This window comes from Pseudomonas sp. GW821-FHT02A11 (assembly GCF_059421985.1).
Genome location: NZ_JBWKWB010000001.1, coordinates 436,521 through 494,191 on the forward strand (window position 1 = coordinate 436,521; position 57,671 = coordinate 494,191).

Sequence of the window (57,671 nt, forward strand, 5' to 3'; positions counted from 1 at the left end):
GACTCGTAGATCAGCACGACGTCGGGCGATGACGTGAGGCGCGCAAGGTTGGCGGCCTTGGACGGCAGACCGATGCCGACGAAGCAGACCGAACCGTTTTTCAGGCGGCGGGCAGCGGCTACAGTCATCATTTCATTGGTGGTGTAGGTCATTATTTTGCCTCCCAAGCGCGGGCCAGCTTGCTCTGGAACTCACTGAAATCACGAGTGCCGTGGATGTATTCGTCGATCCACGCAGTAAATGCCTTACGGTCCCGACCGATCGCGTCCCACGCCTGGTAGAAACGGTTGTCACGCTCCGAGTAGCCATGTGCGTAGGACGGATGCGCACCACCGGGTACGACGCAAACCGCGCTCAAGGCCCAGGTCGGCAGCACACAGGCGTTCATGGGTGCATTGAGGTCGTCGACGATTTCTTCGACGGTGACGATGCAGCGTTTGGCAGCCAGCGCGGCCTCTTTCTGCACGCCGAGAATGCCCCACAACAGCACGTTGCCTTTACGGTCGGCCTTCTGCGCGTGGATCACCGTCACATCAGGACGTACCGCAGGCACGGCCGCCAGCACTTCACCGGTAAATGGGCAGGTGACGGATTTGATCAGCGGGTTGACCTTCGGCAGGTCGGAACCGGCATAAGCACGCAGCACCGCGAACGGCAGGCCCGAAGCGCCGGCGACGTAGGCGTTGGCCAGGTCGGCGTGGCTGTGCTCTTCGATTTCCATGGGTTGTGGCCATTGCTTTTCAACGGCGTCACGCAAACGATGCAGGGAGCCAACCCCGGGGTTGCCGCCCCACGAGAAAATCAGCTTGTTCGCACAGCCTGCGCCGATCAACTGGTCGTAAATCAGGTCAGGGGTCATACGAACCAGCGTCAGGTGTTTCTTCTTCTGACGAATGATTTCGTGACCGGCCGCAGTAGGAATCAGATGGGTGAAGCCTTCCAGCGCAACGGTGTCGCCATCGTTGACGAATTGCTTCACGGCATCGTGCAGGGAAAGAATTTCAGCCATGAGGGTGCTCCAGGTTCAAAAATCTCGATCGGTGAGCGGCGTGCCTGACAACGCCGGGATGAGATTCAGGTTATGCCTGAGCGTGGAACGGAACAATCCGATAATCGACTATCTGTTCGATAATCGAACGGAGAGTATGACGCCAAAAAATCACGTGAATAGCTGGGTGCTCAAGTCACGGCTAGCGTCGAGCATGATGGGCAGAAATTTCTGCTCCAGCTCGTTGCGTGCCACCCGACCCGCGCTGGTGCTGACGTTGAGCGCGGCGAGCACCTGGCCCGAAGCATCGTAGACCGGCACGGCAATGGAACGCAGACCCTGCTCCAGCTCCTGATCGACGATGCACCAGCCCTGCTGACGCACTTGCTGCAAACATTCGAGCAGCGCTTCAGGGGTGCGCAAGGTGCGGCTGGTCTTGGGTTGCAGGTCGACATGATCGAGATACTCCTGCAAGGAAACGTCGTCCAGCGCTGCCAGAAGAATCCGACCCATGGACGTGCAGTAGGCCGGCAGACGACCGCCCACTGCCAAGTCCACCGAAATGAGCCGCTGGGTCGTTGCAGACCGGGCTATATAAAGGATGTCGTCGCCTTCGAGGGTCGCCATGTTGCACGCCTCGTGAAGCTGATTGCTCATGCGGTCCAGATACGGCTGGGATGACACCGCCAGCGGGGTCGACGACAAATAGGCATGACCAAGGGTAAGCACCTTGGGCAGCAGCGAATAGGTGCGACCGTCAGTGGTGGCGTAGCCAAGCTTGATCAGCGTGTGCAGGCAACGGCGAACCGCGGCGCGAGGGATCTCGGTGCGGTGGCTGATCTGCGCGATGGTAAGGTGGCGCTTGCGCTCCTGGAAGGCATGAATAACCGCCAGGCCCCGCGCCAGCGAGGTCATGAAATCCGGATCACCAGTGAGGGCCTGAATCCGCTTGGCCGGAGATGCCACGATGGGCGGGGCCAGCGAGGAAAAGGAATTTCGCAGTTGATCGTTCATCTTGACACCGTTCGTCGCGGCCGTGGAGGCCTTCTGTGACGCCACTCTCGCTTCTTTTTAAAGCAACGGCAAGGGCGTTTTGGGCGATTATCGAACCACTGGCCGATAATCGCAATTGACCCGTCGCCCGGTTGCTTATACCTTTCACACGCCACTATGTGGCTTCTTGGAAATACTGGTCAGGTACCCACTGAGAAGTCCCAGGCAACGGCCTTGCTAAACGCAAGGCCGTTTTTGTCCCCCCTCCTTCTCGAACCCCTTTCAATTGTAAGCATTCCCGAACAACACGCTTATCGGCATTGAGAAATCGGAATGGAATCACGTCGTCAGAATTCTGTCTCAGCGCTTCCACTTCCGAATAATAAAGTTCTGACAGAAATTCTTCCGGCATCAACTTCGGAATCTTCGTACGCGAAAAGAGTATTTGTACGCAGTTATTCAATTGAAGTGCTCACTACAGTTGACTCCCGGGATCTTCTTGGAGATAGTACGACTCAATTGACGTGCTAAACGCCAAGGCGCATTTGAGCCATGCCCCGACAAGGTATGGATCCAATGAACGCGCCGCATGCACTACCCGAGTGCACTGCCCGGCGATAGACAGGCCAGAAGCCTGGTCAATTTGCCAGTGCCCTGGCAAACCGAAAAAAGAATGGTGCTACGACAGTTTTGTCGTTCTGGTGCGCGTAGCCGCATGTGACTGAAGTGTTCCGTACATTCGTCCCGACTCATCGCAAATGCTTGTCTGCTGCCGATCAGTCCATGACGCCGTACACTTGCAGACCCTGCGTTATCACTAGAATCAAACTCGAGACAATCAGGTAATAACGTGACCAAAGATGAACTGCGCGCAGAACTAGAGCGCCAGGAACAACGTTACAAGGAAGTATATGGTGGCGAAGTGACCACCTACGCCGCTCAGCCAGAACCCGAGCGCAAGCCGTGGCGCAAACGCGCCAGCCTGCTCGATCAGGCATTCAAGCAAGAACTTCAGAAAATGGAAGAAGAACTCAAGGAAGAGCGCTGAGTTCGTCGTTTGACGCCCAGCATTCACGCAGCAACGCTTGAAGGCCCGATTCACCCTCGCCGGTTTCAGCTAAGGTTGAAGCGAACGTTGTTCTTTTCGCTTCCTGACAGGAAGTCAACGGGGTCGCTGGTACAGAATTTTCGTTGCAGGTTGCTACCAATTGGCGGCTTGCCTATCGATTAGTTTTTTTTCTGTCATAATCCCGCCCCCTTAATACCGGGTCAGAAAACCTTCCATGATCGATTTATTCAGCGGACTGGATGCTTGGGTGATTGTGAGCCTGCTGCTCGCCCTGGCTTTTGTCCTCACCTTCGAGTTCATCAACGGCTTTCATGACACCGCCAACGCGGTGGCGACAGTCATTTACACCAAGGCGATGCCACCTCATCTGGCTGTCTTTTTCTCGGGTGTGTTCAACTTTCTCGGGGTGTTGCTCGGCGGCGTCGGCGTGGCTTATGCCATCGTCCACCTGCTGCCGGTCGAGCTGCTGATCAACGTCAACACCGGTCACGGTCTGGCGATGGTGTTCTCGCTCCTGGCAGCCGCGATCACCTGGAACCTGGGCACGTGGTACTTCGGGATTCCGGCTTCCAGCTCGCACACGCTGATCGGTTCAATTCTGGGCGTGGGTCTGGCCAATGCGCTGATCAACAACATTCCACTGGGCGAAGGCGTGAACTGGCAAAAAGCGATCGACATCGGCGCCTCGCTGGTGTTCTCGCCACTGGCGGGTTTCATTATCGCTGCCCTGGTGCTGATCGGCCTGAAAGCCTGGCGTCCGCTGTCCAAGATGCACAAGACCCCGGAGCAGCGCCGCAAGCTCGACGACAAGAAGCATCCGCCGTTCTGGAACCGCCTCGTGCTGGTGATCTCGGCGATGGCCGTCAGCTTCGTGCACGGCTCCAACGACGGCCAGAAAGGCATCGGCCTGATCATGCTGGTGTTGATCGGTATCGTCCCGGCGCAGTTCGTGCTCGACCTGAGCACCACCACCTACCAGATCGAACGCACCCGCGACGCGACGCTGCACCTGAGCCAGTTCTATCAGCGCAACAACGCGACGCTGGGCGAATACCTGGCGCTGGGCAAGGCAACCACTGGCGACCTGCCGGAGCGCTTCAGCTGCAATCCCGAACAGACCGAGCCGACCATCGACGCCCTGCTGAACAACCTCAAGGGCGTGACTGACTACCACAGTCTGGCCCCTGAGCATCGCATCGAAGTTCGTCGCTATCTGCTTTGCCTGGACGACACGGCGCGCAAGGTCGGCAAGCTTCCGGCACTGGATGCCCGCGAGAAATCCGATCTGGAAAAACTGCGCAAAGATCTGACCGCGACCACCGAATACGCGCCGTTCTGGGTGATCCTTGCGGTCGCGCTGGCGTTGGGTATCGGCACCATGGTCGGCTGGAAGCGCGTCGTCCTGACCATCGGCGAGAAGATCGGCAAGCAGGGAATGACCTACGCCCAGGGCATGTCAGCGCAGATCACCACCGCCAGCGCCATCGCCCTGGCCAACGTGTTCAGCCTGCCGGTTTCGACCACCCACATCCTGTCGTCCGGCGTGGCTGGCACCATGGTTGCGAACAAGAGCGGTCTGCAAGGCGGCACCGTGCGCAACATTTTGCTGGCGTGGGTGTTGACCCTGCCTGCCACTGTCGCGCTGTCGGCGGGCCTGTTCTGGCTGGCGTCCAAAGCGCTCGCCTGATCCGCTGCTTGGCTGACATGAAAACGCCCACTCACTGAGTGGGCGTTCTCGTTTCAGGTACACGGCTTAGCGCCGCTTCTTGCTCCCGCCCAATAACGACCCCATCAAACCGCGCACCAACTCCCGCCCGATCTGATTGGCAGCCTGACGCATCGCGCTTTTAACCGCCTGCCCCGCCAGCCCTCCCAGGAAACCGCCGGCAATGTCCGCAATACCACCTTCGGATTTCTCGTCAGCACCCGGATTCTTCACGATCTCAGGCACTGCGCCCTTGCGCGCCAGTAACATTTCGTACGCCGACTCGCGATCCACGGGCTTGTCATACCGCCCTGCCAAAGGCGAGCCAGCGACCAGGGCAACGCGCTCGGCCTCACTCAACGGCCCGATTCTCGATTGCGGTGGGGCCACCAGCACGCGCTTGACGATATCCGGCGTGCCCTTCTCCTGCAGCGTGCCCACCAGCGCCTCGCCGATCCCGAGTTCAGTGAGCACAGTCAGCGTGTCGAACTCAGGATTGGGCCTGAAGCCTTCGGCTACCGCCCGCAGCGACTTCTGTTCCTTGCTGGTGAATGCGCGCAGGCCGTGCTGAATACGCAAGCCCAGTTGCGCCAGGATGGTATCCGGTAAGTCGCCTGGGGACTGTGTAACGAAATACACACCCACGCCTTTGGAGCGGATCAACCGAACCACCTGTTCGAGCCGGTCCTGCAGCGCTTTGGGCGTGTCGGCGAACAGCAAGTGCGCCTCATCAAAAAACAGCGTCAGCAACGGCTTATCGGCATCGCCGCGCTCTGGAAGTTGCTCGAACAACTCGGCCAGCAACCACAGCAGAAACGTCGCATAAACCTTTGGTGCTTCATGCACCAGCCGACTGGCATCGAGCAAATGAATGCGCCCTCGCCCGTCACTTGCTGGTTGCAGGATGTCTTCCAGTTGCAGCGCAGGCTCACCAAACAACGCCTCGGCGCCCTGCTGCTCCAGCACGGTCAACCGACGCAGCAGCGCCTGACTGGACCCGGTGGTCATCAGCGCACTGTCCTCACCCAGCGCCTGCGGGTTGTCGCGCAAGTAATTGAGCAGCGCCTTGAGATCCTTGATGTCCAGCAACAACAAGCCTTCACGGTCCGCCACCTTGAACGCGGCGTACAGCGCCGACTGTTGGCTGTCGGTGAGCTCAAGCAGGCTTCCTAACAGCAGCGGGCCCATTTCCGACAATGTTGTGCGAAGCGGATGACCCGACTTGCCATGTACATCCCACAGCATCACCGGATACGCCTGAGGCTTGTGATTCAGCCAGGGCATCCCGGCAATGCGTTCGGCGATCTTGCCCTGAGGGTTTCCCGCAGCCCCCAGCCCGCACAGATCACCTTTGATATCGGCGGCGAACACCGCCACGCCGGCGTCGCTGAACACTTCCGCCAGGCGTTGCAGGGTGACGGTTTTGCCCGTGCCTGTGGCGCCCGCCACCAGCCCGTGACGATTACCCAGCCGCAAAATCTGGCCGACCGGCTGACCATCCAGCCCCGCGCCGATCAGCATGTGTTGAGAGTCCGGCATTTGTTCACCTACAGGTCAAAGGGTTTACGTGCAGGCAGACCGAGGCGCGACACCCACCATTACCTGCATCGAAGATTGCCAATCCGAGTCGGCCCCTTCACTCTAGTCCAACCCTGCTCCCACACGGTTCAGCCTCACCGGATCGCAGACGAACATCTGTCCTTGAGGCGGGTCAATCAAGGACGAAACAACGGAGAACACCCACCATCGTGCCTATCGCTCCCTCACTGCAGACCCTTGCCTGCCTCAGCGTTATTGACGAGCGAGCAGCTGCCGCGCTCTTGGATTGCGACCCAGACAGGCCCGGCGTGTGAAACGACTTGTCTGGCTTGCGGCCCTTCTTCTGGCTGCCCTGCTGATTCCGTTCTTCATGGGCGGCATGGACATGTTTCATCGCCTGCGCAACTTTCCGCTGATGTTGTTCGTGGGCATGTTCGCCATGGTGCTGGTGGGTTGGTGCGCTAACACCATGCGCTTGCGCCTGCTGCTCGGCGACAGCGCGGCTGGCGTAGGCATGCGTAAGAGTCTGGGGATCGTCATGGCCACGGAGTTCGCTTACAGCGCCACGCCAGGCGGCAGCGGCGCACCGCTGACACTGGTGGCGTTGTTATCGCGCTGCGGCATCGGCCCGGCCAAGAGCACGGCTGCCTTCGCCACCGATCAGCTCAATGACCTGGTGTTCTTCTTGCTCGCCTTGATCGGTATTTTAATTTACGCCGTGTTTCACAAACTCAGTGAAAACCTGGAATGGATGTTGATCGCCAGCGCCTTGCTGATCGGCGCAGGGCTGTGCGTGTGCGCAGGTTTTGCGCGCTTTCATCGACGCATCATTGTGTTCAACGGCAAGCTGCTGACGCGCCTGAAACGCAAGAACACCACGCGCATTCGCTGGGCTCGCAAGCTGTTGCACTTTCGCGACGCGCTGGCGGAAACCTGGAAGATGCCCCATCGCATTCTGCTCAAGGTCTTCGCATTGACCTGCGTGCATTGGGGGCTGCGCTACAGCGTGCTGTATCTGGCGCTGCGAGGGCTGGGCGTCGATATCGACTGGGCGTGGACGTTTCTGGTGCAGATGCTGTCGCTGAGCGCTGGACAGTTCAGCCTTTCGCCGGGTGGCGCGGGGGCTGCGGAATTGACCTCGGCGGCGCTGCTGGCGCCCATGGTCGGCAAGTCGACAGCTGCGGCGGCGATTCTGATCTGGCGGATCGTGACCTACTACTTCTACCTGATTGCCGGCGGCCCGGTGTTTCTGCTGATGGTTGGCAAACCGCTGCTGATGAAGCTACTGCGAGTCAGGGCCAGCTGATTCATCGTCCTCAGGCTTCAACTGCTCCCACAGCTGCGCAGCCCCCTCGAATTCGGTGCCGTCATCAGGGGACAATGCGTCAGGGTCGTAACGCGAGAGGCAGCCCTCGCCGAGAGTCGGTGGGGCTTTGGATGTGGCTTTATCGAGTGGGTCAGTCATTGCAAGGCTCCTGCGAGATAGGCGCTGTGCAGGAGCAGAATCATTCGCAAAAAATCTGACAGGCGATTGAGATGTATCGTCCTGGCAAAACCCATCGCAAATGAATCGCTCCCCCAGGGTTCAGCGCCGTTCCGGCTTAGTCAAACACGACCGTCTTGTTGTCGTGTACCAGCACACGATCTTCCAGATGCGCACGCAGGCCACGCGCCAACACCATTTTTTCGACGTCACGGCCGAAACGCACCATGTTTTCGATGCTGTCGCGATGGCTGACGCGCACCACGTCCTGCTCGATGATCGGGCCGGCGTCCAGCTCTTCGGTCACGTAATGGCAGGTCGCGCCAATCAGCTTTACGCCACGCAGCGACGCTTGATGATAAGGCTTGGCGCCGACGAACGAAGGCAAGAAGCTGTGGTGAATGTTGATGACCTGATGGGCATATTCACGGCACAGCTGCGGCGGCAGGATCTGCATGTAACGCGCCAGCACCACGACATCGGCGTCGTGCTGTTTGACCAGACGCGAGACTTCGGCAAAAGCCGGCTCTTTGTCTTTCGGGTCCACCGGCACATGGTAATAAGGAATGTTGTGCCACTCGACCATGCTGCGCAGGTCCTGGTGGTTGGAAATCACGCAGGCGATTTCACAGTCCAGCTCGTCGCTGTGCCAGCGGTGCAGCAAGTCAGCCAGGCAGTGGGACTCACGACTGGCCATCAGCACGACGCGCTTCTTCTGATCCGAGTCAGTGATGCGCCAGTCCATCGAGAACTCTTCAGCGATTGGCGTAAACGCTTGGCGGAAACCTTCCAGATCAAAAGGCAGGGTATCGGCGCGGATTTCATGACGCATGAAAAACCAGCCGCTGAGATTGTCAGAGTGATGGCTCGCTTCGGTAATCCAGCCGTTGTGTGAAGCCAGAAAGTTGCTGACTTTGGCAACGATGCCGACGCGGTCCGGGCAAGCAATCACCAGACGAAAAGTGCGCATGAGGGGAAACTCCAGAACTTCGCAAAGGCGGCTATTCTAGCCATTACCTGAGGCCTGTGCAGTAACCGTATCGCACTGATTTTCATCCCTGCTCACAGCGGCTCCGATCAACGGTAATGGGCCGGTGTTGCTACGGCAGCGAGGCTTGCACAAAAGAAGGTTTCGATAAAAGCACTAAATAGGTGCTGTGTTTTTAGCTCACACGCTCAAAACTCTTGTTTGATGAGATGAGCAGGTCAGTGCGGTATTTCAAAATGCTACAAATAAAACTTTCCTTAAATGTTTACTTGCGCTAACGCTGTGACTATTATTGCGTCATTACACCCTGCTCATCACCCCACAGGTAGCCCACATGTCGCTGATCAACGAATACCGCGCAACAGAAGAAGCCATCAAAGAACTGCAAGCCCGTCTGCAAAACCTGCAGTCTGACGACAAACTGCAAAAAGAACTTGAGTTCGAAGGCAAACTGCGCACCCTGATGGGCGAATATCAAAAATCCCTGCGCGACATCATTGCGCTGCTGGATCCAGATTCCAAACTGAAAGCGCCACGCGGCGGCGCTGCAGTCAAAACTACCGGCACCAAGCGCGCGCGCAAGGTCAAGCAATACAAGAACCCGCACAACGGCGAAATCATCGAAACCAAAGGTGGCAACCACAAGACTCTGAAAGAGTGGAAAGCCAAGTGGGGCGGTGACGAAGTAGAAAGCTGGTCAACTCTGCTGGGCTGATAGGCCGCGCGTTGCAACAGCTGTTGTACAGTGATGTGCGACCTGAAAGAACGCCAGCGAAAGCTGGCGTTTTTTATTGCCCTGAGTTTTCGATCAAGGACTTCACAAGCCCAATCGTTGTTTCAGTTGCAGGGAGTAATCCTGCCACTGGGCGAGCACCTTCAACTGCTCGGGCGTGGCCTTGAGCGACTGCTCGATCAAAGCCTTGGTGAAGGCTTTGAGGGTGTTAGGCGCCCCGGCCAGCGGGTCGGTCAGGCGTTGCTGGCAAAAGCTGAGCCAGCGCTGCTGGTCGGCAACGCTCAAGGTTTCAGCAAAGTTGCGCGCGCGATAACGGAAGAGTAACTCCGGCAATCGCGGATCATCGAACGCCCAGGGTTCGTTGCCCAGTTGTTGCGGTTCGGCAGTACGCACCTGCTCGCAAAGACGCCGGTCGCGATCATTAATAAACCCGTCATATAACTGTTGCTCAGGGTCGTCGCTGACAGCGAAGTCGTCGCTGCTGTAAATCTTCTTCAGTTTGTCCTGCCAGATGGCCTGGCCTTCGTTCAGACGCAACGTACGCTGTTTATAGGCGTCCATATCCAGTTGCAGGCGCTGACGATCTTCATCGCGCAAGACGCTCAAGGGCGCCACCACCGGGCATTTGTTTATATGCAGTAGTTTGAGCGGCACCGGTAACTGACTGTCCGTGAGATCCTCACGTCGGGTATATAAGCGCTGACGCAAGGTGTCGCCGTCTTCATCCAGTAATGGACTGTGGTCATGAAAGAGATCGCAGACAATCAGCGCATTGCGATTGGTCGGGTGCCAGGCCAGAGGTAGAACAACGCTTAGATAACTTCGCGCGGCAGAAAAGCGCCCGGAAATATGCACCAGTGGCTGCAGCAGGCGGATCTGATCCTGAACCTTGTGTTTACTGCGCAGCTGGAAAAGATAGTCATACAGCTTGGGCTGTTTATCTCGAATCAAACGCGCCAGAGCAATCGTTGCGCGTACATCGGAAAGTGCATCGTGCGCCTGTCCGTGGTCAATGCCATTGGCGGCGGTCAGGCGTTCAAGTTTGAGGGTGACGCGGCCGTCTTCTTGCGGCCAGACAATCCCTTCTGGACGAAGGGCGTAAGCGGTACGCACAACATCGATCAAATCCCAGCGACTGTTGCCACCCTGCCACTCCCGCCCATAAGGGTCGAAGAAATTGCGATACAGGCTGTAGCGGGTCATCTCATCGTCGAAGCGCAGGGTGTTATAACCTGCGCCGCACGTACCGGGCAGCGACAGTTCGGCATGCACCCGGGTCATGAAATCCGCTTCGCACAGGCCCTTTTCCGCCAACCGGTCAGGCGTGATGCCGGTCACCAGGCACGCCGCCGGGTGAGGCAGGATGTCGTCGCTGGGCTGGCAATAAAGGTTGACCGGCTGACCGATCTCGTTGAGCTGATCGTCAGTGCGGATGCCCGCCATCTGCAGGGGGCGATCGTTACGCGGGTTGATCCCGGTGGTTTCGTAGTCGTACCAGAAGATGCTGGAGGTCACAGGCGTATCCTGAGCAAAAGACCGACGAAGTCTACCAGATCAACCTGGCCGCCCCGCTCCCTCGAATGCCCGCGCAAGGTGTTTAAAGACGTTTCCCACAACACGGCCGCCCATCCTCCGGTTGCTTACCTACCGTACCGTGGCTAGCATCAAACTTTATTCTCAGGCGTACCCCTCCCGACAATGTCCTCTTCGCAAGCCTGGCCAAGGAATGCTGTACAGCCTGCCCCTCTGGACAACCGCGTCCGCATGGAAACCCCGGAAGGCATCGACCTACTGTTGCGCCCGGCCGGGCTGCTCTCACGCTCGCTGGCGTTCACCATCGACCTGGGCATTCGCGGCGTGCTGTTGATCGCGCTTTTCTACGCGCTGCACCTCTTTGGCGAGTTCGGCACCGGCCTGTTCGTCCTTGCGCTTTTTTTCATCAACTGGTGGTACATGGTGCTGTTCGAAGTGCTGCATCAGGGACGCACGCCCGGCAAGCAGATCATGGGGCTGCGGGTGGTCCACGACGACGGCACGCCGGTGGGTTGGTCGGCATCACTGTTGCGCAACCTGCTGCGATTCGTCGATATGCTGCCTTTTGGTTACAGCGTCGGAGCCTTCGCCTGCCTGCAACATCCACTGTTCAAACGCTTGGGCGACCTGGCCGCGGGCACGCTGGTGATTTACCACGACTCCCCGGCTGTGCGACTCGAACTGCCCGAGGCCCCCGCAATCATCGCGCCTCTGGTGCTGAGCCTCGATGAACAACGGGCCATCCTGTCCTTTGCGGAGCGTCAGGGTTCGCTCGCCCCCGCACGTGTTCAGGAACTGGCCGCGATTGCCGCCGAGCCCTTGCAGATACCCGGTAGCGCACATTCGCCCTATGCCGTCCGCCACTTGAACGGCATCGCTCGCACACTGGCGGGCTCGGCATGAAGCAGCGCCAGTTCGAGCAGCGTTATCAAGGCGATTGGACAAATTTCGCCGAGCGTCTCGATGCGCTGGAGCGCAGTCGCCGCAAGCACTCGGCGGGAGACGGTTTCACCGAGCAGTACCGACAGGTATGTCGGCACTTGGCCCTGGCGCAGGAACGCGGCTATAGCAGCCATCTGATCGACCCCTTGCAGCAACTGGCGATGCGCGGCCATCAGCAGTTGTATCGCCACCGCAGCCAGTTCATGGCGCAATTGCTGAGTTTTGTGCTGGCCGATTTTCCACGATTGGTGCGCGCCGAATGGCGTCTTGTGGCGATCGCCTGCGTGCTGTTCTTCGGCAGCCTGATCGTCATGGGGCTATTGGTGTACGGCTATCCGGATCTGATCTACAGCGTTGTCAGCCCTGCTCAGGTAGGCGAGATGGAAAGCATGTACGACCCCGCGGCGCGGCGTATCGGGCAAGCCGCCGAGCGCGCATCGAGCACCGACTGGCTGATGTTCGGCTACTACATCATGCACAACATCGGTATCGCCTTTCAGACCTTCGCCAGTGGACTGCTGCTGGGCGTGGGCAGCCTGTTTTTTCTGTTCTTCAACGGCCTGATGATCGGTGCCGTAGCGGGGCATTTGACGAATGTCGGTTTTGGCGAAACCTTCTGGCCCTTCGTGGTCGGCCACGGCGCGTTCGAATTGACTGCCATCGCCCTGGCAGGTGCTGCCGGGCTCAAGCTGGGCTTGGCGCTGCTGGCCCCCGGTGCATTGCGCCGTGGCGACGCCTTGAAAGTGGCCGCGAAAACGAGCGTGCGTCTGATTGGCGGAGTGATGTTGTTCCTGGTGATTGCAGCGTTTATAGAAGCCTATTGGTCATCGATGACATGGCCGCAACCGACCACCAAGTATCTTGTCGGCGCAGCACTGTGGACGCTGGTCATCGCCTACCTGACCTTCGCCGGACGTACCGCCCATGCGCCTGATTGAAGCCCATGTGACCATCCGACCGCGCTCGCCCTGGGAAGCCATCGATCTCGGCGTGCTGATGGCGCGTCAGAATCGGCGTCTTCTGATGGCCAGTTGGGCCGTCGTCACCCTGCCGGTCTTCGCCCTTCTCAGCCTCGTGCTGTGGGACTATCCGACCCTGGCCGTGCTAGTGTTCTGGTGGCTCAAGCCCCTCTTTGAACGCCTGCCGTTGCTCATTCTTTCCCAGGCCTTGTTCGGCCCACCGCCCTCGCTCAAGGAGGCGCTGAAGGCCTGGCCGCGCACACTCAAATCCCAATGGCTGGCCAGCCTGACCTGGCGCCGCTTCAGCCTCAGTCGCAGTTTCAATCTGCCGGTCCAGCAACTCGAAGGCCTGGACGGCGTGCAGCGCGCCCAACGCATCGCCGTGCTCGGGCAGAAAAACCTTTGGGTGGCGCGCGTCCTCACCTCGATGGGCAGCACCCTGGAGATGTGCCTGTGGATCGGCCTGATGGGGCTGTTCTACGCCATGATTCCGCAGGAACTCGAACTGGACTGGTCGTGGCGCAGCCTGCTGGCAATCGAGGGCAGCTGGAACTGGCTCGAACACCTGACCAACGCCTTCTATGCGCTGGTTTTGGTGCTGTGGGGGCCGATTTATGTGGCATCGGGCTTTGCGCTGTACATCAATCGCCGCACGACTCTCGAAGCGTGGGACATTGAACTGGCGTTCCGCCGCCTGCGCCAGCGTATGGTCGGCAGTGCCTATGCGCTGCTTCTGGCTGCGTCTCTGGCCTGGGGTTTTTCGCCATCGACGGTGATGGCGGACGATAGCGTCGACGAGTCGAACTACAGCTGCCCTCTCCCACCGCTGGATTTGCCCCAGACCGAGGAAGAAGTGGCCGCCCCCGACACCCCGCGCCTGCTTAATCAGCCACTCACCAGCGCAGACTCGCAAAGCGCGATCAAGGGCGTGCTCGACAGCCCGCCGTTCAAGAACCCCAAAACGGTGTCCGGCTGGCGTTTTCCTGAACAAAAGCACGGCGCCAAAACCGCTAAAACCAGCGACACCCCTCAAAGGCTGGCCAAGCTGATTCTGGGGCTGCTCAACGTAGGCAAAACGTTGTCGACCGTGTTCGCAGCGCTGCTCTGGACGCTCATCGCATTGCTTGTTGCATGGGTCGTCTGGCGCTATCGAGCGTGGTTCAGCACCTTTGTTGGCCGCGGTAAACGCAAACCGGTCAGCCGCTCCGATGCGCCGCAACAGCTGTTCGGCCTGCAAGTGGGCGCTGAAAGCCTGCCGGAAGATGTCGCCAGCGCAGCCGAGAAACTGTGGCAGCAGTCGCCACGCGAGGCCTTGAGCCTGCTCTATCGCGCCCTGCTCAACCGCTTGTTGACCGACTACCAACTGCCCCTGAAAAACGCCGACACCGAAGGCCAGGTCCTCGAACGTGTGGCCCGATTGAATCAGCCATCCCTGCACGCTTTCAGTCAGTCCCTCATGGCCCACTGGCAGAACCTGGCCTACGGTCATCAATTGCCCGCCACCGACGTACAGCAAACCTTGTGCGATGACTGGCGGCGACTGTTTGCCAGCGGGGCGCCGCCATGAGCCGTCGCATCTGGATCATGATCATCGCGCTGGCCGTGCTCGGCATCGTCGGCGCCAGCGTGCCTGTGCTCAAACGCCTCGAGCATTATCAGGAAGTGGTCGATCAGGGCCCCGCCCCCGAGGTGCGCGCCAATCCCTATCTGGCCGCCGAGACCTTCCTGCGCCAGCGTGGCATCGCGGTCAAGGTGACTCAGGCGCTCAACACGCTGCCGGACACTCGCCAGCACGCGCAGACCCTGATGCTGCTGGACACCCGCGAAAACATGACGCCCGCCGACGTCCGACGCTTGCTGAACTGGACCCGTGCAGGAGGGCGCCTGCTGTTCGTCGCCGAGCAGCTCTGGGATGAAAAGAAAGGCCGCAGCGGCGATCTGCTGCTCGATCAAGTGCAGATTCATCAGTTTCTCACCCGCGACCTGCGAGAGCAGGATCGACGGCGGGAGCGCGAGCTGAACAAACCGGTCATCCCCCTGAGCGCACCGGATGTCGAGGCGCCCAAGACGCCTTGGCCAGAACTGACCCGACTTTACGTGCAGAACGAAAACGATCCGGCCTACATGAGCTTCGACCCGGCGTTTCATCTGGACGATCCTCAGGATCACGCCCAGTCATGGGCCAACAGCGCCGACGCCACGCACCTGCTGCAAATGGTCTACGGCAAGGGGTTGGTGACGGTATTGACCGATGCCGACCTGTGGAAAACCCGCGCCATCGGCAAATACGACAATGCCTGGCTGCTGTGGTACCTGAGCCAGGGCAGCGACGTCACCCTGCTGCTGCGCACCGACCATGACGACCTGTTTGGCCTGCTGTGGAAGTACTTCCCGCAAGCGCTGCTTGCGCTGGCGCTGCTGATCGGCGCAGCGCTCTGGCACAGCGGCATGCGTCACGGCCCTTTGCAGCCGGAGCCCTCCCGCGCCCGTCGGCAATTGCGCGAACACCTGCGGGCCAGTGCCGACTTCATGTTGCGTCGCCAGGGGCAGCAGGCGTTGCTGCGTTCGCTGCAGCACGACATCCTGCGCCGCGCCCGCCAGTGCCACCCCGGTTTCGAGGCCCTGCCGGTCACCGAGCAGTGGCAACTGTTGGCACGCATGACGGGCCAGCCCACCAGCCAAATCGGACAAGCCCTGCGCCCGCGCCTTGATGAGCGCTTGCCCAGCCCCGAATTCACCCGTCAGGTGGCCTACCTGCAAACCCTCAGGAATGCGTTATGAGTGAAGATCCGACACCGCAGTCAAGCAGCCTGGAATCCGATGCGCACACCACCGGACATCAGACACCCCATGAGCCTGTCGAGGCTGGCCATCCTGCTTGCGCCGCTGCCACCAGCAATGCGGCGCAGCAACGTCAGCGCGCGATTCATTTGGCCCAGGCCGTGCGTCACGAATTGCAAAAAGCCGTGATCGGTCAGAACGCCGTCATCGACGATGTGCTCACCGCGTTGATCGGCGGTGGCCATGTCCTGCTCGAAGGCGTGCCAGGGCTGGGCAAGACCTTGCTGGTGCGTGCGCTCGCTCGCTGCTTCGGTGGCGAGTTCGCACGCATCCAGTTCACTCCCGACCTGATGCCCAGCGATGTCACCGGCCACGCGGTCTACGACATGCAGACCGAGCAGTTCAAGCTGCGCAAGGGTCCGCTGTTCACCAACCTGCTGCTGGCTGATGAGATCAACCGCGCCCCGGCCAAAACTCAGGCCGCGCTGCTCGAAGCCATGCAGGAGCGCCAGGTCACCCTCGAAGGCCGCGCCCTGCCGGTGCCGCAGCCGTTCATGGTGCTGGCCACCCAAAACCCCATTGAACAGGAAGGCACCTACCCATTGCCGGAAGCCGAGCTGGACCGCTTCATGCTCAAGCTGCGCATGGACTATCCACTGGCCGAGCAGGAGCTGGACATGGTGCGTCAGGTCACGCGTTCGACGCGTTCGGACATGCTCGACGTCCAGCCGCTGCGCACCTTGATGCAAGCCAGGGACGTGCAGGCGCTGCAGCGCATTGCCAGTGATCTGCCCGTCGATGAACAGGTGCTCGATTACGCCGTGCGTCTGGCCCGCGCCACACGCACCTGGCCCGGTCTGACACTGGGCGCAGGCCCTCGGGCATCGATCGCACTGGTGCGCGGCGGGCGGGCACGCGCCTTGCTGCGTGGGGGCGAGTTCGTCATTCCCGACGATATCAAGGGCTGCGCCTTGGCGGTGTTGCGCCATCGCGTGAGGTTGTCGCCTGAACTCGACATCGAAGGCCTGTCAGTAGATCAGGTGCTCAAGCAATTGCTCGATCAGGTCCCGGCGCCACGCCAATGAAGCAACTGCTCAAGCCGTCCGCTCGACTGCTCTGGTGGCTGGCCGTGCTGGCTGGATTCGCGCTGCTGCTCGGCATATTTCAGGCGTTGGGCCTGCGGCCTGCGGCCAAGCTCGACGGGCTGTTCCGGGTGCTGTCGTGTGTAATGGCCGTGCTCGTGGCGCTGGATGCTTTCTGGGTGTGGCGCCTGCCCTCCCCTCGCCTGCAGCGTCATTTACCGGGGAGTCTGGCGCTGGGTCGCTGGAGCGACGTGCGCATCGAGATCGAGCATGACTACCGCCGCAGCGTCCCGGTGGCTGTGTTCGATCACGGCGCGCAAGGGCCGGGCAACCGCTTTGAAACGCAGTTTCTGCCCCAGGACATCTCCCTGCACCCTCGGCGCAAGGCGCAGTTGACCTACCGCCTGCGCCCCACCAGCCGGGGGCAGTTCACTTTCGAGCAAGTGGAAATCCAGCTGCGCAGTCCTCTGCGCCTGTGGTTGACCCGACGCTGCATTCCGGTCGAGAACTCGGCGCGGGTCTATCCGGATTTTGCGCGGGTGCACAACGGCCAGTTGCTCGCGGTGGATAACTGGCTCAGTCAAATCGGCATCCGCCAGTATCAACGTCGCGGCCTGGGCCTGGAATTCAATCAGCTGCGCGAGTTTCGCGAAGGCGACAGCCTCAGGCAGATCGACTGGAAGGCCACCGCCCGCCAACGCACGCCGATCGCCCGGGAGTATCAGGACGAGCGGGATCAACAGATCGTGTTTCTGCTCGACTGTGGCCGCCGCATGCGCAGTCAGGACGGCGAACTCACGCACTTCGACCACGCGCTCAATGCCTGCCTGCTACTGGGTTATGTCGCGCTTCGCCAGGGAGACGCAGTGGGCCTGTCGACCTTTGCCGCCGAACCAGATCGGCATCTGGCGCCAGTCAAGGGCCCGGCTCAGCTGAACCTGTTGCTCAACCACGTCTACGACCTGGACAGCACGCAACGTCCTGCCGATTACAGCGCCGCCATTGGTCAGGTGTTGATCCGGCAGAAGCGCCGTGCGCTGGTGGTGCTGGTGACCAACCTGCGCGATGAAGACGACGAGCAATTGCTGGGGGCGGTCAAGCAACTGGGCCGCCATCATCGGGTATTGATCGCCAGCATGCGCGAAGAAGTGCTGGACGTGCTGCGTCAAGCACCCGTGCAGACCTGGCAGCAGGCGCTGGATTATTGCGGCACGGTGGATTTTCTCAATGCGCGCGCCGGATTGCATGAGCGTTTGAGCGCCCATGGCATCCCGGTACTGGACGTGCGCCCTGGCGAGCTGGGGCCGCAGCTGGTGGGCCGTTATCTGAGCTGGAAAAAAGCTGGCACGTTGTGAAGGGCGCCTGAAAAGGCGCCGTGGTCAGGCTGACGCTTCCAGCGGGTAGAAGCTGAAATAACGCTGCAGCGCCTGGATCAGGTGGTAATACTCGGGAGGTGCCGCCTGCACCCTGAAGCCGGAGTCGTATACACGCGGGGTCTCATCCTCCTGACACCACAGGCAGCTGGCGTTGATGTCGATGTAGTAGACGCCGTTCTTTTCGTCCGGGACTTTCAAGCGCAGTTGAAAATCCGCGCCGACGAGAATCGGCAAATCGCTGATCAGCATCAAACCCTGTTCCGACACATTACCCAGGCAACCCAACGGCTTGTCGGTGTAGCGATTGAACACCTGAAGGTAATACGGGAGTTGGTGACGCTCGATTCGTCTTTCGTTCAGCATTGGACACGGGTCCTCGAATGACCATTGAGCATGGCCTTGCTAATGCAAAGGGATTCGGCCGCACGTGGAACGGCACAGACGACGTTGTCGATCGAACCCACCTGTTCATTACAACAGGGACGTCATCTGACTCACCAGCCATAACCGAAGTCACGTATCCGATTATTCGATTTCGCGATAGCTAACGGCTTTGATAGCCCGCGTCGAAATAACCAACGTGCCCTTCGCCACTCCTGTGATGAAATCTTTAGGTCCCTACCGATTCCAGCCTAGCTCAACCTTTCAGAAAGGCCACTCGAAAAACGTGACGCTGTATCCATTCGGGTGTAACTAAAGTGAAGCGGGTCGCGTAACGGCCGGTGGTGCCAGATTGTCGTAGCCCAGTTGGTGCAACGTATCCATGCGCGCCCGTGCTCTGAATGCGTATTCGCTATACGGAAACTGGGTAATGATGAACTGGTACGTCTGCACCGCGTCCACGTAGAGTTTCTGGCGCTCCAGGCACTGACCGCGCAGCATCGACACTTCCGGCTGTACATAGCGGCGCGAACGGCTTTCGCGGTCCACTTTGGACAGGTTGTACATCACCGCATCGCAGTCGCCCTGGGCGTATGCGCGGTTGGCATTGTTCAGATGGCTGTTCATCGCCCAGCGCGTGCAGCCGCTCAAAGCGGCCAGCGCTACTAATATCATCACGATTCGCATGAGAGTCTCCTGTGCTCTCCAGCATATCGGCGCGTGGCGAGATTTCTTCAAGCCCGTTTCAAATCCTTAAGCCAGCCCATCACTGGGCCAATTGCCCACTCAATCCGCAACACGTAGTGCAAAGGAACAATGACTACAGACCAATACAGTAGTAGCCTTCCGCTGCGCTTCATTTAAGGAGTTTGTGCATGTCCGTTCGCCGCACCAAAATCGTAGCCACACTTGGCCCCGCAAGTAATTCGCCCGAAGTCATCGAGAAGCTGATTCTTGCCGGCCTGGACGTTGCCCGCCTGAACTTCTCCCACGGCACGCCCGACGAGCACAAGGCCCGGGCAAAGCTGATCCGTGACATCGCCGCCAAGAACGGCCGCTTCGTCGCGTTGCTGGGTGACCTGCAAGGCCCGAAAATTCGTATCGCCAAATTTGCCAACAAGAAGATCGAGCTGAAAGCCGGTGACAAGTTCACTTTCTCCACCAGCCATCCTCTGACCGAAGGCACCCAGGAAGTCGTCGGCATCGATTACCCCGATCTGGTCAAGGATTGTGGCGTAGGCGACGAACTGCTGCTCGATGACGGACGAGTGGTCATGCGCGTTGACACGCAGACTGCCGACGCCCTGCACTGCACCGTGACCATCGGTGGCCCGCTGTCTGACCACAAAGGTATCAACCGTCGCGGCGGTGGCCTGACTGCACCGGCGCTGACTGAAAAAGACAAGCAAGACATCAAGCTCGCTGCCGAAATGGACCTGGATTACCTGGCCGTTTCCTTCCCGCGCGACGCTGCCGACATGGAATACGCACGCAAGCTGCGCGACGAAGCCGGTGGTACTGCCTGGCTCGTTTCGAAGATCGAACGCGCTGAAGCCGTGGCCGATGACGAAACCCTTGACGCGCTGATCCGCGCCAGTGATGCGGTCATGGTTGCCCGTGGCGACCTGGGCGTGGAGATCGGCGACGCAGAGCTGGTAGGCATCCAGAAGAAAATCATCCTGCACGCACGTCGCCACAACAAAGCGGTGATCGTAGCCACGCAGATGATGGAATCGATGATTTCAAGCCCGATGCCGACCCGCGCCGAAGTGTCCGACGTGGCCAACGCCGTGCTCGACTACACCGATGCCGTGATGTTGTCCGCTGAAAGTGCTGCCGGTTCCTACCCTGTCGAAGCCGTTGAAGCCATGGCGCGCATCTGCGTCGGTGCCGAACGTCACCCGACCGGCAAGACCTCCAGCCACCGCATTGGTCACTCGTTCACCCGTTGCGACGAAAGCATCGCGCTGGCGGCCATGTACACCGCCAACCACTTCCCGGGCGTGAAAGCGATCATCGCACTGACCGAAAGCGGCTACACCCCGCTGATCATGTCGCGTATCCGTTCCTCCGTTCCGATCTACGCGTTCTCCCCGCACCGCGAAACCCAGGCGCGCGCCGCCCTGTTCCGCGGCGTGTACACCATCCCGTTCGACCCGGCTTCGCTGCCTGCCGGTCAAGTCAGCCAGTCGGCTGTGGACGAGCTGGTCAAACGCGGTCTGGTCGAGCAAGGTGACTGGGTCATCCTGACCAAGGGTGACAGCTACCACACCATCGGTGGCACCAACGGCATGAAGATCCTGCACGTCGGCGACCCAATGGTTTAAGACGCTGCGGCAATTGAAAAAGCTCCACCTGGGTGATCCAGGTGGAGCTTTTTTTGTGCTGCGCATCTGCAGCAGTCTGACTTGCGGGCGGCAGCGATCCTGAGGGGGCCATCGCCAGCAAGCTGTGCAGGTACAAAGGTACGATTCAGCCTTTCTCCAAAAACACATCCGCCAGCACCTGCCCACGCGGCAAACCGGCGATGAACAGGCGTTTTGAGAACTGCTCCACGCTGGCGGGCGATCCGCAAACGAGGGCGATGGTCTGACGCGAGGTGATCCGCAGGCCCGCAAGGGCGGTCTGCAACTGCTCGGCGTCGATCAGCTCGACCTGTAACTGATCATGTGCCAGCGCGAATGCCTCAAGCGAGTCAGCCAGGTAATGCTCTCGCGCCACATGCATCACCCGAATCGCCCCCTGATGCTGCTGACGCAAAGCCTCACGCAGGATGCCCCACAACGGCCCAAGCCCGGTTCCTGCGGCCAGCAGCCACAACGGCCGCTCCTGCCAGTCCGGGTCATAGTGCAGCGCGCCACCGCGCAATTCGCCCAGACGCATCGTATCACCAGGCTTCAGCGCTCGGGCGGCATCGACGAAGGCCCCGGGGCGGGTGCAATCGATGTGGAACTCCAGAAAGCTGTCTTCACCCGGCAAGCTCGCCAGTGAATAAGGACGCGCCACACCGCCTTCGGTCCACAGCACCAGATGCTGCCCGGCGCGATAACGTAGCGCACGCTCAGGCTCAACGCGCAAGAGCAGCACCGAGGGGCTCAGCCAGTCGCAGCGGCTGACGCGGGCGGGTGAACCGTCACGCTGCGGGTTGAAGACCTCAACGGTCAGATCGCTTGCCACCCGACACTGGCAGGCCAGACGCCAGCCCTGGTCACGCTTGCCAGCGTCCAGCGCTTCGGGTAGTGCATCCAGCGGCTCGCCAGCCACGCAACGCACCAGGCAGGCATGACAACTGCCTGCTCGACAGCTGTAGGGCACCGACACTCCGGCGCTGTTCAAGGCATCGAGCAGATTGCTTCCGGGGTTGACCGACCATTGTCGAGCACCTGCGCGCAGCTCAGGCATCGACATAGTCCCAAGCCCCGTGGCATCGATTGCGGCCATGGTGCTTGGCCCGATACAGCGCCTGGTCGGCACGTTGCAGGGCGCGATCCATATCATCGCCGCGCTCAATGAGCGTCATGCCCACCGAGAGACTCAGCGTCAGCCCCGGCAACTCCGGGATCTGCACCTGCTCGAACACCTGACGCACGCGCTCGCAGCAATCGGTCAACTGTGCGCGGGTGCAGCGCGGAATGAGCAGCACGAACTCCTCGCCGCCGTAGCGCGCCAGCACGTCATCGGGGCGCAGGCACTGGGTTGCGGTGGTCGCGAACTCCTGCAACACACGGTCCCCGGCGGCGTGCCCCAGAACGTCGTTGACCCGCTTGAAATGGTCCATGTCGATCAGGGCCAGGCCTGCCGTGTAGGCACCGTCCATGTTTTCCAGTTCGCGGGTAGCCAGACGCAAGAAATGGCGACGGTTATAGAGGTTGGTCAGCTCGTCGGTGGAGGCCAGTTCTTCCAGTTGGTACATCATGCCGCGCAGGGTTTCCTGATGCGCCTGCAGGGTGATCCGGTGCTGATGCATGCGCTGGCGCGAGTTCTGCACAAAGCGTGCGTACAGGCACAGCCAGCCCAGCACGATGAACAACGCACAGGTCTGCAACGCGGCGAGGCCCGGGTCATCGAGTTGGTCATGGGAGGCGTCCCACAGATTCAGGCCGGTAAAACCCAGCAAGGCAAAAATCGCGCAGCGAATGAATTTTTTGGGAGGGAGGTGAAACAGGCCGAACAGCAGGACGAGCACATAAAGCACCAGAAACGTGCCTCGTGCCGAATTCAGATGCGCCAGCAGGAAGGTCTGCCAGCCAAGCCCCATCAGCACCTGAAACTCGGTCAGGCTGGGATCCTTGAAGCGCTTGTTGTACTCGCCAAAGAACACCAGGCTCAACGCGCCCTGAGACAGCAGCACGAGCGTGGTGGTCAACCACAGGCCGAAGAAATTCGCGTCATAGTAGCCCGCGCAATAGGCCACCCAGACCAGCACGTTCAGCAGTACGTAGGTGCCAGCCGCCAAGGCGAAGCGTTTGAACCGCAGGCGCTGGATAGATCCGTCTATATGAGGTTGGTTCATCATGGGGTGAAGGTCGTCCTGTCCGGCGTGATGGATCCGCGGCGCACCGCTGGCCGGTCGTGCCTCCCTGAAAACCGGGGAGCACCTCAATCGTCTGGGAAGGCTCCAATGTAGTGGAAACGGCGCCGTTCGCCAACGCGTCCGACATGGATGGTGATGACGCTCGGCAGAAATGACCTGCCGCCGCCTCGTTTAGAGGATGAAAACACTGCCGTTATGTTACCCGGTGCGAATATGAAACAACCGGTAATGAAGCACGCCCCACGATATAAATATGTATATCACTGAGCAGGGGCACTGCTGCCTATTCTGGGGTCACGTTCAACAACCAAGGATGGTAGAAAATGAACCCGGCAAACGACACGAACTGGATCACCAGATTCACTGTTCACGTTACCTCCAACTCGAACAAGATCTTCGGCAATGGGCGCCATCAGCTCGAGGTTTCCGTCAGTGTCACTCCTAAAGCAGGCGTGGAGATCAGCGAAGAGCAATTGAACAGCATTCGACTGGTCACGCTCGACGATAACGGCGCTTATCAAGAACTGAACGCCGATCTTCAGATGTCTACCCGGCGCGACAAGCGGTTCGAGTATTACGCTGATAACGGCGCCGCCCCGACACCTTTGCTTGAGGCGAACGCGCGACGCCGCAGATTCTACATTTCATCGACCCGCTCCGGCGGCTCGCTGGACGTGATCTACGCCGCAATCAGCAAGGATGAAGACACGCACTACGTCAGCCATACCAGCAAGTTCAACTCCTCGATAACCGTCGAAACCCTGAGCCCGCTGCGGTTGATTCGCGACGACATGACGCTCTCGGTCGAAGATAACTATGAGCACACGGTCAACGCCACGGATTGGGATTACGATGTTTATCAGCTCTTCTTGAATAGCCGAACACTCAAGCTCGTGGCTGCGGTCCCGTACGGCCCCGGATCGGGCACTCCCTACTATCAGGTAACTGTGGAGGACGAAGGTTGGCTCGCAGACGGCGACCCAAGGAGTTACACCCACATCGCTTACGAAGTCAGTGACCGTAGAACCTTCAGGGCTCCCACGACTGTTCTTTCCGTGCACCGCCGCCCTGGCAGCATGGTCTTTATCCGGATCAAGACATACGGTCCCGTGACATTAAGCGGTGTCCGCAACCGAACGTCGCGGTGGGGCCTTCTTGACCAATACGGCAATGAACACAAGATCGAGATGACTCAGCAAAGCAATGGCAACCTCCTGGACTTCATCGTGATCTGATCATCCTGACTTCATGGGAGCGTGCATGTTTTCGCGTGGCGGACCCTGCACACACCGAATTCGAAGCCGATTTCCGAGTGACTGGAACATGTCTGTAGAAGCACTTCACACCCAAGCCACAAACTTCATGGACTTCATCAAAACCGGTGTCGACGCACGGACCGGTCAATTCACTCTGGCATTCCAGCTTCCGCTCATCCCTGCCAACCACCTCGCTGGCCCCGCGCTGTCGCCTACCCTGTCATTCAGTGTTCTGGGATCTACGCGCAACCGCGGTTTTGGTCTTGGGTGGTCGCTGGACCTGACTGAAATCGATCTGCATCAGGATGCGCCTTCGTTGCGCCTGTCTTCGGGCGAGCGCTTTGCCATCGACATCGAGAACGCCGACCTTTCCCCTGGCAGTGAATTGGTGTTGCTCGACGCGAAGCTCAAATCCCTGATTGTGACCTGGCAGAGCGACACGTCTTTGCGGATCGACCACACCTCCGGCCAGACAGAATTTCTGACGCAACAAGAGGACAGCTCGCGCTACATGGTCAGCGAAATCCGCAGCCCGGAAGGCCGTCGTCTGTTCGTCGAATGGGTGGCATTCGCCAACGAAGACTTCATCCTCGAGCGCATTCGTGACGAACACGAAACCTTGCTGCAGGTGCAAAGCGATGAAGGCGAAGTCCGCTTTGTCGTGCCTGGAGCACAGGGCAGGACCTTGCGCCTGCAAATGGCCAACGACACCTTGAGCGATGTGTACCTGCCGGCCATCGAAACGCCGTTCAGCATCCTCTATGACCACCACATACTGAACGAGTCGAACCACCTGCTGCTCCCGAGCTCGCTCACAAGTCCACTGGGCGCATCGGACGCAGTCATCTGGGGCACGGGAGACGAGGGTCATCAGTTACCGCAAGGCGCACCCTTTGACGTCCTGCCTCGCGTTGTCGAGTGGAAACACTCAGCCGGCACATCGGACACAGAACTGACCCGCACTTACGAATGGTCCAGCGCCCACAACTTCCTGGGTTTCGGCAGCGATCAGGCGTTCGACTGGAAACAGGGGCGAGATAACCTCTACGAAGTCGAACAGGATTACGAGTACGAGGTGGTCGAAACCCAGACAGACCCTGAAGGAAAAACGCTATCGACCATCACCCGCACCTGGAACCGCTTTCACCTGCTCACTTCGCAAGTGGTCAAGCGCGGCGCCTGCGAAGTCCACCACCGGACGACTTTTGGCATCAAAGCTGACACCGCCTGGGTGGATCAGCCAGCGTGGTGCCAGCTTCCCCATCAACAAACGGTCACCTGGATTGACGGCAAGAGTGGCACGCAGCGCAGCGAAACGGCTCAGTACCGCTACGACGAATCCGGCAATCTTTTGTTCACACGCTCGGCCGCCGGCGTTGAAGAACACAACGAGTATTACCCTGCCGAGGGCGCTGAGGGTTGCCCGGCCAACGCACTTGGCGTGGTCCGGTACCTGAAGAAAAAAACCGTGAAACCCGCACGCCTGGCAGACGGGAATTACGGCGGGGCGAGCGAGGTGTCCACCACCTACACCTACACATCGCTTGCCTCGTTGATCGACGGCGAACCGCCACTCGTACTGGTGGAAAGCGAAACCATTCGAGACGATACCCTCGCGCGCGTCATGAAAACCACATCGCAGACATACGTGACCGAGGCTGGCGGCTACGCCCGTGTGGCACAAACCATCGTCTGGCTCAACGGCAAGGCCACCACAACCACTTACCGCTACGATCTCACCGAGGATGAGCTAAGCACTCATGTCACGGTCACGGGCTTTGAAGACACCGCACTCGTGCGCCAGAGCCAGGACAGCGCCCGCTCATTGAGCTCAGGCCAGATGACCCGTGATCGCACGTTAGCGGGAGTGCTCAGCCGTTATGAATATGACGACCTGGGCCGGGTAACCCTGGCCGTCACCGCCGATGACAGTCGGTATAAAGCCGCTCGCAAGACCACCTATCACGTCAATGACCCGATTGCGCTGGCCCATCGCACGGGCGCCGAAAATCCGGTGATGATCGAACACACCCACGCCACCGGCCAGCGTCGCCGTCATTGGCTCGACGGTGAGGGCCGCACAGTGCGCGTGGAACTCGAAGATATTGACTACGCACCCGGCGTGTTGCGGGAAATCACCCGCACAGACTTCGATGTCGAAGGCCGTGTGGTCCGAGAAACACACACTGACTGGCTGCGTAGCGAAGACGATCCTGCGTCGGTTACCGCCCTCCCTCTCACCACGACCACTGAATATGACGACTGGGGCCAGACCCGTTGCGTCACCACGCCGGACGACGTGCAGACCTTCACCGAACACAACCCCGCGAGGCTGACCGTCAAACAGTGGCAAGCGAATGGCGACCTTAAGGGACCGAGCACGGTCAGCCTGTTCAATGTCGCTGGCAGTGCCATACAGGAGCAGTTGTTCGACACCAACGACAAGCTGGTACGCACTACACAATGGGCTCGGGACGGGCTGGATCGGGTATTCGAAACCCGAATCAGGATTGAAGGCGAAGAGGACCGTGTCACCATCCAACGCCTGGACGTCTTCGGCCGCACCCTCGAACAGACACTGCCTGATGGTACGGTCATCAACTGGACTTACGCGCAGCACAGCGATGACAACCATCCGGAATCCGTCGCCGTGACCGCTTCAGAAGATTGATCACGTACAGTCGGGGATGCGTGATCACGCGCTGCCCCGCACCATTCCAAGGATCGGAAGCATGAACACTCCCATGATCATAGGTCGGCAGACCTTCGACGGCCTGGGCCGTCCGCTCAAGGTGGAAGTCGGGGGGCATACAACCCACTTTCACTACGTCAACGGACAACTTGCGCCTGCGGGCAACACCCTGGCCGATGGCCGAACAGTGACCTTCACGTATGAAAAAAATCTGAACCATCAATTGCTGAGCGTCAGAGGGCAGAACGAGCCCCCGTTGACGATGACGTATCACGAAGCAATCGGGCAGCTGGCCACCGCGACAGGCGAACTGGGCGTTCAGTCGTTCGAATACACCCCGTCCGGCCAGGCAGTGCTGGACCGATGGGCTGTCGATGACACCACTCATACCACTCAATGGGAATATTCGTTCACAGGGCTGTTGCAAGGTTTCAAGGATCCACACGGCACCGTTCATCGTCGCGAATTCGACCACGCCAGCCGCGTACAGCGCACCTGTGTGGGCAGCGTTGAAACCCGCTATGGCTACGATGGGCTTTCTCGACTGGCCAGTATCCATGTGGTGGACGCCGACACCGGGCGTAGCCTGACGACACTCATCACCTACGACCGCCTGGGTCGTGAACACACGCGCACCTTCATCGTCACTTTCGACAGCGCAGACGAGGTGCCCCGTATCGTGACTCAGACACTGCGCTATTGCCCACAGGCCAGGTCATTTCGCGCACCTGGACCGACGGTGAACAGACTGGAGAAGAAACCTTCAGTTACGACGTGCGCAATCGTCTTGTGCATTACACCGCCAACGAACACGCTGCATCCCAAGATCCCTACGGCAACCGTATCGTCGAACAGGCTTTCGTGTTCAACGCCCTGAACGGTCTTGAGACGGTCACCAACCGATTCATCGACGGCAGCGAAGACCAAGCATCCTTCCGCTACGCGCAAGATGACCCCGCCAGGGTCGTGCAAGTCACTCATACCCACGCGTCGTGGCCGCCGACTGTCACTCTGAACTACGACGCCAGTGGCCGGGTCATCGGCGACAGCCTGGGCCGCAGCCTGCAATGGGACACCCAGGGACGCCTCGCCGCAGTCAGTCAAAACGGACACGCCTGCCTCTATCGTTATGACCCAAGAGGCCAATTGGTTGACCGTGTGGTCGACGACAAACTGACCCGTAGCTTTTACAGCGCCGATCAACTTACCCATGAGCAGGCCGGTGATGACAGCGTGCAAATCGTCGGTGATGACGACGCCTTGTTCGCGGTGAACACGGTGGCGGACGGGGTGCGCAAGACCTTCCTGATCGGTACCGATGCACAGGGCAGCATACGCCTGGAAGCGGACGACACGGTTCGTTCCGCCACTTACACAGCGCACGGCGCGCGCAGTGAAGCGGGTGACCCGCTGCCGTTCGGCTTTGCAGGGCAACGGCGCGAGCCCTTGACCGGTTGGTATATCCCGGGTGGGCATCGCCCATACGATCCTGTGCTGATGTGTTTTCTGGCCCCGGACAGCGAGAGCCCGTTCGGGCGCGGTGGCATCAACCCCTATGCCTACTGCGCGGGCGACCCGGTCAACCGGATCGATCCCGACGGGCACAGCTGGAGCCAGATACTGGCGGGAACGGGGCTGGTGCTAGGCGCCATCGGACTGGTCGCGACCGGGTTCGCGCTCGGACCCGCTGTCTCGGTGCTGCTCAGCACGCCCTCACTGCTGACAACGGTGCAGGCAGCCGCCCTGACAGGCGCGGCACTGGATGTTGTATCACTGGGCACCGGCGCGGCTTCATTCATCCTGCAAGCGCAGGGGCAGGACGGTAGTGCCGCCGGCATTCTTGGCCTTGTTTCCACTGTCACAGGTTTGGCAAGCGCCGCAGTCGGCGTGAAGGTGGCGTTGCTCAGACGTAGTGGCTTGCCGCAGCGCGTGGTCGATCCCAAGGCGCCCATGATCGGCAGTGCGTCAGAACTGGTGAAAGACTCCGCCGGAACCGTTCATGTCGGTTTTATCAACAGTTATCGCGGCACCCATCAGGCCGCAATGCTGACCCACGGTGATCCACTGCGTGCTTTGCTGCAAGGGCCAGACGGCAAAGTCATACGCGCCGCAGACCTGGCAAGAGACTTCATTGCACCTCGCCTTGATGCACTGAAGTATGCAGACGACCAGCCTTTCGTTTTGCTGTCCTGCTGGGGGGGCAAAAACGGCGCGGCGCTGGAAATCGCCAAAGAGCTGGGGCGTCCCGTTCAAGGCTTCACCGAAAAAATCTTCGTCAAGGGCTTCACAAACCTCCAATTGAAGGGCAATGGCGCCAATACGCCACTGCAAGCCATTTCTTACCTCGAACGATTGCGTGCCACGGGTAACCCGCTCACCGCCTGGAAAACCACGTATCAGAAGGCCGGCGCGAAACTGTTTCATCCCGACGGCACGATAACCGCCGTCGTGTAACCTCTGGCCCCACTGCTGATCTGCTTCAAAACAGCGCGGCAGTTGTCGAGGCAGCAAAGCGATACGGCCATCCGCCATGACCATTCGGCGCCGCCCTGCTGTCACGACTAAGGTTTACCCTGTGACAGGGTGTCGCGCCGAGTGCCACGCGGTATACTGCCGCGCCTTTTTCCTGCCGCTGCGCCTGAGCGGTGGCCGAGCCAATGGCCGTTCGCAGGCAAGTCCGTGCTTGTTTGCGCAAACCGCCCTATAAATGTTCCCGCCTGATTCGAGGAGAACACCATGACCGTGATCAAGCAGGATGACCTGATTCAGAGCGTCGCCGACGCCCTGCAGTTCATCTCCTATTACCACCCCGTCGATTTCATCCAGGCCATGCACGAGGCCTACCTGCGCGAAGAATCGCCCGCCGCGCGCGACTCCATGGCTCAGATCCTCATCAACTCGCGCATGTGCGCCACCGGTCATCGTCCGATCTGCCAGGACACCGGCATCGTCACCGTATTCGTACGCGTCGGCATGGACGTGCGCTGGGATGGCGCCACCATGAGCCTGGACGACATGATCAACGAAGGCGTGCGTCGCGCTTACAACCTGCCTGAAAACGTTCTGCGTGCCTCGATCCTCGCCGACCCGGCAGGCGCTCGCAAGAACACCAAGGACAACACCCCGGCGGTCATCCACTACTCCATCGTTCCGGGTAACACCGTGGAAGTGGACGTAGCGGCCAAGGGCGGCGGCTCGGAAAACAAATCGAAGATGGCGATGCTCAACCCGTCCGACTCGATCGTTGACTGGGTACTGAAAACCGTGCCAACCATGGGCGCTGGCTGGTGCCCGCCTGGCATGCTCGGCATCGGCATCGGCGGCACCGCCGAGAAAGCCGCGGTCATGGCCAAGGAAGTCCTGATGGAATCCATCGACATCCACGAGCTGAAGGCTCGCGGCCCGTCGAACCGTCTGGAAGAAATGCGTCTGGAACTGTTCGAGAAGGTCAACCAGCTGGGCATCGGTGCCCAGGGCCTGGGCGGTCTGACCACCGTGCTCGACGTCAAGATCATGGACTACCCGACCCACGCCGCCTCGCTGCCGGTCTGCATGATCCCCAACTGCGCCGCTACCCGTCACGCGCATTTCGTGCTCGACGGTTCCGGCCCTGCGTCGCTGGAAGCGCCACCGCTGGACGCCTACCCGGAAATCGTCTGGGAAGCCGGCCCGTCGGCTCGTCGCGTCAACCTCGACACCCTGACGCCTGAAGAAGTGCAGAGCTGGAAGCCGGGCGAAACCGTCCTGCTCAACGGCAAGATGCTGACCGGTCGCGACGCAGCGCACAAACGCATGGTCGAGATGCTGAACAAGGGCGAAACCCTGCCGGTGGACCTCAAGGGTCGCTTCATCTACTACGTTGGCCCGGTCGATCCGGTCGGTGACGAAGTGGTCGGTCCAGCCGGTCCAACCACCGCCACGCGTATGGACAAGTTCACCCGTCAGATCCTCGAGCAAACAGGCCTGCTGGGCATGATCGGCAAATCCGAGCGCGGCCCGACCGCGATCGACGCGATCAAGGACAGCAAAGCCGTTTACCTGATGGCCGTCGGCGGTGCTGCCTACCTCGTGGCCCAGGCAATCAAGAAATCGCAGGTCCTGGCATTCCCTGAACTGGGCATGGAAGCGATCTACGAGTTTGAGGTCAAAGACATGCCGGTCACTGTCGCAGTCGACAGCAAAGGCGAGTCGGTTCACATCACCGGTCCCGCCATCTGGCAGAAAAAGATCAGTGAAAGCCTGGCGGTCGAAGTGCAGTAAGCGCTTTCTGGCAACCACGAAAAAGCCCGGCCTCAGCGCCGGGCTTTTTCGTTTCACCACCCTGTCAGCGCTGGAACGGGTTTTTGCGCTTGCGCGGCGAACCATCGTCCAGCAACGGCAGCCCCTGCTCCGCTCGCCGAGCGTTGACCTCCTCGGCCGTATCGTTTTCATCCTCGTTGATGGTGTACCAGCCCACGTACGTCACGCGTCGCATCCAGCCCTTGGCAGTCATGGTGACCGTTGGACGACCCAGCGGATCATAGAACTGCTCGTCGTGGTACCAGTGCTCCCGAGCAGAACGATCATCCACATAGCCGTCGGTATTCGAGAAATAGGGCCGGTAGACGCGCACCGCCAGGCCCTTGTTGTTGTATTCGACGCGCTCGCTGACGCGCCAGCGAGGTTCAGCGTCGACTTCGATCAGTTCGCCGTCCTCACCCACGTTCAATTGTCCGTCGATGACCTGATACGCCTTGCCTGGCTCGACCAATTGGCGGGTTTGCAGTGTTCTGCCGAAGCCATCGACCGAGGCCAGGGTTTTGCGCAATTGCCGCTCAGGGTCATCGGCATAGCGATCCCACTGCATCGCCAGGCTGTGGACCGGCACCTTGTTATCGACCCAACTGAACGCGTCGTAATAATGAACCGTGGCGAAGTCGATCGTTGAGGGAGACGCGATGGCGTCGACCGGTTTTTCTTCCTCCAGCACGGCATCGACCAGCGACTGAAAGCCGACCGGCTTGCCTAGCTCCGTGCCATAGAAACTGGTCATGCGCAGCACGCCAAAACCGTCATAAAGCGCTTCCTGGGAATTGCGATTGGGGTCGACGATCCTGCTCGGCTGCATGCTGCGATAACTGTAGGTCGCCGACGTGGTGCAACCATCGGGGGCTGTCACCGACTTCACCATCAGGTTGTAGTCATCGTATTCAACGGTGCTCAGGCCATGGCTCGCGGTCGGCCTGAAGTTCTCCACCCGATAGAACTGCTCAGCCCCTGAGTAGGTGTTGAATCCCCGCTTGACCGACCACAAGATGCGGTCCGGCTCCTCGGGCAGCATGCACGTCATGCGATGGTAACCGAGTTCGATCAGCTTCGCGGTCAGTTCTTCGGGCGTCATCACCCGGTCGTACGCGGTCAGCGCGTGGTCATCCAGTTCGGCAATCTCCACGGCATCGGTCAACGCCTCAAAGGTCGCCTCGCCCTCCCCCGCATTGACGTAGCGTTGCTTGCTGAGCGCCACCAGGGTGCGAGGCAGCGACGCAAACCAGCCTCGCGGCGCCTTGAAGCGCTCGTAGCTGATATCTGCAGGACTGACCGTTGCACGCTCGACCGCCATCGCATTGACCCGGCTCAAATAGGGCAAACCCAGCCGCCAGCTCTGCGGCGCGTCCAGATGAATCGGCTGAGCCCGGCTTTCCGTGAGATAGAAGTTCTGCTGAGCGTCATCGTGCGCGGCCTGCCACCAGCGCTGCTGATGCTCGTCTTCGAAGGGCGGCGCATCACTCGCCAACTTGCGCCGGGCGTAATTGACGCTAGCGCCGTGGGTCAACACACCGTATTCATCCCATGTCAGGTTGATGGCGCGCTGGCACAGCGGATCGTCCGCATGGCCTTCGTACTGATAACCGATCGACTCCAACTGCAAGGACAACTGCCGCGCATAGGGCTGATGTTCGCTGACCGGCGCCAGTTGGCGCACCAGATAACGCGACGTCTGCACCGAATAAGGCACGTCACCGGACTTATCTGCGTCGAGGCCAAAGACTTCAACCCTCAGCACAGCCCCTGCGAGTGAGCGGGCCATCTCGCGCAAATCATCCTCGGTGGGTGAAGCCACGAGCTGATCGTCGCCACTGACAAAGGTGGTCAGCAGATGGTCGCCCAACACCACCGCATCGGGGTCGCTCGTGTTGATTCCAGTGATGTCTTTCGCTGGATGACGCCCGCTGTGATACCAGGTTTTGGTCAGAACGGGTGCCGTGAAGCCTTGTGCTTCATGAGCGGCTTGAAGCGCCTCACTGTCGGTCTGACACACCAGCCCGAAGCCGCGAAACTCGCGCTCACGGCCGTCGTAATAGCCCTGACGAAAGGTGAAGTGCTGAGTCAACTGATTGCCCGTCACCTCATCGAGCTGCGTCTGACGGGTGACCACGTGCAGCGCGAAAGGCACGCCCGACTCCACTGCCAGCCCTGCTTCCAGCAACTCGACTTTTTCGTCCAGCCACTCCTGTGCGGAACTGCGATAGTCGATGGAACCCGACGCGCCCATGCCGTTGCGGGTGCTGGACAACAGGTACGGTTTGACCGGCGGATGATCGAAGCGCCAGTGCGTGGTTTTCATGTGCGGGACGGTCAGCACCAGGCTCGAACAGCCCAGCCCCTGCAAATCGGCCATGCTCACCTGACAGAGGTGGTCATAGCGAACCCCGTCCGGCCAGGGGTATGAAACCGGTTCGGCCAGGTGATTGCCTGAGCGGTTCATGAACAACTGAAAGCCATCAGACTCAAGATACACCAGGTCAACCGCACCGGACCCGTCCATGTCCGCCAGCCGAACGCGCCCGGCATCAAAGGCCTCCCACGAAAACGGCAGGGTCGCGAACACTTGCCCCTTGCCGAACCGCCCTCTGCCCAGGTTCGCCCAGACCCGAATCTCATCGTGACGAATGCGCACAAGATGTTGCTGACCACTGCCAAAAATGTCGCAGAAAGCGACCAGCTCGGATGAACTGTCGCTGAGCATCGGCAGCGAATCGCCATCGCTGTCATGGACAATGTCCTGCCCCTTGGCGAAACCGTCGTCACGCCGACTGGCGTACAGGCGCACGCTGCGAGGACCGATCAGCGCCAGATCAGACAGCCCGTCCCCGACCAGATCCGCCAACTGCCCCTGGGGATGAAAGAACTCCGGCGGGAAGGCGGAAAACGGCGTGAACCTTGTCCAGCTTCGATCCGGATTCAAGGTGAAGAAGCCCGCGATGCCGGGCTGCGCCACGATCCAGTCGAGACGGCCATCCCCGGTCATGTCAGCGAGCGACTGGCGAACCGCAGTGCGCGAATCAGCCGCAGGGTTACCTGGCAACAACTGCCAAGGGCCGTACTTCACCGCGTCAGGATTACCGGCTTCGATGTCGCGTATGGGCGCGCGGTACATCCAGCCCTTGTCTGAGCGATACAGCACCCCCGACAAACCCTCACCGTAAAAATCCACCCACTGATACGGCTGGCCATCATCCAGCCCCGGCATGGCTTCGAACGGCTTGAATGCCCCTCGCGCTACGTCGAAATCCTGATAGGTAAAGGTGACGGGAGGGCGGCGGCTGAGCGCGGGCTCGATACGTTCCCCCCACGCCAGGCTTTCTACCGAGCTGAGTACCTTGCTCCCCTGCTGAAGGTCCTGGTAGTTGAGTTTCAGCGCGCTGATCAAGGTCGGCTTATCGGCATCCAGTTCATCAGGGAAGTAGTGAAACATGATGACGTGGTGCACGAAGCGCAGGTGGCCCAGCTCGAAGCCGTAGCCAAACGAGGAATGAAAATCAGCGCGCCCTTCCCAGTGCTTGTCGCCGTCATAAGCCAGTCGATCATGGGTGAACGTGCGTTCGCCATAGTCGAAGATCAGCTCGAAATGCCACTGCAGCTCCGACAGCTGCCGAGGAGCCCACAGATACAAATGAGGGTGCGCCTTGAAGTTGCCATAGCGCGCTCGCCAGAGGTAACGCTGAGCGCTGAAGTTGCGCTCGGGGCTGGGCGTCGTATCGGCCACCAAGCCTTGCATATCCTCGGCCTTGTACTCGTACAGCACGTGTTCGCCAAGGGGGTTCATCGTTTCTTCGAGCAACCATTCAGCCACGCGGTTCGGGTCGTCGGGGTCGCGCAAGCGGGAGGTCGGCTGACGGCCGAACATTGCCAGCTCGCCATCTGCGCCGTGGATCAACCAGAAGCCTGCGGGGTCACTCTCATGGCGCCAATGCTCGCTGCGAGTAAAAGCCCCTTCGGCACGGGCGAAGTAGCGAACGACCGTGTAGGTCTGATCCAGTGTGAGGCCGCCATAGGTGCTGACGGTTGTTTCAATGAGCGCGCCCTGTGCATCACGCTCGGCCAGCAGGACGCCGCCATCGGGGCCCAGCATCACATCCTTATCGGTGTACAGGGGCACACCTTTGCTCGCCCTTCGGGCAATGGTCCCCACGTTCAGCCCCCATCCCAGACCGAACAGACCATTGCCCACCGAACTCTGATAGCTGAGGCCGAGCGCCGGTGCATGACCGCGTCCCGGCGTGATGGGCAGCGGAACTTCCAGCGACGCCGAGCCTGTCGCCCCTACCGCGCCCCAGCCCTTGCCGATGCTCTGAATCGCCCCGCCCCCCTTGGGCAGCGAGGGTGCGGAAATACCGATTTTTGGCTCTTGATCGGCCATGATCATGCTCCCTTCAATCCCTGAACGGTGACACCACGCGAGTGAATCGCGCGATGTCATGACTGTTCATAAGATTAGGGCGCACGCGCGGCACGAATTAGAACGTATCGCGATGAGGCTTATCGCGAATACTGATTTTCCAGGCGCCGCGTCGCCACTACGCTACAGATACGCAGCGAGCGTGATTCATAGACGATCGGCTTTAACGTAAAGTTGGCAAAGGGTTGAGCTGCTGATTTCAACGAATGATCCGCGTGCCGCGCATAGCCGATGTATGACCGGGGCGCCATTGGTCGCCCGTCACGGTCGCCCAGACGCACGACTTCTAGGCTTGGATAATCAGCCGACAAGGACGTCATTTCCATGGCCCTCCATTCCTTTACTCCGCAACTTCGCGTCATCGACCCCCGAGGATTGCCGGCCCGTGAAGTAGCCTGGCATCGAATCGATCAGGCCGCGCAAGCACAGGCGCGCGTGACACGGCATGTGTGGGATGAAGCCGGTTGCCTGGTGGCAGAGTGGGATCCTCGCTTGGGGAACATGGCTGCGACGGCCAACAGCAGAAAGATACCTTCGTTATCGGGTCAGAAGCTGCTCGATGAAAGCGTCGATGCGGGTTGGCGGTTGGCGCTGTCTGGCGCTGACGGGCAATCCGTCGAGCGTTGGGATGGCCGGGGAAGCCACAGCCGGACCGATTGCGACGAGTGTCTGCGGCCTGTTTCGGTGACTGAACAGGACGCTGATGCTGCGCCGAATGTGGTCGAGCGGTACACCTATGGCGATACCTCGACGTTGTGCGCAGAACGAAATCAATGCGGACGACTGATCCGCCATGACGATCCTGCGGGCACATGGCGTGCTCATGAATTCGGCCTGACAGGCGGTGTGTTGATCGAAAATCGAAGGTTTTTACAGACCGACGCCCCACCTGATTGGCCCCTTGGTACAGAGCAACGCGATGCACTGCTGGAACCTGGAACCGGGCACACCACCACGAGGGTTTTCGATGCCACTGCATCCTTGATGTCCCAGACCAATGCTGTCGGCAATCGCACCGAATACCTCAATACCGTTGGCGGGTTCCTACGGGAAATACGCCTAAAGCTGGCCGACGCACACACCTTTCAGACGCTCATCAGCGATCTGCACTACAACCCGGATGGCCAAGTGGAAAGCGAGCGTTTGGGCAACGGCGTGATCACCGAAAAAACCTACGAGCCGGAAAGCGGAGGACTGACACGCATATTCTCTTCAAAAGCCGACAGCACCCTCTTGCAGGACCTGAATCATCGCTACGACCCGGTCGGCAACATCGTTGAAATCGAGGACACCGCGCAGCCCGTTCGATTCTTCGCCAACCAGCGCATCGACCCTGTCAGTCGATATCGCTACGACACGCTGTACCAGTTGATCGAGGCCACAGGCCGCGAAGTGTCCAGCGGCACCAGCCATGGCCCTGCACTGCCGACGCTGCAAAACCTGCCGCAAGACCCCAACCAACTGAGCAACTACACCCAGAGTTACGACTACGACACGGGCGGAAATCTGCTCGAGATGCGCCATGTCGGCGCGCAGTCGTTTACCCGCAAGATGCTCATCGCCCCTGACAGCAATCGCAGCCTGCCTGAAGGGGATGTCGATCTGAATTTTGATGAAGGCTTCGATGCCAACGGCAATCTGCAGCAGCTGATTCGCGGACAGGATTTGACCTGGGACTTGCGTAATCAGCTGCGCAGTGTGAGTGGCGTGGAACGAGAAACCAGCGGCAACGATGAAGAACGCTACGTGTACGACGGCAGCGGTCAACGCTGCCGGAAAATTTGCACTGCATTGGCCAAATCGCGAACGCTGGTGGGCGAGGTACGTTATTTGCCAGGCCTTGAACTCAGGACTGAAGTAACGGGCGAAGCGCTGCAAATCAGCGTCCTGCAGACAGGCCGAAATAACGTGCGGGTATTGCACTGGCCTGGCGGAAAATCAGAGGGCATCGCCAACAATCAAATCCGCTACACCCTGAACGATCACATGGGCTCCAGCGCGCTGGAGCTTGAGGATAAAGGTGAGCTCATCAGTCAGGAGAACTATTACCCCTTCGGTGGAACCTCATGGTGGGCGGCACGAAGTTCCATTGAAGCGAAGTACAAGACGATCCGTTATTCCGGTAAAGAACGCGATGCCTCAGGGCTTTATTACTATGGGTTCAGGTATTACGCGCCGTGGTTGCAGCGATGGTTGAATCCGGATCCTCAAAGAGATATCGACGGGCTGAATGTGTTCAGATTCGTTCGTGATAATCCATTTACGCTGATTGATGTATCGGGAAACTTCGGAGAAACACCCCAAGCCGCCGCGTTGCGGGAAAGGCTTATGGAAGTGGTGGATCAATCGCCGAGCGCCTATGACGCTATCACCAGCCTGTATGAGCACGACATCAGCGAACACTCGATTCTTTCGAACTACAAACGTGCTGGTTACACCGGGAGCGAATACGATCACTTCGAGAATCAGTTCTTTCCTCACGAATGGCGCTTTCAGTACAACTTCAAGTACCGCGACACCGGACACCCAACAACCCATGCAAACGAAATAGCATTAGCCCAATACACCATCATTGCAGAGCGCCAAGGTTTTTTTGGCCAACTGCCCTCGTTGATAAAACGGACCCATATCAGTAATGAAGGGGTCAAGGCTGTCGCTCAACGATGGAAACATGATCCCGATAGACTGAAGACGGCTTTTTTTACAGAAACACAAAACGGTAAGAGTACCGCCAGAATACTCAGCGATTTTGGCCTGCAAGCATGGAAAGTCGAAGCGCAGACAGATCGGTTCAACGATCTCACGATCCTCATTCACGTTAATCATGAAGGCCAACAGCCGTTGGCAGCCAGACCACCTTCCAGATTCAGCGTCTGCGCCGTTCGGGAACCCGCACGATGCGCGGTGACCCCAGTTGAAACCAACGCCTCTCAACCACAGACCGTCGCCAGATCACGGTTCAGGGTCAGCATAGTTCACGCAGACGGCAAGTCACACGATACTAAACGCCAGCCAATCACTCGACTCAGCCCCTTCGGTCAAGGGCGTTGACCACCAACCGGTCAACCCACCCCCACACCCGCTGCTTGACCCGGCTCCACAGGGGCCGGGCCTGCCAGGTTTCCAGGCTCACCTCAACGCTGACGAGAAAATCCCGCTCAAAGCTCCCCGCCACGGCGAGGGTCAAGGCAGGGTCCATCGCTTCAAGGTTCGCTTCCAGATTGAAGCGCAGGTTCCAGTGGTCGAAGTTGCAAGAACCAATGCTGACCCAGTCGTCCACCAGCACCATTTTCAGGTGCAGAAAACAGGGTTGGTATTCGAAGATGTTGACCCCAGCCTTGAGCAGACGCGGGTAATAACGATGGCCGGCGTAGCGCACCGAAGGGTGATCGGTACGCGGGCCGGTGAGCAGCAGGCGCACGTCGACGCCTCGGGCAGCGGCGCGGCGCAGTGCGCGACGGACTTTCCAGGTGGGGAGGAAATACGGGGTCGCCAGCCAGATGCGCTTTTTGCTGGTGTTCAGCGCGCGGATCAGCGATTGCAGGATGTCGCGGTGCTGGCGGGAATCGGCGTAGGCCACGCGACCCAAACCCTGGCCGCTGACCGGAGCCTGGGGCAGCCGCGGCAGACCGAAATTGTCTGCCGGGCGCCAGGCGCGGCGGCGCGGGTTGGCGTGGAACTGGCGGTCGAACAGCGCCTGCCAGTCGATGACCAGCGGACCTCGGATCTCTACCATCACTTCGTGCCACTCGCTGACATCCTGATCCGGGCGCCAGAATTCGTCGGTCACCCCGGTGCCGCCGACAACGGCCAGCGCCTTGTCCACCAGCAGCAGCTTGCGATGATCGCGGTAAAAGTTACGGATGCCCCGACGCCAGTGAACACGGTTGTAGAAGCGCAGAATCACGCCCGCCTCGGTCAGCCGCGTGCGCAGGCTCAGGGTGAACGCCAGCGAGCCGAAGTCATCGAACAGGCAACGCACGATCACGCCCCGTCTTGCGGCATTGACCAGCGCCTGCACAACGGCTTCGGCACAAGCCCCCGCTTCCACCAAATACAGCTCCAGCTCGATCTGCTGCTGCGCGCCTTCGATCGCCGCGATCATGCGCGGGAAGAAGGCCGGCCCGTCGTTCATCAGGTTGAACTGGTTATCGTCACGCCACGGAAAGATCGCGCCTCTCATGGTCAGCGCGCCGTGAAGATCAGCACGGCGCCCACCGGCACCGAGAAGCCGATCGCCGAAAGATCCGCCACGCGTCGCAGGCTTTCCAGCCCCGGCAGCAGGCCGAAGTCCTCGGCGTGCAGCACCACCGGCTCAAGGGTCACCACCTGAAAGCGCCGCTCGTCCAGGCGCGTGGCCAACAGTTCGGCGCGGTAGCTTTGCGACTGGCCGTGCATCTGCACCTTCAGCGGCAGGCGCAGCTCCAGCTGTGCACCAGGGGCCAGCGCGGTGATCGGGCGCATGTCCAGTTGTGCAGTGATTTTCGCTTCGGGGTACTGCTTGACGTCGAACAGCTGCCGACGCAAACGTTCGTCACGCAGGGGGATACCGGTGCTTATCGAATCCAGCTCGACCTCAAGCTCGGCCACGCCCCTGGGGTCAACCTTGCCGTGAAGGTTAAGGAAGCGATGGACTTCGGAAATATCGGCGTTTTTGTTGGAAATGAACGACAGCCGCGACGACTCGTTATCCAGATACCAGTTCGCCTGAGCAGGCAGCGCCAGGACGGCGAGCGAGGCCAGCAGCAGGCGAGAAAGTGTGGGCATGAGAACTCCAGAGGCGCGAGTGGGGCAACCTTATCCGGCTGTCAGACCACAGGCAAATGGGGACGTTCGCCTCAGGGGTGCGCAGGCAGCAATCGACAGCCCTGACGAGGCCCCTGCCACTGTGCGCTGCTCTCACGCCCCATGCCGGTGGCGGTGATGCGCTTGGCGTCCAGGCTTTCCGTCAGCGTGCTCGGCAACCACTGCTTTACGTAGCTCTGACAGTAGTCAACCGGGTTGTTCATCACATACCGGCACGAACAATATTCCTTGGCGGTGTAGGCGCTGATGAGGGTCGGGAAGGCCTGCAACTGAACGCGCCAGACCCCGATCACGGCGAGCAGACACAGCGCAAGCACGATGCCAATGCTGCTGAACGGGCGACGTCGGATGAAGCCTTTGCGCGGGTTCAGTGGGCGCCCTCCCCGCTCACGGCTTTAAGGGCCCTTTTAAGCAACTGATTGTGGTCATAGGTGCCGTCGCGGTCGTCGGCGTAGCGCACGATCACGAGATTAGCGCTGGGGATCACGTACAGCGCCTGCCCCCAATGCCCGAGGCCTGCGAAGGTATCGGACGGGGCATCAGGCCAGGGGCCGGGTGTGCCGTGGGCGGTCTTGTTCAGCCACCAATGGCCGCCAGGGGCCTCGTTTGTTGGAAGCCGGGATGAAAACGGTGTGAGGTTGAAATCGACCCAGGCCTCTGGCAGCACCTGACGGCCTTGCCAGCGCCCGCCACGCTGCATCAGCAGGCCGATGCGCGCCAGATCCCGAGCGGTCATATAGGCGTAGGACGACCCCACGAAGGTGCCGGTGGCGTCGGTTTCCCAGACCGCGCTTTTGATGCCCAAGGGGTCGAACAATGCGGTCCAGGGGTAATCCGGGTATGCGGCGTCGCCGACCATGCCCTTCAGCGCTGCCGCCAGAACGGTGCTGTCGCCGCTGGAGTAGCGATAGGAGGTGCCCGGCATGCTGGCGACCTTGTGCTCGGCGGTGAAGCGCGCCATGTCGTCGCGGCCTCGGGTGTAGAGCATCGCCACGACCGACGAGTTGAACGGTGCGTATTCGTAGTCTTCTTGCCAGTCCAGACCGGAAGCCCAGTGCAGCAGGTCCTTGATCTTGACGTCCGGATGGGCGTTGAACGGCGAATAAAACCTGGCGACCGGGTCGTCGAGCTTGAACCGGTTTTCACCGAATGCCACGCCGAGCACTGTCGCAAGAATGCTCTTGCTGATCGACCAGGTCAGGTGCGGGGTCTGTGCGTGGGTGACACCGGCATAGCGTTCGTAGACCACCTCGCCGTTGTGGATGATCAGCAGCGCGTCGGTGCGAATGCCTTCGCGTTGCAGTTCGTCACGCGGTGGGAATGCGTAGGCCTCCAGATCCTTGAGCGCGGCGCTGGGTGTGAGCGGCCGGGCAAACCATTGATCGTCAGGCCAGATGTCGGCAAACGCCAAGCGAGCGAACAGCAGAAAGATGAACAGCAGACGGCGCATGAAAGGGTCTCGAATGCAGGGTGCGAGAAACCCTAGCAGGCATTGATGACAGCGCATGGTGTTCCCGCTGCGACGCGACCGCCGCGGCATCATCGGAGGGACGCGATCTTCCTGAGGGAGCGAATTCATTCGCGAGACGTTAGCGCAGGCGACACATGTGCATCGCCTGTGAAATCTTCGCGAATGAATTCGCTCCCACAGATGGTCATGCGTGAAGCCAGCCCCCCCTCACGCGTCTCGAACCCTGTCACGCAACCATCACCAAAGCTTAATGGTCATGACATCGGCCCTCCCTAGCCTGCATTCGTACAGCAATGCTTCGAATAATCAGTCGACCGGCCTGGACGAAGGCTGGCCCACGGAGACGTCACATGACTCAGATCGCCAGTATTCGAGACACCCGCTCCGAACGCCGCCTGCAGGCCGAGCGCCTGATCGGGCCTCAAGCCATGCAGCAAGCGCAGGCTTTGCGCTTCAGTGTCTTCAGTGGCGAATTCAACGCCAAACTCAAGGGCGCCGAGCTGGGCCTGGACATCGACGATTACGACGTACATTGCATGCACATCGGCGTGCGTGACCTCAGCAGCGGCAAGCTGGTCGCCACCACTCGCCTGCTGGACCACAAGGCCGCCAACACCCTGGGCCGGTTCTACAGCGAAGAAGAATTCAGCCTGCATGGCCTGGGCCATCTGCAAGGCCCGATTCTGGAGCTGGGCCGCACCTGCGTCGACCCGGCCTACCGTAATGGCGGCACCATCGCGGTGCTGTGGAGCGAGCTGGCCGAAGTGCTCAACGAAGGCGGCTACAGCTATCTGATGGGCTGCGCGAGCATCCCGATGCAGGACGGCGGCATTCAGGCCCACGCGATCATGCAGCGCCTGCGCGAACGCTACCTGAGCACCGAGCACCTGCGCGCCGAGCCGAAAAATCCGCTGCCAAGCCTGGACCTGCCGAACAACGTGATCTGCGAAATGCCGCCGTTGCTCAAGGCCTACATGCGCCTGGGCGCGAAAATCTGCGGCGAGCCCTGCTGGGACGAAGATTTCCAGGTGGCCGACGTGTTTATCCTGCTCAAGCGCGACGAGCTCTGCCCGCGTTACGCCCGCCATTTCAAGGCAGCCGTGTGATGAGCCCGCTGCGCAGTCATGCGCGTGTCGTCCGCGTGCTGTCGGTCATCGCTCTGGGCCTGACCATCGCCGGCACCTTCGCCCTGATGGAGCGCCTGCGCATCGGCGCCTCCATGGCCCGGCGTCAGCGCTGGACCAGTTGGTTCATGAAACGCCTGACCGCTGCCCTGCCGTTTCGCGTCAGGGTCAGCGGTCATATGCCGAGCCAACCAATGCTTTGGATCAGCAATCATGTGTCCTGGACCGACATCCCGCTGCTGGGCATGCTGGCCCCGCTGTCGTTTCTGTCCAAGGCTGAAGTGCGCACCTGGCCGGTGGCCGGCTGGCTGGCACTGAAAGCCGGCACGCTGTTCATTCGTCGCGGTTCGGGCGACAGCAAGTTGATTCAAAAACAGATGGGCCAACACTTGCTGGGCAATCACTCGCTGGTGATTTTCCCCGAAGGCACCACCACCGATGGCCGGAGCCTGCGCACCTTCCACGGTCGCCTGCTGTCGAGCGCGATTGAAACCGGTGTGGCTGTCCAGCCCGTGGCGATTCAATACCTGCGTGATGGCAAGCCGGATCAGATCGCGCCGTTCATTGGCGATGACGACCTGCTCTCGCACCTGCGCCGACTGTTCGCCAACGAGGTGAGCGAGGTGCACATTCAGTTGTTGACCCCGATCACCTCTCAGGGCAAGGAGCGCGCAGCGCTGGCGTTCGAGGCTCAGCAAGCGGTGCAGACTGCCCTGTTTGGCAACGCGAACGAGTCGGGTGAAGCCCGTCAGCCAGCCGAGTCACGCCCCGCAGCAAGAGCGGCCTGAGCGAACGCCTGAAGCTCGGGATAAAACGCACGAAAGTCCTCACTCAACGGCCGATAAAGCGCCTGCAGTTCCTGCATCGCGCCGGCCAGCCCTTCGGGGCGCGACAGGCGTCGAGCAATCCCCGCCAGCGCGTTGCCCACCACGTCGAAATCCACGTACGAACCCAGCCAGTCCTGCGCTGCCATGCGCGGTGCGATGTAAGCCAGGCGCTCCGGCAGATTCGGCTCTTCGGCCAGCACGCGGTAGACCTTATCGGTAAATGCACCCAGCGGCACGTCCGAGTACTGAGCCCAGTCTCGCGCCAGGCAATGATCGAAAAACACGTCGAGCACGATCCCCGCATAGCGCCTGCGCTCGCTGGGAAAACGGCTCATCGCCTGTTTGATGACGGGATGAGCGTCGGTAAAGACATCGATACGCCGATGCAATCGGATGGCGTCTTCGATGTCTGCAGGAAACCGCCCCGGCAACAGCCCTTTGACGAAATCGCCGTACAGACTGCCGAGCAACTGAGGAGGGTTCTGACCGCCAAGGTGAAGATGCGCGAGGTAGTTCATGGGAGCAAAAACCTATTTTCCTCAAAATGCACAGCCCTCTGTGGGAGGGTCTGGAATTGACGCTGTGAGCCTACACTTATTATCTGGCAAATATCCATATCGTTATAACCCGATATACCGATTCGTTCTCTGCTTAGCACCCATTCATATTTGTATATCGCGATTTATAGATATAAGGTTCGCCTCATCGCGATATACCGCTACGCACGCATTGAGAACGACATGCCTATCGACCTCGACGAGACAATAAAAGCCCTGGCGCACCCGGTTCGTCGGCAGATCCTTGCCTGGCTCAAAGACCCCGCGACCTGCTTCCCGGACCAGCTCCATTCATTTGAGGGCGGTGTCTGCGCCGGTCAGATCGACCAGCGCGCGGGCCTTTCGCAGTCGACGGTTTCGGCCCACTTGTCGCAACTGCAACGTGCCGGGCTGATCACCAGCCAAAAGCACGGACAGTGGCATTTCTTCAAACGCAACGAAGACGCCATTCAGGCGTTTTTGCAGGAGTTGGGCAAACAGCTTTGAGCTGAGCGTGACCCTGATTGTTTACCGTCAGCGCGGCGATGCCGAGCTGGCTGTTGTAGCGAGCTGAGCCTCAAGAGTCAGCGCTGCACTCTGGCGACAAAAGACTGCGGATTCACCCTTTACCGAAGCATCAAGGATATCCCCAATGACCACGATTTTTGACCCGATCAAGATGGGCGAGCTGGAACTGGCCAACCGTATCGTGATGGCCCCGCTGACCCGCTGCCGTGCCGACGAAGGCCGTGTGCCTAACGCGATGATGGCCGAGTACTACGTGCAACGCGCCTCGGCCGGCCTGATCATCAGCGAAGCGACCTCGGTCACCCCGATGGGCGTTGGCTACCCGGACACTCCCGGCATCTGGTCCAACGATCAAGTGCGCGGCTGGAGCAACATCACCAAGGCCGTGCACGCCGCCGGCGGCAAGATCGTGCTGCAACTGTGGCACGTCGGTCGCGTCTCGCACCCGAGCTACCTGAACGGCGAAGCGCCGGTTGCGCCAAGCGCCATCCAGCCCAAAGGCCACGTCAGCCTGGTTCGCCCGCTGTCCGATTACCCGACCCCGCGCGCGCTGGAGCTGGCCGAAATCGAAGACGTCGTCGAGGCCTACCGCGTCGGTGCCGAAAACGCCAAGGCCGCCGGTTTCGACGGCGTGGAAATCCACGGCGCCAACGGCTACCTGCTCGATCAGTTCCTGCAAAGCAGCACCAATACCCGCACCGACGCTTACGGCGGCTCGCTGGAAAACCGCGCCCGTCTGTTGCTGGAAGTGACCGACGCCGCCGTTGAAGTCTGGGGCGCTGGCCGTGTGGGTGTGCACCTGGCACCTCGCGCCGACGCCCATGACATGGGCGACGACAACCTGGCCGAGACCTTCACCTACGTGGCGTCGGAATTGGGCAAACGCGGCATTGCCTTCATTTGCGCCCGCGAGCGCGAACTGGACGACAGCCTCGGTCCGCGTCTGAAAGAAGCATTTGGCGGGGTGTTCATCGCCAACGAGAAATTCACCAAGCAAAGCGCCAATGAGTGGCTGGCCAGTGGCAAGGCGGATGCCGTCGCGTTTGGCGTGCCGTTCATTGCCAACCCGGATCTGCCGGAGCGTCTGGCCAAGGATGCGCCGCTGAACGAGCCGCATCCCGAGACGTTCTATGGCAAGGGTGCGGTGGGGTATATCGACTATCCGGCGTTGTGAGACGCTAGATTGCTACATTGATGCCCTTCGGGCCTTTCGCGGGCAAGCGCGCTCCTACATTTGTTTAAACGTGCCATGGCCTGACGGACCGAGTTCTTAGCTCTTAAAAGCTGACAACTCGGTGCATCCGATGTGGCACGTTGCAAAAAATGTAGGAGCGCGCTTGCCCGCGAAAGGCCCGAAGGGCATCAATGTAGCGGTGGCCCGTCAACTTCACCTACGGCCGCGCATTGATCTGCTGCGAAAGCGTTTGAATCTGACTCTGCAACGTATTCAGATTCCGCGTCATTTGCCCGCGGAATGCGTCGAACTCCTGGGTACTCGCCCCTGAAGAAGCCCCCGCCGCCGGACGATTGTCCTGCTCGCTCTTGAGCACGATCATGTCCTGCTCCAGCCGCTCGATCGCCTGGCTGTTGTTGCTCTTCTTCAGATTCGCCACATCCGCGCTCAAGCTCTTGAGCTCGGCATCCAGCCGATCCTGCTGACTCTGCGCCGACTTGCCATCCGGCATCGCTGCCTTCAGCGCGGCCAACTCCGTGGTCACGGCCTTGAGCTGATCCTGCAACTGCTGATTGGTTGCCTGCTGTTGCGTTGTCTGCGCGGCAATCAACTCCAGACGCTTGTCCAGACCGCCCTGCAACCCGGCCACGCCCTGCTGCTGTTTGCTCTGATCAGCCAGTTGATCCTGCAACGCCTTGATCTGCGCTTTCAACGCCTCGCCACCGCTGTTGGCCACCGACTCGGTCGCCACCACCTTGCCGGAAATATCCTGCAAACGCCCGGCCGCTTCCTCACTGATGCGTGCGAAGCTTTCCTGCGTCGCGACCAGTTGCTGCTCCATCAACGACACCTGTTGAAAGCTCCACCAACCCAGACCGCAGAATGCGATGAACAGCGCACCGATCAGGGCCCACAAGGCGCCGGTGCCTGGCGCCTTGACCTTGACCACTGGCGTTGTGCGCGAATAGACCGTGGTGCGCTGCCGGGCATCGGGGGTGGGGATGAAGTCGTCGTCATCATCTTTGGCGCTGAGGCTCGGGACGTCATCGACGTCGTCGTACGGATCTTTGCGCATGCGTTTCCCTTTCAAAGCCGTTGAATCTTGGGGGCGGAGTATACCCGCCGAACGTTAGGACCATCGGACGCGCCCGGCATTTTACAGCGCCGTACCGTGCATTGCTTTCCACCAGCCGCAGAACTCGTCCAATGCCGTCCAGATGCTGACCTTGGGCTGGTAATCCAGATAATACTGGGCGCGGCTGATATCAAGGGTGAAATCACGGCTCATGACCTGCATGCCGATCCTGGACAGCGTCGGTTCAGGTCGGCCGGGCCAGAGCATGCACGCCGCCTCGTTGATCGCTGCGGCGCTGTAGCCCAGCCCGTAGGCGCGATAACGCGTGACCGGCGGCAGCTCCATCTTGCGCATGACGTAATTGACGACGTCCCAGATCGGAATCGGCGTGCCGTTGCTGATGTTGTAGGCCTTGCCCAAAGCGGAGCCTGTCGCCAGAAGACTGCTGAGCAGCGCTTCGTTGAGGTTCTGGATGCTGGTGAAGTCGACCTTGTTCAGGCCATTGCCGATGATCGACAGGCGTTTTTTGCTCTGCATCTGCATCAGGCGCGGGAAGATGCTGGTGTCGCCCGCGCCTGTGACGAAACGCGGACGCAGGGCGATGACCTCCAGACCGAACTCTTCGGCGCCGAAAACCTTCTGTTCAGCCAGATATTTGGTGGCGGCGTAATGATTGTGGAAGCGCTTGGGCACCTGCTCTTCGCGAATGTTGAGGTGCGACTGGCCATCGAAATAAATGGAAGGCGATGACAGGTGGACCAGCCGCCGGACCTGCTGCTTGAGGCAGGCTTCGACCACGTTTTCAGTGACCTGCACGTTGCCCTGATGGAAGTCCTGACGCTTACCCCAAGTACCCACCGCGCCTGCGCAATGCACCACGGCTTCGACATCGTCGCACAGGGCCTGCACCAGGTCCGGATCGTTCAGATCGCCCTGAATGACCTCGGCGCCACGCCGCACCAGATGCTCAACGCCTTCTGCGCGACGGCCGTTGACCCGGACGCTCAACCCCTGCTCCAGGGCAAAACGCGCAAAGCGCCCGCCGATGAAACCACTCGCGCCGGTGACCAGAATCTTCATTTACCGCTCCACACTTTCATGAATCAGATAACACTCTTCGATTGCTGATGACGCTCACTGCGCCTTCAGCGGCACCAGCCACTGCCCGGCTTTTTTCGCCAGGTGATCGGTCAGTTGCGTGAGCAGCTGCCCGCCGTTGCGCCAATGATGCCAGTACAAAGGCACATCGATGCAGCGATCGCCGAACAATTCCACCAGCCTGCCGCTGGCCATCTGCGCGCGCACCTGCATTTCGGGCACCAGCCCCCACGCCATGCCCGCTTCGGTCATGCGCATGAACCCTTCGGACGAGGGACACAGATGGTGCTGGAACGCGCCTTCGATCCCCAGCGACGCCATGTAGCGATGCTGTAGGTAATCGTCCGGCCCGAACACCAGCGCGGGGGTCAACGCCAGGGCCTGGGGCGTCACGCCATTTGGAAAATGCCGGGCGATGAACGCCGGGCTGGCCAAGGCACGATAGCGCATGGCGCCCAGCAACAGACTGCGCGCCCCGGCTACCGGGCGTTCGCTGGCACACAGGCAAGCGGCCACCTCACCTGCACGCATGCGCTTGAGGCCGACGTCCTGATCTTCGACCACCAAGTCCGTCAACAAGCGATGTTCGGCGCAGAAATCCCCCACTGCCTGGGCCCACCAGGTCGCCAGGCTGTCGGCGTTGAGCGCGATGCGCAGCCGTTCCGGCACCCCGCCTTCGTCCAGGGCAGGCACCACGCTTTGCAGATCGCGTTCCAGTAAGCGCACCTGTTGCACATGGTTGAGCAGCCGCTGACCGATTTCCGTGGGCGACGGCGGCGTTGCGCGCACCAGCACCGGCTGGCCAACCCGAGCCTCCAGCAGTTTGATGCGCTGCGACACCGCCGATTGCGACAGCCCGAGCACTTGCGCGGCGCGCTCGAACCCCGTTTGTTCCACGACAGCGGCCAACGCTGCGAGCAGTTTGTAATCGAACATCACTTTTCCTAATGAGCAATCAGGATTATTGGTTTTTCTTATACAGGTTAAGCCCCGACAATCGCCACATCATTTCCTTGTGTCATCGTCATCCTGGAGCACGACATCATGTGGCAAAGCTACCTCAACGGACTGTTGGTTGCGTTCGGCCTGATCATGGCCATCGGCACGCAAAACGCCTACGTGCTGGCGCAAAGCCTGCGTCGAGAGCACCATCTGTCGGTAGCGGTGCTTTGCATTTTGTGCGACGTGGTGCTGGTCGCCGCCGGGGTATTCGGGCTGGCTAATGTACTGGCGCACAATCCAACACTGCTCGCGGTCGCACGCTGGGGAGGCGTGGTGTTTCTGTTGTGGTACGGCGCCAAGGCCTTGCGTCGTGCGCTGTCGCTACAAAGCCTTGCGCAAGGCGACGCCAATGGTCAGCGTTCGCGTCGCGCGGTGTTGCTGACTGCGTTGGCCGTGACCCTGCTCAACCCTCATGTTTACCTCGACACTGTGCTGCTGATCGGTTCGCTCGGCGCGCAACAAACCGAACCGGGCGCCTACGTGGCCGGTGCGGCCAGCGCATCGTTGCTGTGGTTCTCTGCCCTGGCCATGGGTGCCGCGTGGCTGGCCCCTTGGCTTGCCCGTCCTGCGACCTGGCGACTGCTGGATCTGATGGTGGCGGTGATGATGTTCAGCGTGGCCGTGCAGTTGATTCGTTCGGCATAAATTAGCTATCTCGACGAACACCTGTGGGAGCGAATTCATTCGCGAGACATCATTGCAGACGACACACCTCTAAGCGTCTGTATGATTTTTTCGCGAATGAATTCGCTCCCACAGATTTCGTGTTCGCGGCAAACAGTCGCGCGACGGACAGCGCCATCAATGACCACCGCGGCGCCGATCACCTCTTTACATCAGTTCCCGCACATCGCTCTGGAACCTCTATCCCACACAGTTGTTGCGTGGTTATGGGCCGGGGCCGGTGCTATGATCCAGCCCCTACGCCGCAAAGAGTAAAAACTCGCCGGCGTATTCTGTCTGGCCGTCCGTGATCGGCCTTGCGCTAACCGCAACCTGACCTGATTAGGAGAATTACCATGGCTTTCGAATTGCCGCCGCTGCCCTACGCTCATGACGCTCTGGCACCGCACATCTCCAAGGAAACGCTGGAATATCACCACGACAAACACCACAACACCTATGTCGTGAACCTGAACAACCTGGTGCCGGGCACCGAGTTCGAAGGCAAGACCCTCGAAGAAATCGTCAAGTCTTCCTCGGGCGGTATCTTCAACAACGCAGCCCAGGTCTGGAACCACACTTTCTACTGGAACTGCCTGGCGCCAAACGCTGGCGGCCAGCCTACCGGCGCGCTGGCTGATGCCATCAACGCTGCGTTCGGTTCCTTCGACAAGTTCAAGGAAGAGTTCAGCAAGACCTCCATCGGCACCTTCGGCTCCGGCTGGGGCTGGCTGGTGAAGAAGGCTGACGGTTCCCTGGCCCTGGCCAGCACCATCGGCGCCGGCAACCCGCTGACCAACGGCGACACCCCGCTGCTGACCTGCGACGTCTGGGAACACGCTTACTACATCGACTACCGTAACCTGCGTCCAAAATACGTCGAGGCGTTCTGGAACCTGGTCAACTGGAAGTTCGTCGCTGAGCAGTTCGAAGGCAAAACTTTTACAGCCTGATACTGCCTGCGTGAAGAAACCCGGCCTGTCCGGGTTTTTTTTCGCGTTCTGTTCTTCCTTTATGTATTGTCAGCCAGCGATAGCGGACTAATATCAGTTTCGATCAGAATCGACGAAACGTCGCTCAAGTTCCACCCTCTGTTTACCGACACAGTACCGACAGCCAACGTTGCCTGCATGCAGTCGTTACCCGTTGAACCGGTCAAGGGTCCTTCAGAACCTTGACCCCGAGCGCTGCATTGCCAATGCTTGCAACCAGTCACCCCGCTATCGGCATGGATGAAGGAATGGCCATTTGAAGCTGGAACTCAAAAACAGCTTGTCGGTGAAGCTGCTGCGTGTGGTGTTGTTTTCGGCGCTGGTCGTGGGCGTTGTGCTCAGTTGCGCACAAATTGTCTACGACGCCTACAAGACCCGCCAAGCCGTCGCCACAGACGCCGAACGGATTCTGGACATGTTCCGGGACCCGTCGACGCAGGCTGTCTATAGCCTTGACCGCGAAATGGGCATGCAGGTCATCGAAGGCCTGTTCCAGGACAAGGCCGTGCGCATGGCGTCTATTGGCCATCCCAATGAGACCCTGCTCGCGGAAAAGACCCGCGACCTCAAGCCTTCCCCGACCCGCTGGCTGACCGACCCGATTCTCGGCCAGGAGCGCAGCTTTACCACGCAGCTGGTCGGCCGCAGCCCCTACAGCGAGTACTACGGCGACCTGCGCATCACCCTGGACACCGCCACGTATGGCGAAGGTTTCCTGATCAATTCGATGATCATCTTCATCTCCGGCGTGCTGCGTGCGCTGGCCATGGGGCTGGTGCTGTACCTGGTTTATCACTGGCTGCTGACCAAGCCGCTGTCGCGCATCATCGAGCACCTGACCAGCATCAATCCCGACCGCCCCAGCGAGCACCAGATTCCGCTGCTCAAGGGTCATGAAAAGAACGAGTTGGGCATCTGGGTCAACACCGCCAATCAGCTGCTGGCATCGATCGAACGCAACACCCACCTGCGCCACGAAGCGGAATCGAGCCTGCTGCGCATGGCGCAATACGACTTCCTCACCGGCCTGCCGAACCGTCAGCAATTGCAGCAGCAACTGGACAAGATTCTGGTGGACGCCGGCAAGGTGCAGCATCGCGTTGCGGTGCTGTGCGTGGGGCTGGACGATTTCAAAGGCATCAACGAGCAATTCAGCTATCAGGCGGGTGACCAGTTGCTGTTGGCGCTGGCCGATCGCCTGCGCAGCCACAGCGGCCGCCTTGGCGCATTGGCTCGCCTGGGCGGCGACCAGTTCGCGCTGGTTCAGGCCGACATCGAACAGCCCTACGAAGCCGCGGAGCTGGCGCAGAACGTCCTCGATGACCTTGAAGCGCCGTTTGCCGTGGACGGCGAAGAGATCCGCCTGCGCGCGACCATCGGCATCACGCTGTTCCCGGAAGATGGCGACAGCACCGAGAAGTTGCTGCAGAAAGCCGAACAGACCATGACCCTGGCCAAGACCCGGTCGCGCAACCGCTATCAGTTCTATATCGCCAGCGTCGACAGCGAAATGCGTCGCCGCCGCGAGCTGGAAAAAGACCTGCGCGAAGCCTTGGTGCGCAACCAGTTTCACCTCGTCTACCAGCCGCAGATCAGCTACCGCGACCAGCGCGTGGTTGGCGTCGAAGCGCTGATTCGCTGGACTCACCCCGAGCACGGCTTCGTGCCCCCGGATCAGTTCATCCCGCTGGCCGAGCAGAACGGCACCATCATCGCAATCGGCGAATGGGTGCTCGATCAGGCCTGCAAACAGCTGCGCGAATGGCACGATCAAGGCTTCACCGACCTGCGCATGGCAGTGAACCTGTCGACCGTACAATTGCACCACTCCGAGCTGCCGCGCGTGGTCAACAACCTGCTGCAGATCTACCGCCTGCCGCCGCGCAGCCTGGAGCTGGAAGTCACCGAAACCGGCCTGATGGAAGACATCAGCACCGCTGCCCAGCACCTGCTCAGCCTGCGTCGCTCCGGCGCGTTGATTGCCATTGATGACTTCGGGACCGGTTACTCGTCCCTGAGCTACCTCAAGAGCCTGCCGCTGGACAAGATCAAGATCGACAAGAGCTTCGTTCAGGACCTGATCGACGACGATGACGACGCCACCATCGTGCGCGCCATCATCCAGCTCGGCAAAAGCCTGGGCATGCAGGTCATCGCCGAGGGTGTGGAGACCACCGAGCAAGAGGCGTACGTCATTTCCGAGGGCTGCCACGAAGGTCAGGGCTACTTTTACAGCAAGCCGCTCCCTGCGCGGGAATTGCTGTCGTACCTGAAACTGGCGCAGCGCACGCATATCGGGGTTTTGTAGCACCAGGCCAACGTCCGGCGCTCCCCTGTATATCTTGTAACAGCTTGAAATATCTCCCCGCCCGCGTCAGGGCGTTTTGCCTTTACACAGAATGCAAATCTTTCGCATTATGTCGCGGCTTTTTATGGCGTTCGCCACCGTTCACACACCTCTTCGACGCAGGATTCCGTCATGATTCGTACGCCCCTGGCTACCGCCAGTCTGCTGGCCATCGCTATCGCTCTGGCCGGTTGTGACCAAGGCAAGGACAAGCCCGCTGCCGCCGCCCCGACTCCCGCTCCGGCCGCCGCCGCGCCAGCCCCTGCTGCTGCGCCCGCAGCCGCCCCGGTGCAGACCAGCGATGCCGCGGCCAAAGTCGTGGTCGCCAACTACGCGAACATGGTCTTCGCAGCCTTCAGCGACGCCGAATCCACTGCGAAAAACCTGAGCACCGCTGTCGACGCCTTCCTTGCTGAGCCCAACGACCAGACCTTGAAGGCTGCTCGCGACGCCTGGCTCGCCGCGCGCGTACCTTACATGCAGACCGAGGTGTTCCGCTTCGGCAACACCATCATCGACGACTGGGAAGGTCAGGTGAACGCTTGGCCACTGGATGAAGGCCTGATCGACTACGTCGCCAAGGACTACCAGCACGCTCTGGGCAACCCGGGCGCGACCGCCAATATCATCGCCAATACCTCCATTCAGGTCGGCGAAGACAAGGTCGATGTCAGCGAAATCACCCCAGAAAAACTCGCCAGCCTGAACGAGCTGGGCGGCGCCGAAGCCAACGTCGCCACGGGTTACCACGCCATCGAGTTCCTGCTCTGGGGTCAGGACCTGCACGGCAACGGCCCGGGCGCCGGCGAACGCCCTGCCAGCGATTACATCGAAGGCGCAGGCGGCACTGGTGGTCATAACGATCGTCGTCGCGCCTACCTGAAAGCCGCTACCGACTTGCTGGTCAGCGATCTGGAAGAAATGGTCGGCAACTGGAAGCCGGGCGTCGCCGATAATTACCGCGCCACGCTGGAAGGCGAATCCGGCGAGAGCGGCCTGCGCAAGATGCTGTTCGGCATGGGCAGCCTGTCCTTGGGCGAGCTGGCGGGCGAGCGCATGAAGGTCGCGCTGGAGGCCAATTCCAGCGAAGACGAGCACGACTGCTTCAGCGATAACACCCACAACTCGCACTTCTATAACGGGCTGGGTATCCGCAACGTTTACCTGGGCGAATACACCCGCGTAGATGGCAGCAAGGTCAGCGGCCCGAGCTTGTCCTCGCTGGTGGCCAAGGCCGATGCTGCCACCGACACCACCCTGCGCGCCGACCTGGATGCCACCCAGGCCAGGCTGCAGGCGATCGTCGATCACGCCAACAAGGGCGAGCACTTCGACCAGTTGATCGCTGCGGGCAACACCGAAGGCAATCAGGTCGTTCGCGACGCCATCGCAGCGCTGGTCAAACAGACCGCTGCCATCGAGCAGGCGGCAGGCAAACTGGGCATCACAGATCTGAACCCGGACAACGCCGATCACGAGTTCTGATCGACAAAGCCGAGCGTCCACCGGGGCGCTTGCCGAGCGCTGAGAAAAGGCCGACCCGTTTGTGGGTCGGCCTTCTTTTTTGCGCATGAAAATACCTTGAAAACCCTATGAAATGGGAGGTTTCTGAAGACCGATCCGGAAGTTCTGTAGGGCATTTCCTGTTCACGCTTTGTCGGATTGAACGCCTCTTATTCGCCACTGATCATGTGCACTTTCTTGACCCCACCCCATCCAGGAGGAGACAGACCGTGCCCAAAAGCAACAAGAAAAGGCGTCGCGTCAGCAAGCTCAAAGCCAACGATTACGGCATCCATCTGCTGGTCGGCTCCAAGGGGCCCAGAGCCTGGAAAGTGACGATCTATCGCGATGGCAGGACCTTCAACCGACTGTTCTCATTCTCTCGCTACGGCGGACGCGAAGCGGCGCGCAAGGCCGCAGATGCCTGTCGTGATCAACTGATGCTCAAGCATCTGCCCAAACTCAGCCGGGACATTCGCCAGCGCGTGATCGCCACCAACACCAGCGGCTATCCCGGCGTGCATTACCGCTGCTACACCGGCATCGCGTATTGGGTGGCGCGCACGACCTTGCGCAACGGCAGCAGCGTGACCAAATCCTTCAGGGTCGATCACTACGGCTACGAACGGGCCAAGGAGCTGGCCATCCGCGAACGCGAGCGCCAACTGGACGGCATCGGCGACTACCGCTCGTTCAAGGTCATTGAAGGCGAGCGACGTCTGATGCAGTTGCTGGTAGCCAACCCGGCGCTGGAAATCGTCGGTATCTAATGGCCGAAAGCTAATTGGTTACAACACGTTTCGAGAGGCGCTTACAACCGCAAATCCCTCTTATTCGTCCAACACGGGGCTGGTAAGCTTGCTCGCCCCGATTTTCCCCCTTTGCAGGATGTGTATGACTGCGCGGCTCCGTTTTTCGCTTTTCCTGCTGGTGGCTTCGGCCGTTGGCGGGTGCGATGACGCCCCGCGTTTTACCGCCGCCGAACCGGGGGAAGCGCAATCCGGTGGCGCCGCGACGGTCAATCGCAGCGACCGAAATGCCTTCTCGCTGCCATCAGGCAACCTGTCGCCAAGCCGTCGCCTGGACTTCAGCGTTGGCAACAGCTTCTTCCGTAATCCTTGGGTCATTGCCCCGTCGACCACCACTGCGCGCGACGGCCTGGGCCCCCTGTTCAACACCAATGCCTGCCAGAACTGCCACATCAAGGACGGTCGCGGCCATCCGCCCGAGCCGGGTGCCGACAACGCGGTTTCGATGCTGGTGCGTCTGTCGATCCCCGATGAGGCTGCCTTTGCCGAGCGCGTGAAACAACTGGGCCTCACCCCCGAGCCGGTGTACGGCATGCAGCTGCAGGACATGGCGATTCCCGGGGTGACGCCCGAGGCCAAGGTGCGTGTCGACTACGACTCGCTGACCGTGCATTTCCGTGACGGCACGCCCGCTCATCTGCGCCGTCCTACCCTGCAGATCACTCAGCTCGGCTATGGGCCGATGCACCCGCAGACCCGCGCTTCTGCCCGAGTCGCACCGCCGATGATCGGCCTCGGTTTGCTCGAAGCGATCCCGCAAGAGGCGATCCTCGCCAACGCCAACCCTGACGACAAGAACGGCACCGGCATCACTGGCACGCCCAACTGGGTCTGGGACGAGGCGCAGCAGAAAACCGTGCTCGGTCGCTTCGGCTGGAAAGCCTCGCAACCCAGCGTCAATCAGCAGAATGCTCATGCGCTGGCCGGTGACATGGGCCTGACCTCCCGCCTCAAACCCGACGACGACTGCACGCCTGCGCAGACCGCCTGCCTCGAAGCGCCCAGCGGCAAGGGCCCGAACGGCGAGCCGGAAGTCAGCGACAACATTCTGCGCCTGATCACCTTCTACACCCGCAATCTGGGCGTGCCTGCGCGGCGCGACGTCAGCGATCCGCAGGTGCTGCAGGGCAAGAACCTGTTCTTCAAGGCCGGTTGCCAGCAATGCCACACACCGCAATTCACCACCGCTGCCGACGCCGCGGAACCCGAGCTGGCCAATCAGGTGATCCGCCCCTATACCGACCTGTTGCTGCACGACATGGGCGAAGGCCTGGCCGACAATCTCAGCGAGTTCGGCGCCAGCGGCCAGCAATGGCGCACCCCGCCGCTGTGGGGCATCGGCCTGACCCAGGAGGTCAGCGGGCATACGCAATTTCTGCACGACGGGCGCGCGCGCAACCTGATGGAAGCCGTGCTGTGGCATGGCGGTGAAGCCTTGCCGGCGCAGCGTCAGGTGTTGGCCTTCGATGCCCAGCAACGGGCGGCGCTGTTGGCGTTTCTGAATTCTCTATAACTGTGTTTTCAAAAAGATAAGGAGCCGGGCATGTTCCGTCCCAAGCTGTTGTTCACCAGCCTCGCCGCGCTTGCGCTGGGTGCCTGTGCGCCCTCGGACCCGCAGGCCGTGACATCGGCGGCCATCGCCAAGCAGGTGATCCTGCCGACCTACAGCCGCTGGGTCGACGCCGACCGGCAACTGGCGGTCAGCGCGCTGGCATTCTGCCAGGGCAAGACCGATCTGGACACCGCCCGCGCCGATTTCCTTCACGCGCAAAAAGCCTGGGCCCAATTGCAGCCGCTGCTGATCGGCCCACTCGCCGAGGGCAATCGCTCGTGGCAGATCCAGTTCTGGCCCGACAAGAAGAACCTCGTCGGCCGTCAGGTCGAGCAGCTGATCACTGCGCAGCCTCAGATCACCGCTGACGCGCTGGCCAAATCCAGCGTTGTGGTTCAGGGCCTGTCCGCC

Annotated in this window: 49 protein-coding genes (2 of these 49 cut by a window edge); 28 read left to right on the plus strand and 21 right to left on the minus strand. The window is 60.4% G+C overall.

Annotated features, from left to right (window positions below; translation table 11 throughout):
• The 3 genes from AC07V9_RS02030 to pcaR all read right to left on the minus strand — a co-directional run.
• On the minus strand, nucleotides 1-155 hold the 5' portion of the coding sequence (locus AC07V9_RS02030; RefSeq protein ID WP_495014127.1) for a CoA-transferase subunit beta. 628 nt of this gene lie to the left of the window's left edge; only the first 155 of its 783 coding nucleotides appear in the window; it begins with the start codon at nucleotides 153-155; its stop codon lies off the left edge, out of view.
• Nucleotides 152-1,009 (minus strand): CoA transferase subunit A, encoded by an 858-nt coding sequence (locus tag AC07V9_RS02035; protein WP_495014018.1) that lies wholly within the window; start codon nucleotides 1,007-1,009, stop codon nucleotides 152-154. Before AC07V9_RS02035 ends, AC07V9_RS02030 begins: the two co-directional genes overlap by 4 nt.
• 150 nt (nucleotides 1,010-1,159) lie before the next feature.
• Nucleotides 1,160-2,002: a pca regulon transcriptional regulator PcaR gene (gene pcaR, locus AC07V9_RS02040; RefSeq protein ID WP_495014019.1), complete on the minus strand. Its 843-nt coding sequence runs from the start codon at nucleotides 2,000-2,002 to the stop codon at nucleotides 1,160-1,162.
• A gap of 829 nt (nucleotides 2,003-2,831) precedes the next feature.
• On the opposite strand from pcaR, the gene AC07V9_RS02045 reads away from it, so the two are divergent.
• Together AC07V9_RS02045 and AC07V9_RS02050 are read left to right on the plus strand one after the other, a co-directional pair.
• Nucleotides 2,832-3,029 (plus strand): hypothetical protein, encoded by a 198-nt coding sequence (locus AC07V9_RS02045; RefSeq protein WP_404635903.1) that lies wholly within the window; start codon nucleotides 2,832-2,834, stop codon nucleotides 3,027-3,029.
• Between the two features lie 235 nt (nucleotides 3,030-3,264).
• Entirely contained in the window at nucleotides 3,265-4,737 is a 1,473-nt protein-coding gene (locus AC07V9_RS02050) for an inorganic phosphate transporter (protein ID WP_495014020.1), read from the plus strand.
• A gap of 66 nt (nucleotides 4,738-4,803) precedes the next feature.
• Here the strand turns inward: AC07V9_RS02050 and AC07V9_RS02055 are convergent, their stop codons facing one another.
• Nucleotides 4,804-6,294, minus strand: coding sequence for a helicase HerA-like domain-containing protein (locus AC07V9_RS02055; RefSeq protein WP_495014021.1), 1,491 nt, complete (start codon nucleotides 6,292-6,294; stop codon nucleotides 4,804-4,806).
• Nucleotides 6,295-6,604: 310 nt separating this feature from the next.
• Between AC07V9_RS02055 and gpgF the strand changes: the two genes are divergently transcribed.
• On the plus strand, nucleotides 6,605-7,600 hold the full coding sequence (gpgF, locus tag AC07V9_RS02060; protein WP_495014022.1) for a glucosaminyl phosphatidylglycerol flippase: 996 nt from the start codon (nucleotides 6,605-6,607) through the stop codon (nucleotides 7,598-7,600).
• On the opposite strand, the gene AC07V9_RS02065 is transcribed toward gpgF, so the two are convergent.
• Together AC07V9_RS02065 and purU are read right to left on the minus strand one after the other, a co-directional pair.
• Entirely contained in the window at nucleotides 7,577-7,759 is a 183-nt protein-coding gene (locus AC07V9_RS02065) for a hypothetical protein (RefSeq protein WP_495014023.1), read from the minus strand. The genes gpgF and AC07V9_RS02065 overlap by 24 nt on opposite strands.
• A gap of 136 nt (nucleotides 7,760-7,895) precedes the next feature.
• Nucleotides 7,896-8,747: a formyltetrahydrofolate deformylase gene (purU, locus tag AC07V9_RS02070; protein WP_495014024.1), complete on the minus strand. Its 852-nt coding sequence runs from the start codon at nucleotides 8,745-8,747 to the stop codon at nucleotides 7,896-7,898.
• A gap of 352 nt (nucleotides 8,748-9,099) precedes the next feature.
• Here purU and mvaT point away from each other — a divergent pair, with 352 nt between their 5' ends.
• A complete protein-coding gene (mvaT, locus tag AC07V9_RS02075) occupies nucleotides 9,100-9,480 on the plus strand; it encodes a histone-like nucleoid-structuring protein MvaT (protein ID WP_495014025.1) in 381 nt (126 codons plus the stop codon).
• A 102-nt stretch (nucleotides 9,481-9,582) separates the two neighbouring features.
• Here mvaT and sbcB read toward each other — a convergent pair whose 3' ends face one another.
• The gene (gene sbcB / locus AC07V9_RS02080; protein ID WP_495014026.1) at nucleotides 9,583-11,013 is read right to left on the minus strand and encodes an exodeoxyribonuclease I; all 1,431 of its coding nucleotides are present in this window, start codon (nucleotides 11,011-11,013) and stop codon (nucleotides 9,583-9,585) included.
• Nucleotides 11,014-11,196: 183 nt separating this feature from the next.
• On the opposite strand from sbcB, the gene AC07V9_RS02085 reads away from it, so the two are divergent.
• From AC07V9_RS02085 to AC07V9_RS02110, 6 genes are read left to right on the plus strand one after another with little or no spacing between them, the layout of a single operon-like run.
• A complete protein-coding gene (locus AC07V9_RS02085; protein WP_495014027.1) occupies nucleotides 11,197-11,934 on the plus strand; it encodes an RDD family protein in 738 nt (245 codons plus the stop codon).
• Nucleotides 11,931-12,911, plus strand: coding sequence for a stage II sporulation protein M (locus AC07V9_RS02090; protein WP_495014028.1), 981 nt, complete (start codon nucleotides 11,931-11,933; stop codon nucleotides 12,909-12,911). Before AC07V9_RS02085 ends, AC07V9_RS02090 begins: the two co-directional genes overlap by 4 nt.
• Nucleotides 12,898-14,499, plus strand: coding sequence for a DUF4129 domain-containing protein (locus AC07V9_RS02095; RefSeq protein ID WP_495014029.1), 1,602 nt, complete (start codon nucleotides 12,898-12,900; stop codon nucleotides 14,497-14,499). Before AC07V9_RS02090 ends, AC07V9_RS02095 begins: the two co-directional genes overlap by 14 nt.
• Nucleotides 14,496-15,713 carry a DUF4350 domain-containing protein gene (locus AC07V9_RS02100; RefSeq protein ID WP_495014030.1) on the plus strand — a complete coding sequence of 406 codons (1,218 nt, stop codon included), beginning with the start codon at nucleotides 14,496-14,498 and terminating at the stop codon, nucleotides 15,711-15,713. Before AC07V9_RS02095 ends, AC07V9_RS02100 begins: the two co-directional genes overlap by 4 nt.
• On the plus strand, nucleotides 15,710-16,798 hold the full coding sequence (locus tag AC07V9_RS02105) for an AAA family ATPase (protein ID WP_495014031.1): 1,089 nt from the start codon (nucleotides 15,710-15,712) through the stop codon (nucleotides 16,796-16,798). The genes AC07V9_RS02100 and AC07V9_RS02105 overlap by 4 nt, the downstream gene beginning before the upstream one ends.
• Nucleotides 16,795-18,150, plus strand: coding sequence for a DUF58 domain-containing protein (locus AC07V9_RS02110; protein ID WP_495014032.1), 1,356 nt, complete (start codon nucleotides 16,795-16,797; stop codon nucleotides 18,148-18,150). The genes AC07V9_RS02105 and AC07V9_RS02110 overlap by 4 nt, the downstream gene beginning before the upstream one ends.
• A gap of 24 nt (nucleotides 18,151-18,174) precedes the next feature.
• Here the strand turns inward: AC07V9_RS02110 and AC07V9_RS02115 are convergent, their stop codons facing one another.
• Both AC07V9_RS02115 and AC07V9_RS02120 read right to left on the minus strand, forming a co-directional pair.
• Nucleotides 18,175-18,534 (minus strand): PilZ domain-containing protein, encoded by a 360-nt coding sequence (locus tag AC07V9_RS02115; RefSeq protein ID WP_495014033.1) that lies wholly within the window; start codon nucleotides 18,532-18,534, stop codon nucleotides 18,175-18,177.
• A 330-nt stretch (nucleotides 18,535-18,864) separates the two neighbouring features.
• Nucleotides 18,865-19,239, minus strand: a complete 375-nt coding sequence (locus AC07V9_RS02120; RefSeq protein WP_495014034.1) for a tetratricopeptide repeat protein — start codon at nucleotides 19,237-19,239, stop codon at nucleotides 18,865-18,867.
• Between the two features lie 188 nt (nucleotides 19,240-19,427).
• Here AC07V9_RS02120 and pyk point away from each other — a divergent pair, with 188 nt between their 5' ends.
• On the plus strand, nucleotides 19,428-20,879 hold the full coding sequence (gene pyk / locus AC07V9_RS02125) for a pyruvate kinase (protein WP_495014035.1): 1,452 nt from the start codon (nucleotides 19,428-19,430) through the stop codon (nucleotides 20,877-20,879).
• Nucleotides 20,880-21,024: 145 nt separating this feature from the next.
• Here pyk and AC07V9_RS02130 read toward each other — a convergent pair whose 3' ends face one another.
• Together AC07V9_RS02130 and AC07V9_RS02135 are read right to left on the minus strand one after the other, a co-directional pair.
• Complete coding sequence (locus AC07V9_RS02130) at nucleotides 21,025-21,954, minus strand: iron-sulfur-binding ferredoxin reductase (protein WP_495014036.1); 930 nt, start codon at nucleotides 21,952-21,954, stop codon at nucleotides 21,025-21,027.
• Nucleotides 21,947-23,065: a GGDEF domain-containing protein gene (locus tag AC07V9_RS02135; RefSeq protein ID WP_495014128.1), complete on the minus strand. Its 1,119-nt coding sequence runs from the start codon at nucleotides 23,063-23,065 to the stop codon at nucleotides 21,947-21,949. Before AC07V9_RS02135 ends, AC07V9_RS02130 begins: the two co-directional genes overlap by 8 nt.
• 344 nt (nucleotides 23,066-23,409) lie before the next feature.
• Between AC07V9_RS02135 and AC07V9_RS02140 the strand changes: the two genes are divergently transcribed.
• The 5 genes from AC07V9_RS02140 (at nucleotide 23,410) to AC07V9_RS02160 (ending at nucleotide 31,294) form a co-directional block, all read left to right on the plus strand.
• The gene (locus tag AC07V9_RS02140) at nucleotides 23,410-24,321 is read left to right on the plus strand and encodes a hypothetical protein (RefSeq protein WP_495014037.1); all 912 of its coding nucleotides are present in this window, start codon (nucleotides 23,410-23,412) and stop codon (nucleotides 24,319-24,321) included.
• Between the two features lie 88 nt (nucleotides 24,322-24,409).
• Complete coding sequence (locus tag AC07V9_RS02145) at nucleotides 24,410-27,013, plus strand: RHS repeat domain-containing protein (RefSeq protein ID WP_495014038.1); 2,604 nt, start codon at nucleotides 24,410-24,412, stop codon at nucleotides 27,011-27,013.
• A gap of 61 nt (nucleotides 27,014-27,074) precedes the next feature.
• Nucleotides 27,075-27,911: a hypothetical protein gene (locus AC07V9_RS02150; RefSeq protein WP_495014039.1), complete on the plus strand. Its 837-nt coding sequence runs from the start codon at nucleotides 27,075-27,077 to the stop codon at nucleotides 27,909-27,911.
• Nucleotides 27,809-29,488 carry an RHS repeat-associated core domain-containing protein gene (locus AC07V9_RS02155; protein ID WP_495014040.1) on the plus strand — a complete coding sequence of 560 codons (1,680 nt, stop codon included), beginning with the start codon at nucleotides 27,809-27,811 and terminating at the stop codon, nucleotides 29,486-29,488. Before AC07V9_RS02150 ends, AC07V9_RS02155 begins: the two co-directional genes overlap by 103 nt.
• A 282-nt stretch (nucleotides 29,489-29,770) precedes the next feature.
• Nucleotides 29,771-31,294, plus strand: a complete 1,524-nt coding sequence (locus AC07V9_RS02160) for a fumarate hydratase (RefSeq protein WP_093461653.1) — start codon at nucleotides 29,771-29,773, stop codon at nucleotides 31,292-31,294.
• 64 nt (nucleotides 31,295-31,358) lie between these two features.
• Here the strand turns inward: AC07V9_RS02160 and AC07V9_RS02165 are convergent, their stop codons facing one another.
• On the minus strand, nucleotides 31,359-35,714 hold the full coding sequence (locus tag AC07V9_RS02165; protein WP_495014041.1) for a SpvB/TcaC N-terminal domain-containing protein: 4,356 nt from the start codon (nucleotides 35,712-35,714) through the stop codon (nucleotides 31,359-31,361).
• 119 nt (nucleotides 35,715-35,833) lie between these two features.
• Entirely contained in the window at nucleotides 35,834-36,079 is a 246-nt protein-coding gene (locus AC07V9_RS02170) for a hypothetical protein (RefSeq protein WP_495014042.1), read from the minus strand.
• On the opposite strand from AC07V9_RS02170, the gene AC07V9_RS02175 reads away from it, so the two are divergent.
• On the plus strand, nucleotides 36,078-38,804 hold the full coding sequence (locus tag AC07V9_RS02175; RefSeq protein ID WP_495014043.1) for an RHS repeat domain-containing protein: 2,727 nt from the start codon (nucleotides 36,078-36,080) through the stop codon (nucleotides 38,802-38,804). The two genes, AC07V9_RS02170 and AC07V9_RS02175, sit on opposite strands and share 2 nt — an antisense overlap.
• Here AC07V9_RS02175 and AC07V9_RS02180 read toward each other — a convergent pair.
• The 4 genes from AC07V9_RS02180 to AC07V9_RS02195 form a co-directional block, all read right to left on the minus strand.
• Nucleotides 38,779-39,936, minus strand: coding sequence for a phospholipase D-like domain-containing protein (locus AC07V9_RS02180; protein ID WP_495014044.1), 1,158 nt, complete (start codon nucleotides 39,934-39,936; stop codon nucleotides 38,779-38,781). The genes AC07V9_RS02175 and AC07V9_RS02180 overlap by 26 nt on opposite strands.
• Nucleotides 39,937-39,938: 2 nt before the next feature.
• Entirely contained in the window at nucleotides 39,939-40,520 is a 582-nt protein-coding gene (locus AC07V9_RS02185) for a YceI family protein (RefSeq protein WP_495014045.1), read from the minus strand.
• 71 nt (nucleotides 40,521-40,591) lie between these two features.
• Nucleotides 40,592-40,930 carry an amidase gene (locus AC07V9_RS02190; protein ID WP_495014129.1) on the minus strand — a complete coding sequence of 113 codons (339 nt, stop codon included), beginning with the start codon at nucleotides 40,928-40,930 and terminating at the stop codon, nucleotides 40,592-40,594.
• A complete protein-coding gene (locus tag AC07V9_RS02195; RefSeq protein ID WP_495014046.1) occupies nucleotides 40,927-42,009 on the minus strand; it encodes a serine hydrolase domain-containing protein in 1,083 nt (360 codons plus the stop codon). Before AC07V9_RS02195 ends, AC07V9_RS02190 begins: the two co-directional genes overlap by 4 nt.
• A gap of 371 nt (nucleotides 42,010-42,380) precedes the next feature.
• On the opposite strand from AC07V9_RS02195, the gene olsB reads away from it, so the two are divergent.
• Both olsB and AC07V9_RS02205 read left to right on the plus strand, forming a co-directional pair.
• On the plus strand, nucleotides 42,381-43,136 hold the full coding sequence (olsB, locus tag AC07V9_RS02200) for an L-ornithine N(alpha)-acyltransferase (protein ID WP_495014047.1): 756 nt from the start codon (nucleotides 42,381-42,383) through the stop codon (nucleotides 43,134-43,136).
• Complete coding sequence (locus tag AC07V9_RS02205) at nucleotides 43,136-43,942, plus strand: lysophospholipid acyltransferase family protein (protein ID WP_495014048.1); 807 nt, start codon at nucleotides 43,136-43,138, stop codon at nucleotides 43,940-43,942. The genes olsB and AC07V9_RS02205 overlap by 1 nt, the downstream gene beginning before the upstream one ends.
• On the opposite strand, the gene AC07V9_RS02210 is transcribed toward AC07V9_RS02205, so the two are convergent.
• Nucleotides 43,903-44,499 (minus strand): acyl carrier protein phosphodiesterase, encoded by a 597-nt coding sequence (locus AC07V9_RS02210; RefSeq protein ID WP_495014049.1) that lies wholly within the window; start codon nucleotides 44,497-44,499, stop codon nucleotides 43,903-43,905. The two genes, AC07V9_RS02205 and AC07V9_RS02210, sit on opposite strands and share 40 nt — an antisense overlap.
• A 222-nt stretch (nucleotides 44,500-44,721) precedes the next feature.
• Here AC07V9_RS02210 and AC07V9_RS02215 point away from each other — a divergent pair, with 222 nt between their 5' ends.
• Nucleotides 44,722-45,024: an ArsR/SmtB family transcription factor gene (locus AC07V9_RS02215; RefSeq protein WP_495014050.1), complete on the plus strand. Its 303-nt coding sequence runs from the start codon at nucleotides 44,722-44,724 to the stop codon at nucleotides 45,022-45,024.
• Nucleotides 45,025-45,169: 145 nt separating this feature from the next.
• Nucleotides 45,170-46,219, plus strand: a complete 1,050-nt coding sequence (locus AC07V9_RS02220) for an alkene reductase (RefSeq protein WP_495014051.1) — start codon at nucleotides 45,170-45,172, stop codon at nucleotides 46,217-46,219.
• 217 nt (nucleotides 46,220-46,436) lie between these two features.
• On the opposite strand, the gene AC07V9_RS02225 is transcribed toward AC07V9_RS02220, so the two are convergent.
• The 3 genes from AC07V9_RS02225 to AC07V9_RS02235 form a co-directional block, all read right to left on the minus strand.
• A complete protein-coding gene (locus AC07V9_RS02225) occupies nucleotides 46,437-47,294 on the minus strand; it encodes an ATPase (RefSeq protein ID WP_495014052.1) in 858 nt (285 codons plus the stop codon).
• A gap of 81 nt (nucleotides 47,295-47,375) precedes the next feature.
• Nucleotides 47,376-48,374 (minus strand): NAD-dependent epimerase/dehydratase family protein, encoded by a 999-nt coding sequence (locus AC07V9_RS02230; protein WP_495014053.1) that lies wholly within the window; start codon nucleotides 48,372-48,374, stop codon nucleotides 47,376-47,378.
• Nucleotides 48,375-48,428: 54 nt separating this feature from the next.
• Nucleotides 48,429-49,328, minus strand: coding sequence for a LysR family transcriptional regulator ArgP (locus AC07V9_RS02235; protein WP_495014054.1), 900 nt, complete (start codon nucleotides 49,326-49,328; stop codon nucleotides 48,429-48,431).
• Between the two features lie 108 nt (nucleotides 49,329-49,436).
• Between AC07V9_RS02235 and AC07V9_RS02240 the strand changes: the two genes are divergently transcribed.
• The 7 genes from AC07V9_RS02240 to AC07V9_RS02270 form a co-directional block, all read left to right on the plus strand.
• Nucleotides 49,437-50,039, plus strand: a complete 603-nt coding sequence (locus AC07V9_RS02240; protein WP_495014055.1) for a LysE/ArgO family amino acid transporter — start codon at nucleotides 49,437-49,439, stop codon at nucleotides 50,037-50,039.
• Nucleotides 50,040-50,413: 374 nt separating this feature from the next.
• Entirely contained in the window at nucleotides 50,414-51,010 is a 597-nt protein-coding gene (locus AC07V9_RS02245; protein WP_495014056.1) for a superoxide dismutase, read from the plus strand.
• Between the two features lie 295 nt (nucleotides 51,011-51,305).
• The gene (locus AC07V9_RS02250) at nucleotides 51,306-53,357 is read left to right on the plus strand and encodes a putative bifunctional diguanylate cyclase/phosphodiesterase (protein ID WP_495014057.1); all 2,052 of its coding nucleotides are present in this window, start codon (nucleotides 51,306-51,308) and stop codon (nucleotides 53,355-53,357) included.
• Nucleotides 53,358-53,528: 171 nt separating this feature from the next.
• Nucleotides 53,529-54,881 (plus strand): imelysin family protein, encoded by a 1,353-nt coding sequence (locus AC07V9_RS02255; RefSeq protein ID WP_495014058.1) that lies wholly within the window; start codon nucleotides 53,529-53,531, stop codon nucleotides 54,879-54,881.
• Between the two features lie 248 nt (nucleotides 54,882-55,129).
• Nucleotides 55,130-55,669 carry a hypothetical protein gene (locus AC07V9_RS02260; protein WP_495014059.1) on the plus strand — a complete coding sequence of 180 codons (540 nt, stop codon included), beginning with the start codon at nucleotides 55,130-55,132 and terminating at the stop codon, nucleotides 55,667-55,669.
• A gap of 124 nt (nucleotides 55,670-55,793) precedes the next feature.
• Nucleotides 55,794-57,221, plus strand: a complete 1,428-nt coding sequence (locus AC07V9_RS02265; RefSeq protein WP_495014060.1) for a di-heme oxidoreductase family protein — start codon at nucleotides 55,794-55,796, stop codon at nucleotides 57,219-57,221.
• Between the two features lie 30 nt (nucleotides 57,222-57,251).
• Nucleotides 57,252-57,671, plus strand: the start of a protein-coding gene (locus AC07V9_RS02270; protein WP_495014061.1) for an imelysin family protein. The gene runs 645 nt beyond the window's last position; the window shows 420 of its 1,065 coding nt (coding positions 1-420); it begins with the start codon at nucleotides 57,252-57,254; its stop codon lies beyond the right edge, outside the window.

Coding starts and splice junctions, on each gene's coding strand:
- AC07V9_RS02035 (WP_495014018.1), bottom strand. CDS start 1,009: ATGGCTGAAATTCTTTCCCTGCACGATGCCGTGAAGCAATTCGTCAAC.
- pcaR (WP_495014019.1), bottom strand. CDS start 2,002: ATGAACGATCAACTGCGAAATTCCTTTTCCTCGCTGGCCCCGCCCATC.
- AC07V9_RS02050 (WP_495014020.1), top strand. CDS start 3,265: ATGATCGATTTATTCAGCGGACTGGATGCTTGGGTGATTGTGAGCCTG.
- AC07V9_RS02055 (WP_495014021.1), bottom strand. CDS start 6,294: ATGCCGGACTCTCAACACATGCTGATCGGCGCGGGGCTGGATGGTCAG.
- AC07V9_RS02065 (WP_495014023.1), bottom strand. CDS start 7,759: ATGACTGACCCACTCGATAAAGCCACATCCAAAGCCCCACCGACTCTC.
- purU (WP_495014024.1), bottom strand. CDS start 8,747: ATGCGCACTTTTCGTCTGGTGATTGCTTGCCCGGACCGCGTCGGCATC.
- mvaT (WP_495014025.1), top strand. CDS start 9,100: ATGTCGCTGATCAACGAATACCGCGCAACAGAAGAAGCCATCAAAGAA.
- AC07V9_RS02085 (WP_495014027.1), top strand. CDS start 11,197: ATGTCCTCTTCGCAAGCCTGGCCAAGGAATGCTGTACAGCCTGCCCCT.
- AC07V9_RS02090 (WP_495014028.1), top strand. CDS start 11,931: ATGAAGCAGCGCCAGTTCGAGCAGCGTTATCAAGGCGATTGGACAAAT.
- AC07V9_RS02095 (WP_495014029.1), top strand. CDS start 12,898: ATGCGCCTGATTGAAGCCCATGTGACCATCCGACCGCGCTCGCCCTGG.
- AC07V9_RS02100 (WP_495014030.1), top strand. CDS start 14,496: ATGAGCCGTCGCATCTGGATCATGATCATCGCGCTGGCCGTGCTCGGC.
- AC07V9_RS02105 (WP_495014031.1), top strand. CDS start 15,710: ATGAGTGAAGATCCGACACCGCAGTCAAGCAGCCTGGAATCCGATGCG.
- AC07V9_RS02110 (WP_495014032.1), top strand. CDS start 16,795: ATGAAGCAACTGCTCAAGCCGTCCGCTCGACTGCTCTGGTGGCTGGCC.
- AC07V9_RS02115 (WP_495014033.1), bottom strand. CDS start 18,534: ATGCTGAACGAAAGACGAATCGAGCGTCACCAACTCCCGTATTACCTT.
- AC07V9_RS02120 (WP_495014034.1), bottom strand. CDS start 19,239: ATGCGAATCGTGATGATATTAGTAGCGCTGGCCGCTTTGAGCGGCTGC.
- pyk (WP_495014035.1), top strand. CDS start 19,428: ATGTCCGTTCGCCGCACCAAAATCGTAGCCACACTTGGCCCCGCAAGT.
- AC07V9_RS02130 (WP_495014036.1), bottom strand. CDS start 21,954: ATGCCTGAGCTGCGCGCAGGTGCTCGACAATGGTCGGTCAACCCCGGA.
- AC07V9_RS02135 (WP_495014128.1), bottom strand. CDS start 23,065: ATGAACCAACCTCATATAGACGGATCTATCCAGCGCCTGCGGTTCAAA.
- AC07V9_RS02140 (WP_495014037.1), top strand. CDS start 23,410: ATGAACCCGGCAAACGACACGAACTGGATCACCAGATTCACTGTTCAC.
- AC07V9_RS02145 (WP_495014038.1), top strand. CDS start 24,410: ATGTCTGTAGAAGCACTTCACACCCAAGCCACAAACTTCATGGACTTC.
- AC07V9_RS02150 (WP_495014039.1), top strand. CDS start 27,075: ATGAACACTCCCATGATCATAGGTCGGCAGACCTTCGACGGCCTGGGC.
- AC07V9_RS02160 (WP_093461653.1), top strand. CDS start 29,771: ATGACCGTGATCAAGCAGGATGACCTGATTCAGAGCGTCGCCGACGCC.
- AC07V9_RS02165 (WP_495014041.1), bottom strand. CDS start 35,714: ATGGCCGATCAAGAGCCAAAAATCGGTATTTCCGCACCCTCGCTGCCC.
- AC07V9_RS02175 (WP_495014043.1), top strand. CDS start 36,078: ATGGCCCTCCATTCCTTTACTCCGCAACTTCGCGTCATCGACCCCCGA.
- AC07V9_RS02170 (WP_495014042.1), bottom strand. CDS start 36,079: ATGGAAATGACGTCCTTGTCGGCTGATTATCCAAGCCTAGAAGTCGTG.
- AC07V9_RS02180 (WP_495014044.1), bottom strand. CDS start 39,936: ATGAGAGGCGCGATCTTTCCGTGGCGTGACGATAACCAGTTCAACCTG.
- AC07V9_RS02185 (WP_495014045.1), bottom strand. CDS start 40,520: ATGCCCACACTTTCTCGCCTGCTGCTGGCCTCGCTCGCCGTCCTGGCG.
- AC07V9_RS02195 (WP_495014046.1), bottom strand. CDS start 42,009: ATGCGCCGTCTGCTGTTCATCTTTCTGCTGTTCGCTCGCTTGGCGTTT.
- olsB (WP_495014047.1), top strand. CDS start 42,381: ATGACTCAGATCGCCAGTATTCGAGACACCCGCTCCGAACGCCGCCTG.
- AC07V9_RS02205 (WP_495014048.1), top strand. CDS start 43,136: ATGAGCCCGCTGCGCAGTCATGCGCGTGTCGTCCGCGTGCTGTCGGTC.
- AC07V9_RS02210 (WP_495014049.1), bottom strand. CDS start 44,499: ATGAACTACCTCGCGCATCTTCACCTTGGCGGTCAGAACCCTCCTCAG.
- AC07V9_RS02215 (WP_495014050.1), top strand. CDS start 44,722: ATGCCTATCGACCTCGACGAGACAATAAAAGCCCTGGCGCACCCGGTT.
- AC07V9_RS02220 (WP_495014051.1), top strand. CDS start 45,170: ATGACCACGATTTTTGACCCGATCAAGATGGGCGAGCTGGAACTGGCC.
- AC07V9_RS02225 (WP_495014052.1), bottom strand. CDS start 47,294: ATGCGCAAAGATCCGTACGACGACGTCGATGACGTCCCGAGCCTCAGC.
- AC07V9_RS02230 (WP_495014053.1), bottom strand. CDS start 48,374: ATGAAGATTCTGGTCACCGGCGCGAGTGGTTTCATCGGCGGGCGCTTT.
- AC07V9_RS02235 (WP_495014054.1), bottom strand. CDS start 49,328: ATGTTCGATTACAAACTGCTCGCAGCGTTGGCCGCTGTCGTGGAACAA.
- AC07V9_RS02240 (WP_495014055.1), top strand. CDS start 49,437: ATGTGGCAAAGCTACCTCAACGGACTGTTGGTTGCGTTCGGCCTGATC.
- AC07V9_RS02245 (WP_495014056.1), top strand. CDS start 50,414: ATGGCTTTCGAATTGCCGCCGCTGCCCTACGCTCATGACGCTCTGGCA.
- AC07V9_RS02255 (WP_495014058.1), top strand. CDS start 53,529: ATGATTCGTACGCCCCTGGCTACCGCCAGTCTGCTGGCCATCGCTATC.
- AC07V9_RS02265 (WP_495014060.1), top strand. CDS start 55,794: ATGACTGCGCGGCTCCGTTTTTCGCTTTTCCTGCTGGTGGCTTCGGCC.